We start from the raw sequence: 41,673 nt of genomic DNA on the forward strand, positions 1-41,673 counted from the left end.
GATACCGAAAAAGAAGGTTTGTTCCAAACGTTCGAAGGTGGTCTTGAAACACTTGTGCAGGCGCTGGAAAAAGAGTTAGAGAAGTGCACGATTTTAAAAGGCATCAAAGTTGAAAAAATAGAGCAGCAACGGCGTGAAATAGAGCTTACGTTAAACAATGAGACATCGATAACCGTGGATGGCGTAATATTCGCGTTGCCACATGCGAAATTAATGCCAATCTTTGAGCCTTTAGGATTGTTACATGGATTAAAAGATATGCCTTCTTCGTCTATCGCGACAGTGTCTATTGTTTTACCAGAAAGTGTCCGAGCGAAAAAAAGTGATTGTACCGGTTTTGTTGTAGCGCGAAATAGTGATTTTACGATCACTGCTTGTTCAGCAGCCCATTTGAAATGGCCGAGCCTAACACCGTCTGGAAAAGCTGTTTATCGGTCATTTATTGGCCGTGTCGGGGATGAGGCTGTTGTAGAACTATCAGATGGTGAAATTGTTAAAGCTGTTTTAGAAGATCTGCAAAAATTGTTGGATATTCAACTAATCCCTGAATTCACAGTGGTTTCCCGTTGGAAAGAAGCGATGCCACAATATTTGGTTGGTCATGATGAACGCGTAGCTTTAGCAAAGAAAGAGTTGCAATATGCTTTTCCACAAGTGCAGGTTGCAGGGGGATCTTTTGAAGGGTTCGGCTTGCCAGCTTGCGTTGACCAAGGAAAAGCAGCTGCCACTCAACTACTAAAACTGTTTTCTGCTGAAACATCTACTACGGAGGGAAATACAAAATGAAAAAAATATTTTGGCTAGGTATCCCCTTTCTTTTACTTGCTGCCTGCGGAACAGAAGAAGCTGATTCTCCTGGTGCCGGACCTCAAATTGAAGAAGTGAAAGTTGCATTTAATACCGATACACAAGCTGACCCGGCTAAAGAAGTTCTTTTGTCTGTTACTGTGACACAGGGCGATAAAGCTGTGGAAGATGCTGATGAAGTTGTCTATGAAGTGTGGCAGTCTGGAGATCGCAGCAATAGCGAAATGATTCCAGCTGAACATACGGAAGAGGGCATTTACGAAGCACAAACAAGCTTTGAAGAAGAGGGACTGTATTTTATGCAGGCACATACGACTGCGCGTTCGCTGCATGTCATGCCAAAACAAGAAATTACGGTAGGTAATCCAGATCCAGCATCTATTGTTTCGGATGATAGTGATGATACACAAGGCATGGATAAGATGGAAGATCATTCAGGCCATTGATATAAAATGACAAAGATACTGCCCAGGCGGTGTCTTTTTTGTTGTGTATGGTCAATAAGAGAGAGTTAAAGAAATCGATTTTAACGTTTTGGAAATTGCTTCGGAGTAGGTTCTCGCGATAAGTTGAGAAAATGCCAGTCTTGTCACTCGATCGACTCCTTTAACGCGATTTCGCTGCATAGTGATAGATAAGGTAGCTTAGGTTTTAGAATTGCTCGGCAGCGATTACGCCCGTAAAACTACCACATGTTGTAGTACAGCATTGAATTATCGGATCCTTTATATCGATTAATACAAAAAACGAAGCAACGCTAAAGAGCGTTGCTTCGTTTCTTCTAAGTATGCTTGTTGATCTTATAAATCGTTGCACGAGTCACATTTAGTACCATAACATTCATGCTGCTCTTCCATTTTTTCTCCACAAGACGCGCACTGTTTCGGGGGCAAGTTCTTGAAAAATTCGACTACGTTTTCAATCATAACTTCCAGCTCCTTTTTGTTATAGTACTGTTGGTGTTTAAGTTAGTGTATTATAACAGTTTGGGTTCGTCAACCCAAAATAGTGAATTTATTTAAATAATCCGTTAAACTAGAAAGAGCAACGTAGCCAAAAGGAGAGAGAATATGTATTTTGTAGATAATAAAGGCATTACAGACCCGCGAATTAACTTGGCAATCGAAGAATATCTATTAAAAACAATGGATGTTGAGAAAGATCCATTTCTTCTATTTTATATTAATGAACCATCTATCATTATTGGCAAGAATCAAAACACAGCTGAAGAGATTAATACGGATTATGTAGATTCTAATGGCATTCATGTCGTTCGCCGCTTATCAGGTGGTGGCGCAGTTTATCACGACTTAGGAAATTTGAATTACAGCTTTATTACAGTTGATGACGGCAACAGCTTCCGTAATTTCCGTAAATTTACTGAACCTGTTGTAAAAGCATTGCAAAGTCTTGGCGTTAACGCAGAGCTTTCTGGACGCAATGATTTAATGGCAGAAGGTCGGAAAGTATCGGGTAATGCACAATTTTCAACTAGAGGACGTATGTTCAGCCACGGTACATTGATGTTTGATACACAGATTGATGAAGTCGTATCTGCGCTGAAAGTTAGTAAAGAAAAAATCGAATCAAAAGGCATCAAGTCGATTCGGAGTCGCGTCGCGAACATTTCTGAGTTTTTGAAAGAGCCGATGACTGTGACAGAATTCCGTCATGCGATTTTACATTCAATTTTTGAAGGTGAAGAAAATGTACGTTATTATGAATTAACGGACGAAGATTGGAAGAATATTCATGAATTGTCGAAAGAGCGCTACGGCAATTGGGATTGGAATTACGGCAAGTCACCTAAGTTCAACATTAAGCACTCTCATCGTTTTCCAGTTGGTGGTATTGATGTCCGATTGCAAGTAGACAAGGGCATAGTTCAAGATATCAATATTTACGGAGACTTTTTCGGTGTTGGTGATGTATCGGAAATCGAACAGGCGATTGCTGGATCTAAATACGAGCGTGCCTCATTAGATGAAGCGATTTCAGGGATCGACATCCCCAAACTTCTGGGCGGCATCACCACAGATGAATTTTTAAAATTAATTTATTAAGAATTGCTGAGAGCCTGCTTTTATGCAGGCTCTTTTGTTAAAATGGAAAGAAAAAGGAAAGGGGGAATCAATGTGGCTGTTCAACGGGTTTTCATAGTAGAAGATGATTTGAAAATTGCGGAGTTATTGGCAGAGACTTTAAGGAAGTACCATTACCAAGTAGAGACCGCAAAAGATTTTGATCAAATCATCGAAGAATTCGAAGCTTTTGATCCCCATTTGATTTTACTGGATATTAACCTGCCTTCTTACGATGGCTATTATTGGTGCCGTCAGCTCAGGCAGCAAAGCACGTGTCCAATCCTCTTCATCTCAGCTCGCTCAGGTGAAATGGATCAAGTTTTCGCTTTGGAAAATGGTGGGGATGATTTCATTACGAAACCTTTCCATTATGAAATCGTCCTTGCAAAAATAAGGAGCCATTTGCGTAGAGCTTATGGAGAATACGCACCAAAACAAGAAGAACGCTCTGTCAAAGTGGGGCGCATCATACTGTATATGGAACGAATGGAGCTGCATGTAAAGGCTGAAGTTATTCCGCTGCAAAAAAAAGAGTGCACAATTATGGAACTCTTGTTATCTAATTATCCGAAAGTAGTATCACGTGAGCAATTGCTTGAGGAATTATGGGACGATCAGGCATTTGTGGATGAGAACACGCTAAATGTGAACATGACGAGAGTTCGTAAAAAACTAGCTGATTACAATGTGAAGTCTACGATTGAAACGGTTAGAGGGGCGGGATACCGTCTATTGCTTCACGAGGAGGAAGCATGATGTGGCGATTATTTTTGAAAGAACACGCAGCATTCATCGTCTTTCAAATTGTGCTGGTAGCTTTTATTATGTTGCTGTACTGGCTAGATGGTTTTCGTAATGTGGATACAGCTATTTATTCATTCGTCATTAGCACAGTTTTGGTCATTTCGTTTCTTTTGACACGCTTTGTTAAACGTTACCAATATTATCAACGTATTTTGGCCACTCCACAGAATATGGAACATATGCTTCAGCGTGAAGGGAAGTCACCTGAGCAAGTACAAAATGAAATCTACCTGCAAAAATTATATCGACTGTACCAGCATGAAGTGCAATCTTTATATGCTTCTCAAAACCGCCATTTGCAGTTTATGAACCAGTGGGTACATCAAATGAAAACTCCTTTATCGGTTATGCACCTCTTACTTCAAGAAGAGCAGGAACTTGATAAGAAAAGTGTTCATGAAGAAATGGACCGTTTAAAAGCAGGGCTGGACACAGTTTTGATGAATGCACGTTTAGATACATTTGAGCAAGATATGCAAATTGAAAAAATTAATTTACGGTCTTTAGTCAGTGAAGTAGTTACAGAAAATAAACGATTATTTATTTCAAAACGTGTATACCCCGAAATATCAATAGCAGAAGAGCACGTTGTAGCAACGGATCAAAAATGGATGAAATTTATCATGGGTCAATTTTTAACAAATGCGGTTAAGTACACATTTGAACCGAATAAAAAAGTACTAATTGCTGCTGAATGTTCGAACGGCAATACGCTCTTGACAGTTCGCGACGAAGGAATCGGTATTTCTTCTTCTGATTTACCACGTATAACTAAAGCGTTCTTCACTGGAGAAAATGGACGGAAAACTGGAGAATCCACAGGAATGGGCTTGTACTTGGCAAAAGAAATTTGCGGGAAGCTGGGTCATGAATTGTCGATTTCTTCTGTTCAAGGAGAAGGGACAACTGTATCTGTACGATTCTTCAACCAAGATTTTGCAACACAGGAGGAAAATGATGACAGTAGTGAAAATCGACGAAGTGACCAAGGTCTACGAGGGGAAAGTGACGCACCGGGCAGTGAACCAGTTGAGCTTCACAGTGGAAAAAGGTGAATTTCTGGCAGTAATGGGACCTTCAGGGAGCGGTAAAACAACGCTGCTAAACTTGATTTCAACAATTGACTCGTTAACTTCTGGAGAGATTTTAATCGACGGAACCAATCCACATTTGTTGAATAAAAATGAATTGGCGTTATTTCGTAGAAGACAACTAGGTTTTGTTTTTCAAGACTTTAACCTACTGCAGATGCTGACGGTTGAAGAAAATTTAGTTTTGCCGTTAACGCTTGATTATGTTCCGATTGATGAAATGGCACGTCGCGTGTTGCGAATTGCGAAACGTCTCGGATTGACATCAATCCTTCATAAAAAACCAAACGAAATTTCAGGTGGAGAAGCGCAAAGAACAGCTATTGGACGTGCGCTTATCCATCAGCCAGCACTTATTTTGGCAGATGAACCGACGGGAAATTTAGATTCTAGATCTTCACGTGACGTACTTGAAATTTTATCGAATGTTGCTAAAGACAATAACACGACAATCATTATGGTAACGCATGATCCGATTGCAGCAAGTTATTGTGATCGTGTGCTGTTTATCAAAGATGGTGAGTTCTTCAATGAAATTTATGGAGATGAACGACGCCAGACATTTTACCAGCGAATTTTAAATGTTTTGTCGTTGTTGGGAGGATCCGTTAATGACCTTTCGGCAACTCGCTTACCATAACGTTGTCCGTAACCGAAGAAATTACGCAGCGTTCTTTTTAGCTAGCGTCTTTTCTGTCATGGTGTTTTTTGTCTGCTCGATGTTTATTTTTCATCCGATATTTGACAAGGATGGATTGCAACTGCTTGCTATACGAGGCATGATGATTGCAGAAATAGTGTTGTATATTTTTACGTTATTTTTCTTGTTTTATTCGATGAGCGCTTTTTTACAGGCACGTTCAAAGGAATTCGGCGTGTTGATGCATTTAGGAATGTCGAAAAAGCAACTGAATAAGTTAATTTTTTTTGAAATGCTCATTATTGGAACAATTTCAACTGTAACTGGAATCGTTTTCGGTTTTGCGTTTTCTAAATTCTTTTTTATGATCGGCCGAGAGATTATGGAATTAGATGCGTTGCCCCTCTATGTTTCATGGGAGCCCTTTTTGCTGACGATTGCGGCATTCGCTAGTCTGTTTGTCATTATATCCTTTGTCAGCGTCGGGTTTATTCGGACGAAGCGAATCGTCGATTTGTTGCAAGGCTTTTGGAAGGTCGAGGAAGAGTCGAAATCTTCTACTGTGCTAGCGATTATGGGTATTGTCTTTTTAGCTTCTGCCTATACATTTGCGGCAAATGTATCAGATCAAACAGTGTACCAAATGGTTTTTATCGTTCCGCCACTTGCGACTTTCGGTACGTATCTCTTTTTCACGCATACACTTCATTTTTCCCTGCAACTATACAAACGAAAAAAGATTGTATATTGGAAAAAAACGCGCTTAGTGTCGTTGGCCGAGGCTTCAGTTAAATTAAAAGACAGTGCTCAAATGTTTTTTATTGTCACTATCGTTTCGACGGTAGCTTTTTTGACAGTCGGAACTTTGGCGTCTTTTATGTCTTATACAGGAGATTTCCGTGAATCAAATCCATTAGGCCTTGTTTATATTTCATTTGACGACAATGAGTTGGAAGAAGAGCATATCGACAGACTAGCGAGCCAATTAAGAGATGAGCAATTATCCTACGATATGGTAGAATTGACGGTCAAACGTCAAACCTCAGCGGCTACTGGAAACGACGTCGATATTTTAGCGCTGTCCGAATTTAATCGCTTAGCAACAGCGCTTGATTTTGAACCAGCCCAATTGCAGCAAGGAGAAGGGCTATTTGTACCATTTTCATTAGATTCTTTAAAAGAGTTGCAAAGTGCTAGCGTCGATACCGTATTGCTCGAAAGTGATGTGCCTTTATCGCTTCGTTCAACGTATCCGCATGTTGTGTTTCCAATTCATACATTAAACATCAATACGATTGTTGTTAGTGACGCCGATTATCGAGCCATCGATCAACCGCTACTAGGCTACGAAGCTGGAAAATCAGATTTCTCTTACTATGCCTTTGATGTATTAAACTGGACAGAAACAATGAATATCGGCAATCGGTTAACGGCGACAGTTGATGAGGCAGTGGAAACTGCCAATTTTAGTGACGTTAATTTTTTCTTTGAAAATCCTGGCGCCGATTATCGGTGGTTTAAATCTTCTTTTGCCTTGTTGTTGTTTATCGGAGTTATGGTAGCAGCTGTCTTTTTGTTGGCAGCGGGGAGCTTTATCTACTTTAAATTGTATACAGGTCTTGAACGGGATCGTAAGCAATATAAATTGCTAACTCGTCTAGGAATGACTGACAAAGAGCTAGGGAAAATTGTGAACCGGCAACTTATTCCTCAATTCTTTTTGCCGTGGTTACTTGCTTTACTTCACAGTGCATTTGCGTTCATTTCGTTGCAAGTTGTATGGGATGAATTTGCTGAGTTGTCGATTCTTGGTGAAATGTCCATTGTGCTTGGCGGATTTACAGTGGCGCAAATTTTATACTTTTTCTTGATTCGTTGGCGCTATGTCGCTCACTTACAGGCACCGTAATTTTACGGTGCCTGTTGTATTGTCTGAAGATTTATTTTATAATAAAAATAGATTTAAATATGAATGAGTATTCATTCAACGCGAAAGAGGGATGAAGATGAATTTAATGACACGTGTTCATGAAATTTCACAACAGGATTCTGCAAAAGTCGCTTATAGCTTTATGGGGAAAGATACAAGCTATGGTGAATTTGATCAAACAGTTGCTGTTTTTGCTAATTCTTTACAAAGTTTAGGCGTAAAAAAAGGCGATCATGTTGCACTTCTTTTAAGCAATACGCCACATTTTTTAATTGCACTATACGCCACAATGCGCTTGGGAGCTACAAGTGTCCCCATCAATCCTATTTATAGCCCGGATGAAATCGCTTACATAGTCAATGATAGTGATGCAAAAGTAGTAGTAGCATTAGACGCCTTACTTCCGCTCATAGAAAAAGCACATCAAGCACTGCCTTTTGTAGAATCGTATATTATTTGTGAAACAGATCCATCGACACAAGAGAAAATAATGAAATTGCCTGAAGCTGTTCAAAAAAAGGTGTATTCATTTACAAATCTGTTGGCTCGTTCAACAGCAACTAATACTTTTGCAGAAGTTGCAGAAGATGATAATGCCGTCATTTTATACACATCGGGTACCACTGGAAAGCCAAAAGGCGCACTACTGACACATCAGAATTTATATTCAAACGCACGTGATGTTGGAGCATATTTGCAAATTGGTGGAAATGATCGGGTAGTAGCAACTTTGCCAGTTTTCCATGTATTTGCATTAACAGTAGTAGTTAACGCACCATTATTACAAGGTGCGACAATTGTTTTGATTCCACGCTTTCATCCAAAAGAAGTGTTTGATGCGATTAAAACACACAAAGCAAGCGTTTTTGCTGGCGTACCAACTATGTTTAACTTTATGAACCAATTGCCAGACATTGACCCAGCGGATTTTGCGTCTGTTCGTCTTGCGGTGTCAGGAGGTTCCGCAATGCCGGTTGCTTTGTTGCATAGTTTCGAAGACAAATTCAATGTGCGTATTTCAGAAGGCTATGGCTTATCTGAAGCATCACCAGTTACGTGCTTTAACCCGATTGATCGTGAGCGTAAAGCGGGCTCAATTGGTACTTCCATTATCAATGTAGAAAACAAAGTGGTTAACGAATTAGGTGAAGAAGTAGCAACAAACGAAGTGGGTGAATTGATTGTTCGTGGACCGAACGTCATGAAAGGTTATTACAAAATGCCTGAAGAAACAGCTTCAGCAATTCGTGATGGCTGGCTTTATACGGGTGATTTAGCACGTGTTGATGAAGAAGGGTACTTCTATATTGTAGACCGCAAAAAAGATATGATTATCGTCGGCGGTTACAACGTTTATCCACGAGAAGTGGAAGAAGTGCTTTTTGCTCATCCTGCAATCTTAGAAGCCGCAGTTGTCGGTTTGCCGGATCCAGACTTCGGTGAAGAAGTTAATGCTTATGTAGTATTAAAGGATCCAGCGGTTTCTATAGAAGATCTTAAAGCTTATTGCACAGAGCATTTAGCAAAATACAAAGTACCAAGACAGTTTGAAGTTCTTAAAGAGTTGCCGAAGAATACAACTGGGAAAATTTTACGGCGATCGCTAAAAGACCAAGCGATGCAGAAATAAGGCAGTGCCAGATTAAGTATAAGAAAGAGGTTCCGAGATTGAATCGGAGCCTTTTTTATATGGCTATCACATACCTTATATTCTTTCTGCATCGTCGTTTGTGGTAGACTTTGATTGGTAAAACTGGTAGTTTTCATTGGCAAGCAATAAACGCGTAAAGGAGTATAAAAAGTGGTGAAAAAAGTAGTAGAAAGTAGCGATTTAACGAAATTGATTTCAGTGACAGATCCTCAAATTTCACCGGATGGAAAAAGAGTAGTTTTCGTCCGTACGCAAATAGACGAAAAGGAAAATACGTACACAACGCATCTGTATCATATCGACTTAAAAACGGGGCAACAAAGTCAGTGGACAAATGGCGCAGGAAGAGTTCTTTCCCCGCGGTGGTCAACTGATGGAACAGCTGTCGCTTTTTTATTCGATCGAGGAAAAGAAAAGCAATTGTTTGTATTATCAATCGCTGATGGAAAAATGAACAGGTTGACCCGTTTTGAGAATGGGGTAGATCGATTCGAATGGGCACCTTGCGGAACAAAAATTTGGATTAATGCCGCAGTGAAAAAAGAAGATACGCAGTCACAAAGCTACAGTCAAATTGGCTTAGTAGATCATAAATCGAAAAGTGTGGAATTTGTGACACAAGGAAATTTCAATCATCATTTAAAAGCCGTTTCGCATGACGGTGAAAAAATAGTCTTTGGCTTGGCCGGCAATCTACAAAAAAATCCTCATCAGCCTCTCTATTTGTACGATACTAAAACAGCGCAACAAACCATGCTGACAGAAGAGCAAGGATATTTTAATGGTGCCGCTTTTTCACATGACGATTCAAAAATCGCTTATGCCGGTAGCATGCGTTATTACGGAGATGCAACCCATACTGAACTTTATATCGCAGACTTACTAACAAATACTCGCTTTTGTTTGACGGAAGGGATGGATGCACCTATTGGTGATTACGCAATTAGTGATTACAAGAAGGCAGTTGCACCTGCCGTTGTCTGGACAAAAGACGATCATTTGTATTTCCAAGTATCGACGATGGGGGATGTGCGCTTGTACTTTGCGTCGCTTGATGGAATGATTTTCCCAGCTTCACCTGACATGGAACATGTGTATGATTACAATGTTTCACGAGACGGCGTCTATGCAGTTTTAGCCAGTAGCAATCCGATTCAACCGGGAGAGCTTCATCGTTTGACGATTACGACCGGTGAATATCAGGCGTTGACCTCGTTTAACCAAAAGTTTATGGAAGATACGGAGTTGGTCCAAGCACAAACTACCTTTACAACAGGTTCAATTGATGGGGTTCATGGCTGGCTAATAAAACCTGCTAGTTTTGAGGAAGGTCAGAACTATCCCTTAATCATTAAAGTTCATGACACCCCTCTTGAGATGTTTGCCAATACCTTTTCTCTGGAGTTGCAACTTTATGCAGCGAGCGGTTTCGGCATTTTCTACGTCAATCCAAGCGGCAGTCAAGGATATAGCCAGGAATTTGCGACTGCAAGCCGGGACTTTACTTATAAAGACCTTCTGAGCGCGATCACGGATACTATGGAATCGGCTGACTGGATTGATGTTAGTCGCATAGCTGTGCTGGGTGAAGAAGTCGCAGAGCAAGTAACTCTGAAGTTGGAAAGCATGAATATCGCAACAACATTCGTTCATTTTCCAGATTTATCACGTACTGACACTCCAAACCGCCGGATTGCTCGTTTAGAACAAATTGTGAATTGGCTAGCAGATAACGTGTGAAAATTAAAAACGGAGCAGCTATTTTTAGCCGCTCCGTTTTTTTATCTACCTTTAAATATGGGTTTTCTTTTTTCGCCAAAAGCAGTTAGCGCTTCAACTCGATCTTCTGTGGGGATAGTGATTTCATAGGCTTTGCGTTCGATGTGCAGGCCTGTTTGTAAATCCGTATTCATGCCATTCTTGATGGCGAATTTTGCCTGTTGAAGAGCAATTGGACCATTGGCAAGAATCGCATCAGCAAAAGCCGCTGTCACGTCGGCAAGCTCATCACGTGCTGCTACACGTGTTACTAATCCATATGCCAGTGCTTCAGTTGATTTTAGACGACGAGCAGTCAAAATCAGTTCTAGTGCTTTGGCTTCTCCAATTAAGCGAGGTAAACGTTGCGTCCCCCCAGCTCCTGGAATAATGCCGAGACTGGTTTCAGTCAGACCAAGCAATGTATCGTCTGCAGCAATGCGGAAATCGCAGGCAAGTGCCAATTCCATTCCGCCTCCAAAGGCAAAACCATTCATCATCGCGATGGTAGGCTGCGGCAAATTCTCAATTGTTGAGAACACTTCACCAATTTTAAAGATATTGCGTTTAACATGCTGTTCCGTTAAGTTTTTACGTTCTTTCAAATCTGCTCCCACACTAAAAGCCTTTTCTCCAGCGCCGGTAAATACCACTACACGGATATCTGGGTTGATGCGGATTGCTTCTACGACCTGTCCAAGTTCAAGAAGCATGTCATAGTTAAAGGCATTCATTGAATCGGGCCGATTTAAGGTAATAAAAGCTAAATTGTTTTGCTGTTCATAATGAATTGTGTCCATTTCCATCCCCCTTGTATCATGCCATCCATTAAAAACATATCACTTTTTGGACTATTTCGCCATCAGACTCTATAATGAAAAATATGGGAGGGACTGCATTTATGAATAAAATTACGTTTATCCGTATCTTCCGGATTGTTTGGCTAGCAGTTAAAATCTTTTTGCAAGTGACGTTTTTCCAAAAGCGAAATCGTGGAAAATGGACTCCGCTAGTTGAAAAAAGATGGAATGAAATGATCACCAAACAAGCAAAAGAATACAAAAATCTCGCCTTAAAACTAGGTGGGCTAATGATTAAGTTAGGTCAGTTCCTGTCGACACGAGCAGATATTATGCCGCCCTCATTTCTTGCGGAACTAGAAGGATTAACAGATCGTGTGCCATCTGTTTCAAGAAATAGCATCGTTTCGGTGTTAGAGCAAGAGTGGAATACCGTTCACACCGATTATTTAGATAACTTATCTGATTCGGCTGTCGCTTCAGCTTCTATTGGTGAAGTGTATAAAGCGGTATTGAAAAATGGTGTAGAGGTTGCTGTGAAAGTTCAGCGGCCGGGAACAGATCGTATTTTACGCGCAGACTTTAAGGCCATTCGCATAGTCATTTGGTTGGCTGAAAAATTTACGCCGTTCACAAAACAAATTGATTTTAACTTATTGTATATAGAAATGACTGAAACCATTGGCGCAGAGTTGAACTTCTTGGGAGAGCTTCAAAATGGTCGAGCTTTTGCCGATCGCTTTGACGCAATGGAAGGCGTTCGCATTCCGTTGTATTTCGATGAATACACGACACGTCGTGTATTAGTTATGGAATGGATTGAAGGAGCACGTATTACAGATTTAGCATTTATTGAAAAGAATGAGTTAGATCGTCATGAAATTTCAGAGCGCTTGTTTATTTTGTTTTTAGAACAAGTTTTATACGGTGGACAATTTCACGCAGACCCTCATGGAGGAAACATCTTATTAGAACCGGATGGTGGCATTGTCTTAATTGATTTTGGGATGATTGGCAATATAACACCAAAAGATTCTCAAGCAGTGTTACGTGCAGCAGAAGGAATTATTTTTAAAAATTATGATCAAGTATTAGATGCACTAGAAGATTTGCGTTTCTTATTGCCGCAGGCGGATCGCGCCATTTTAGGAGATGCCATTTCACGGCTAGTCGCAGCTTATGAATCGAACGAACTGTCACAGATGGATAGTTTTGTTGTTGAGCGGATTCTTACTGACATGCAAGAAATCGTTCGAACCCAACCGGTTCAATTGCCGGCAGAATTTGCTTTTTTTGGTCGTGCTGTTTCTATTTTTGTTGGCGTCTTGCACGTATTAGATCCAAAAGTAGATTTATTAGCACTTGCCCGTCCTCGAATATTGGAGTGGGCAGCTTCGCAGAAGGAAGGCAAAGGAATCTTCGGAAAAGAAGATATTCTACGCTGGGTATTGAATGCAACGGGGCCACTGCGAATCTTTCCGCAAAAAGTCATTAATTACCTGGAAGAGCCTGAACGTCTCCGCCGTTACATTGAAAATCGAGATGGCCGAGAGCGTGAGTACCGTCGTGATCTACAATCAAGAATGTTTGCTGGAATTTTCACCATCATTTCTTTCGTTGGAATTTCAGTGTCAGTCTGGTTTTGGAACGAACCGTACATGTGGGTCTCATCCGTATTTTTCGTAGGATCGCTGTGGGCTTACCGATCGATTAAATAAGAAAAGAAAAAACGCGCTCCAAGCGGCGTTCTTTGCCGCACAACAAGGTGATTTACATTCCGAAGAGTTAAGCCAGAGTCTAGATTCCACAAAAAAAGAGTTGCCGACCCAAGTCAGACATTTTGACTTGGGTCGGCAACTTTTTTTTGTATAAATAAGGACTGGTGGTAACATGAGTATTTCTGGAGCTAGTGGGTGGAGCAATAAAGCTTGTGTAGTAAAAAGCGAGGGAAGCAGAGCTCCTTACGCAATCATACTCGATAAATCAAGAAAGTTGTACATCATTATTGAAGAGACTCTTTTCCAGTAGAATTTTTACAGCCTCAAAACTAATCGAGTGGCTGCTGTTTGCGGGACAGAAATGTTCGTTTTGTTACGTAAGCCATCGGTTGGTTATGGACACGCTGCGCCTTCTTAAAATAGCGGCGGAGAGAACCGGCAAACGAATGCTGATTTCGCAAAGCGATAGGCGATACATCCAAACAAACGGTTTCACTATTGCTTAAATAAACAATGCTGCCTTTTCCGCTGCTGTCACTTTCTATCAAATCGATTGCATCGTAATTAAACCACACACATTCTTTGTTTTTTGGAGAGTGAGTCGGAAAGAAAATGAGCGGATTGCCATAATACTCGCCAATAATAACCGGGGGCTTATGCTTTACGCCAACTGCTTTTTGAGCGTAGAGTGTAGCACTTTCTAAAGAAGCGCGATAAAACCGACAAGATGTTGTAACTGTTTTGTAAACAGCTTCTTCAACGACAAGCTCGCTGCGATTTTCAATGACACGCGTCCACGTTCGATGACCATCTGGATAAGGTAAAAGAGCATAGGTGTTCGTACAAATAGTATATGATGACGGCCGATGATTCTTTTTACTCATGAAGAAAAACCCCCTAAATTTACTTTACATACCTTATTATAATAAAAAATGGAAATTCTGCAATATGCATTAGATTGAAAATAAAATTTTTTCTATTTAATCATAATTTTCAAATAAATATTGATTTATTCTATTCGTGTCATGTATACTAATGAAAAGCATTCGGGGTGAAGTAGAATGGAAAACTATTATTCTTATGCTGATTTCATGAAGGCAATGGCTCAAACAAAAAAAATTACGGAAGCGGAAAAGCTGCTGAATGATATTTACTTGGATTTGTTCTTAAAGCATGTTCACCGCTCCCAGCAAGAAGAACAGCTGATGACACTCATCGATGAAGCCTTGGACAATCATGATCAAAAAGCGTTCACCAGATATACTGCACAATTGCAAACTTTAAATTACGAAGAAACTGAATAAATAGCTGCCTAAGAATGGCCGTAAAAAGGGGATTTAGAGCTAATCTAATTCCTCTTTTTTCTGTGTCTAATAAAAAGTAAATTCGGTTATTTTTTGAGTATCTTCACATAAAAAACATACGTTCGCTTTTTGTTAGGGGTTTTTTAGGGCATATGTTAAAGTAGAAGTATTGAAAGAATGGGAGGACGCCTTGCTATGAAACAGGAATTTAATCTTCAAGCCCCTTACGAACCCGCTGGCGATCAGCCTCAGGCTATTGCTGAACTGACACAAGGCATCATTAGTGGCAAACGCTGCCAGACCTTATTAGGTGCCACTGGTACAGGGAAAACCTACACGATGTCAAACGTCATCCAGCAAGTTAAAAAACCAACATTAGTTATGGCCCACAATAAAACATTGGCAGGCCAGCTTTATAGCGAATTCAAGGAATTTTTCCCCGATAATGCAGTTGAGTATTTTGTTAGTTATTATGACTATTATCAGCCAGAAGCTTATGTGCCTCAATCAGATACATTTATCGAAAAGGATGCAAGTATAAATGATGAAATTGATAAATTACGCCATTCTGCCACGAGTTCGTTATTTGAACGGGATGATGTTATCGTTATTGCGTCCGTTTCATGCATCTATGGTCTTGGTTCGCCAAAAGAGTACAGAGAACTCGTGGTTTCCCTTCGAAAAGGAATGGAAATTGAACGCAATCAGCTATTGAGAAAGTTAGTTGACGTTCAATATGAGCGCAATGATATTAATTTTATTCGTGGAACATTCCGTGTTCGTGGAGACGTAGTGGAGATTTTCCCAGCATCCCGCGACGAAAGATGTTTACGCGTTGAATTTTTTGGCGATGAAATTGATCGAATTCGCGAAGTCGATGCGTTAACAGGTGAAATTATCGGTGAACGTGACCATGTAGCAATTTTTCCAGCATCTCACTTTGTTACACGCGAAGATAAGATGGTTAAAGCAATTGAAAATATTGAAATAGAATTAGAGGAACGTTTAAAAGAAATGCGTGCAGAAGACAAATTACTAGAAGCGCAAAGACTTGAGCAACGAACGCGCTACGATTTGGAAATGATGCGAGAGATGGGTTTTTGTTCGGGTATTGAAAACTACTCCCGTCATTTAACTCTGCGTCCTGCGGGGACTCAACCGTATACGTTAATTGATTATTTTCCAGAAGATTTTCTACTAGTAGTGGATGAAAGTCACGTAACCTTACCGCAAGTAAGAGGCATGTTCAATGGTGACCAAGCACGTAAAAAAGTACTAGTTGATCATGGTTTCCGCTTGCCTTCTGCTATGGATAATCGACCGTTAACTTTTGATGAATTTGAAAAGCATATTAGCCAAGCGGTCTTTGTATCCGCAACACCAGGTCCTTACGAATTGGAACATACCCCAGAAATGGTTGAACAAATCATTCGTCCGACAGGTCTATTAGATCCAACAATTGAGATTCGTCCAATTGAAGGCCAAATAGATGACTTGATGGATGAAATCCGCAAACGTGCGGAAGTCAATGAGCGTGTACTAGTAACGACGTTGACAAAGAAAATGTCGGAAGATTTAACAGCTTACCTAAAAGATGCCGGTATCAAAGTGAATTATTTGCACTCGGAGATTAAAACACTTGAACGTATTGAAATTATTCGAGAGTTGCGGATGGGCGTTTACGATGTATTGGTGGGCATTAACTTGCTACGTGAAGGATTGGATATTCCAGAAGTTTCACTAGTCACCATTTTAGATGCTGATAAAGAAGGGTTCTTGCGTTCTGAACGGGCATTGATTCAAACGATGGGCCGGGCAGCTAGAAATTCAAATGGTCGTGTCATTATGTATGCAGACAGAATAACAGATTCCATGCAAAGAGCGATGGATGAGACGACGCGACGTCGGACCATTCAAGCTGAATACAATGAAGAACATGGCGTAACGCCGATTACGATACAGAAGAAAATCCGTGACGTCATTCGTGCGACCAATGCAGCAGAAGAGTCAGAGGAATACATCTCTAAAGCAGTATCAGGCAAAAAACTCAAAAAAGAAGAGCGCGTAAAGCTGATCAGTTTGCTAGAGACAGAAATGAAAGAGGCGGCAAAAGCACTCGATTTCGAACGTGCCGCAGAACTGCGTGATACAGTTCTTGAATTGAAAGCGGAAGGATGATGCAAGTTGAGAAATCAGGAAATACGTATACAAGGCGCGCGTGCAAATAATCTAAAAAACATTGATGTGGTAATTCCACGTGACAAGCTTGTGGTTATGACTGGACTGTCAGGATCCGGTAAATCTTCGCTTGCATTTGATACGATTTATGCGGAAGGACAGCGGCGATATGTTGAATCGTTGTCTGCTTATGCACGCCAGTTTTTAGGACAAATGGATAAGCCTGACGTTGATTTAATTGAAGGATTGTCACCGGCTATTTCGATTGATCAAAAGACCACGAGTAAAAATCCGCGTTCTACAGTAGCGACAGTTACGGAAATCTATGATTACATGCGGCTCATGTATGCACGGATTGGTAAGCCGATTTGTCCAAATCATGGTATAGAAATTTCTTCTCAAACCATTGAACAAATGGTAGATCGCATCGTGGAATACCCGGAACGTACCAAAATGCAAATTTTAGCTCCAATTGTTTCTGGTCGAAAAGGAACTCACGTCAAGTTACTTGAGGACATTAAAAAGCAAGGGTATGTCCGGGTGCGCGTGGACGGGGAACTAATTGATCTCGATGACGACATTGCATTAGATAAAAATAAAAAGCATAACATTGAAGTTGTTATTGATCGCATCATCATTAAAGAGGGCATTGCGCCACGTCTAAGTGATTCTTTAGAATCAGCCCTTCGGCTAGCAGAAGGCCGTGTTTTAGTAGATGTGATGGAGCAAGAAGAATTGCTGTTTAGTGAGCATCATGCCTGCCCGATTTGTGGATTTTCTATTGGTGAGCTTGAACCGAGAATGTTTTCGTTTAACTCACCTTTTGGTGCATGTCCAGAATGCGACGGTTTAGGGATAAAGCTAGAAGTTGATCCTGAATTGGTCATTCCAGATTGGACTGCCACGTTGAACAAAGGAGCAATTGTTCCTTGGCAACCAACCAGTTCGCAATATTATCCGCAACTTCTAAAAGCGGTTTGTCAGCATTATAAAATTGATATGGACATTCCAGTAAGTGAATTGCCAGAAGAGCATATTAACATTATTTTACGCGGTTCTGGAAACGATAAAATTCGTTTCCGTTATGAAAATGACTATGGTCAAATTCGAGACAATCACATTAATTTTGAAGGTGTCCTTTCCAATGTGGACCGTCGTTATCGTGAGACATCTTCAGATTATATCCGTGACCAAATGGAAAAATACATGGGTCAGCAAAGTTGCACAGTTTGTGAAGGCTATCGTCTAAAGCCTGAATCGCTGTCAGTGAAAGTAAATGGTCTTCATATCGGAACCGTCGCTGAATTTTCGATTGTCGAAGCCAATCAGTTTTTCGATCAGCTCGTATTGTCAGAAAAAGATATGCAAATTGCCAAACTGATTTTACGGGAAATTCAAGAACGCATTGGTTTTTTGATCAATGTTGGACTGGATTACTTAACGTTAAGTCGTGCATCGGGAACTTTATCCGGAGGAGAGGCGCAGCGAATCCGCCTAGCAACTCAAATCGGATCAAGACTTACCGGTGTACTTTATATACTCGATGAACCGTCCATAGGTCTTCATCAACGAGATAATGATCGATTGATTGAGACTTTGAAAAGTATGCGAGATATTGGCAATACCTTAATTGTCGTAGAGCACGACGAAGATACGATGTTAGCTGCTGATTATTTGATTGATGTTGGACCGGGAGCAGGAGCGCATGGTGGAGAAATTATTGCTGCAGGAACACCTGAAAAAGTAATGAAAAATAAAAAATCATTAACGGGTCAATACTTAAGCGGCAAGAAATTTATTCCCGTGCCTGCTGAGCGAAGAGTACCAAGCGACCGGAAAATCTCAATCCGCGGTGCGAATCAAAACAACTTGAAAAAAGTAGATGTCGATATTCCACTCGGTTTATTTACAGCAGTGACCGGGGTTTCAGGATCAGGTAAAAGTACGCTCATTAACGAAATTCTGTACAAAACATTGGCTCATAGATTGAATCGTGCGAAAGCCAAACCAGGACATTTTGATCTAATTGAAGGAACTGAAGAATTGGAAAAAGTTATCGATATTGACCAGTCCCCAATTGGTCGGACGCCACGTTCAAACCCAGCAACCTACACAGGTGTTTTCGATGATATCCGTGATGTTTACGCCACAACGAACGAAGCAAAAGTTCGTGGCTACAAAAAAGGCCGGTTTAGTTTCAACGTCAAGGGCGGTCGCTGTGAAGCTTGCCGTGGAGATGGTATTATAAAAATAGAAATGCATTTCTTACCGGATGTCTATGTGCCGTGCGAAATTTGCCATGGTAAACGTTACAACCGGGAAACATTGGAAGTGAAGTATAAAAACAAAAGCATTGCGGATGTTCTTGCGATGACAGTGGAAGATGGCTACGCATTTTTTGAAAACATTCCAAAGATCAATCGCAAGCTAAAGACGATTGTCGATGTAGGGTTGGGATATATTAAGCTTGGCCAACCTGCGACTACCTTATCCGGCGGAGAAGCGCAGCGCGTTAAGTTAGCATCTGAGCTTCACAAACGTTCAAATGGTAAGTCCTTTTACATTCTGGACGAACCGACTACAGGTCTGCATGCAGATGATATTTCTCGGTTATTGGTCGTTCTGCAGCGGCTTGTAGAAAATGGCGATACAGTACTGACTATTGAACATAATTTAGATGTCATTAAGACGGCGGATTATATTATTGATTTAGGTCCCGAAGGTGGAGATAAAGGCGGCATGATCTTAGCTACAGGTACTCCCGAGGAAATCGCCGCTGTTGAAAATTCTTATACCGGAAAGTACTTGAAACCAGTACTGGAGCGCGACCGGGCACGTATGGATGCAGTCGTCAAAGGTGCAAGTCGCAAGAAAAAAACAGTTAAATGAAACTTTTTCTGCTAGTAAACGTATCAACATAGAAGAAGAAGAACCATCTGTTTGTAAGGGTAAGGATTTACTTATCGGCATTCAGACAAAGAGGAGGCCGCAATACATGCAAAGTGAAAAAGAACGCATTTTGGATATGGTTGAGAATGGTACGATTTCAGCACGTGAAGCAGTTGAGTTGCTGCGGGCAATTGATGGTAGTAGTTCATCGTCGAACGAGTCAAATTATGGCCGTAGCAACCAAAGAGACAAACCTAGCAAACGTGGATTTTTTAGACCAGAAGATATTGTTAAAAAAGTATCCAAAGATTTTTCAAAGAACGTTTCCAAAAACGTTTCCAAAAATGTGTCACGAGACTTTAATGATTTGGGTACACGAATGATGGACTTTATGCAGTCGTCTGTTGGCAAGTTAAAAACGATGGAATTTGACTCGCCATTCGGGGAAGCAGTTCAGTTTACTCATACATTTACAGAAAATATGACAGACTTGAACACCATCGTTGCGGATATCGCAAATGGTCAGCTGGAAATTTTCCCATCTCAAGACGGCTTGCTACGTGCAGAATGCAACGTTAAAGCATATCGTTCAGAGTCAGCAACACAAGCGAAAGAAGATTTTCTTGATAAGTTTGTTTTTATTGCCGACGATCAAAAGTTACGTGTCATCAGTGATTTGAAAACAACGCAAGTAAATGTGATCCTGTATGTTCCAGAAGCTTCCTATCAACATATTACAGCTCGCTTATTCAATGGTGGATTCACAATGAAACGCATGAATGCTGCATTGATAAAAGTGAAAACAGCAAATGGTAAAGTGGATTTGAAAAATGTAGAGTTTGATGATGCTGAACTAGAAACGGCTAATGGTGCTATTCATGTTCAGGAAGCAAAAGGGAAAGTAGTGGAAGCAGAGACGTTAAATGGCCGCATTTATATTGATGGCGATATTCAAACAATCGTTACTAAATCATTAAACGGCAATATTGTCGCTACAACAAGATGCAAAGAAGCTCGCAAACTTGAAACGAAAACGTTGGCAGGCAATGTAGAAATTTATATTCCAGCTCATTTGCCGTTAAAAGGTGAAGTTTCGTCAAACTTGGGCAAAATAGATGTCTTACTATCGGATATCGATTCTACGCACGAACAAGGACAATTCATGCAAAAATCGATACGTTTTTCAAAGCAAGGAACTGAACCAGCTGCAGCTCCGTTATTAGTCTATGGAGAAACCAAAACAGGTTCTGTCTTGCTACGCTATTTAACAATCGACTAAATAATAGATAAAACAAAAAGCCGACACAGATTTCCTGTGCCGGCTTTTTAACGATTTTAGGTGACGAAACTACATTATTATTTTAGAGGTGGATACAAACTTTGAAGAAAGCTGATAGATTGTTGGATCAATTGCTGAAGGACATCAAGGTCGATGTCTTCGGTTTTATTAATATAAATACAGGCTTTTCCACTTGTATGCTTGCCGAATTTCTCGAGTAGAGGACCGCGATTTTCATCACCAGTTGCAACATACAAACTAATCTTCGCTTTGCGTGGAGAAAAACCGACAAGTGGCGCATCGCCTTCGTGTCCGGTTTTATAAACATAATGGTAAGAGCCAAAGCCAATAATACTGGGTCCCCACATTTTTGCGGAGTGACCGCTCGCTTTTTCAAATAGTTCCAGTAACTTATAAGCATCTTGACGTTTTTTTTTGTGATCGACAGATTCGATAAATTCAATAACGTCGGCATCGGTTTCTTTTGTTTTTTGTTCGTACATAGCCCATTCCTCCTTCATGCAGATAGGTTTCACAAACAATGCATAGCTTTTTCTGCTTCGTCCCAAGAAACTTTATAACCTTTGCCTTTTGCGCAAAAAATAGAAGTGGATGTATAAAGAGGATCAGTGTTTTTATCATAGCCAATCCGGTTGATTACTTGTTCTTCATTATGGCAGAAGTCATAACCATCAAATAGTAAACTGAGTGCGCCTTTGCCGTGGGTAAGTGCAGCAAATTCTGTGCTGTATTTCATAAATGTCGCTACGGGTACACGACCTTCGATGATCGTTTTGCTACCAATGGTTTCAGGAGCATTAAAACTACCATGTGCTTGCTGAACATCCGATAATACTTTTCCCATTTGCTCTAAACTTACTTTGATTTTAAAACGGTACATGGGTTCAAGTAGACGGTTTTGTGCTTGTTCAAGTCCTTGCCGAAGCGCTCGAAAAGTTGCTTCCCGGAAATCACCCCCAGAGGTGTGCTCGTTGTGACCACGTCCAGTTACAAGCGTTGCTTTAACATCGGTCAAAGGAGAACCAGTTAGTAAGCCATGATGGTCGCGCTCGTTAAGGTGATGCAAGATGAGGTTCTGATTTCCGACAGATAAAGCGTGAGCATGGCAGACGTTGTCTACCTGTAAGCCGCTGCCACGCTCACCCGGCTCTAGCTTCAAATGAACTTCAGCATAATGGCGAAGAGGTTCGAAATGGCCATAGCCCATAACGGGTAAGTTAATCGTTTCTTTATAGAGAATTTCAGGTTCCCCAAACTGGACGTGGTGGCCAAACCGTTCTAGAACTACTTGTTCGAGAACTTCTAATTGAATAATGCCCATTACTTGAATTTGGATATGCTGGAAATACTCGTTCCAAAAAACCGACAAAGAAGGGTCTTCAGCACCGAGAATTTGGAAACTTAATAGTACTTCTTTTGCAGGGAGAGACGCATCAAAAAGGACAATTGATTTTAATGTTGGCACTACTTCAGATTGGTTGTCAGTAGCATAATTCCCAATGACATCACCGACCAGAGCCTCTGTCAATCCCGCTATCGCAAAAAGTTCGCCTGCCCTTGCTTGTTCAACCAGTTTAAATTTGTTGCCATTATAATTGCGGATTTGCGTCACTTTTTCTTCAAGCTGATTAGGACCATAAACGAGTTTATCACGAACCTGTAAAGTCCCGCTAAACGCTTTTAAAAAACAGATTCGATTGCCATTGTCATCGTGCCGAATTTTATAAATCCGTGCACCAAATGCTTGATCTTCTGAATAAGCACTAGTCGTTAATTGATCAAGTTGGAGCAGGAAATCTAAGATGCCGATATCTTGTAAAGCAGAGCCACTAGCACAAGGGAAAATCTGGTTAGTTGCAATCAACCGCTGAAAAGCCTCTATCCAGGTTTTTTTATCAAAACCAGTCTCGACATACTGCATCAGCAATTCTTCGTCTCGTTCAGCAATAAATTCAATGAGACTTTCGCTCAACTCACCATTATGAAAGTTATTTGTTAGGTTACAGACATCTTCGGAAAAATTCAAGCGAATGTCTGCTAAAACTTGAACGGCATCTGCTCCTTCGCGATCTGTTTTATTAACGAAGAAAAAGACCGGAATCTTATGTTTTTGAAGAAGCTGCCAAACAGTTTCAGTATGCCCTTCAATGCCATCAACTGCACTAATGATAATAACGGCGTAATCCATTACTTGAATTGACCGCTCCATTTCTGGGGAAAAATCAACGTGACCCGGTGTGTCAATAAGAAAATAAGTAGAATCATTTAGTGTAAAGGTTGCCTGATCAGCAAAAATTGTTATGCCTCGGGTTTTTTCAATGGTGTGGCTATCGAGAAAAGCATTTTGGTGGTCGACTCGCCCGCGCTGCCGAATACTTTTCGTATGATATAACAGTTGTTCTGAAAAAGTAGTCTTACCGGCATCGACATGCGCAAGAATTCCAATCGTTTTGTTCATGTTGTCACCTCTTTATCTCTAGTTTAACAGAATTTATATGCAATTATAAAAAAGGGAGTGTCCCATAAGTCTTTAAAATAAAACAGACAGAGAAAAAGTATCTTTTTCTCTGTCTGTTTTTTTGAATCGCGCCCCACGATTCCGAACTCGGTTTACTTTTTCAAGGTTCCAGAGGTGAATTCTTGGGAATGATTAATTTCCTTTATAAAAGAACACACTTTCTATTGTGATTTTGCGTTATCGATGCCACTTTAAGAGCTACTTTGGCCTGTACTTTCAGGTTACAGAAATGCACTTTTAAAAGTTTTAAAGGGGTTGATGGGAATGGAAACAATGTGTGGTTAAGATGGTTCAACCGGCTGAGACTGTGCCCGCGAAAAGCGACCTGTTCTGTTGCAAGAAAAAGAGGCTGCACTCAAAAGTCTTAGTTCATGACCTTTTGAGACAGCCCCGTTTTCATATAAGTGTAAAGTTACCCCTTTACCGACTTGCTTCAAAACAAGCGATACCGAAACAGATTCCTTGTGCGCAGCGTTTTCGGTAAGCAGCTGACTTAAGTAATTCGACTTCTTCCTTGTGTGTCATAAAGCCGCATTCTACCAGAATAGCTGGCATATGGGTATCCCGAAGTACGGCGAAATCTGCTTGTTTAATCCCGCGATCTTTTCGTCCAGTTACTTGTATTAGTGACTGCTGGACTGCAGATGCTAGCGTGTGTGTAGCAGGCTGAGGGTGGTTATAGGTAAACGTTTCTAGGCCATTTGTAGAGTTAAATGTATGCCCCACTGCGTTGGCGTGAATCGAGACGAATACATCTGCCTTCATACGATTTGCTAGGTTCGTGCGTTCGTGTAATGGAACATCAAAGTCATTTTGATGGCTGAAAAAGACAATATGTCCATCCAGTACCAATCGCTTTTTAACTTCTTCTGCTACGGCCACGTTAAAATGGAATTCTCTCAATTTGCCATCGGGTGAGCGCTTTCCAGGTGTATCTGGGCCGTGTCCGGCATCAATCATAATCTTCATTGGGATAGACCTCCTTTTGCAATCTATATAGGAAGGAAACATGACGAAGGGGACAAAAATCTTCAAATATATAGTTTCCATGTTAAAATAAAAGCAAACCGCATATAAAAATAATTGTTTTGATGAAAATTCAAAATAATGTGTGGATAGGAAGTGAGGAATACCAAATGGGACAAGTAACGACAAAACAAGTGATGAAGACGTTCGACTTGGAATTAATTAGTGGAGAAGAAGGCATTGGCCGTCATATCCCCATTAGCGATATTTCAAGACCAGGGTTGGAAATGGCCGGTTATTTCACCCATTATCCAGCAAATCGTGTGCAATTGCTCGGCAAAACCGAGCTTTCTTTTTTTTCTATGCTATCACCTAAAGAACGATTAGATCGTATGATGAAGCTATGCACAGACGACACGCCAGCAATTATTGTTTCGCATGGTGTACCAGTTCCAGAAGAATTGATCGCTGCTTCAAGCAATCGGCATGTGCCAGTCATGACGACTCCAATGTCAACGACTCGGTTTTCGAGTTTGCTGACGAACTTTTTAGAAAGTCAGTTAGCTCCTACGACGGCAATCCATGGCGTTCTTGTAGATATATACGGTGTTGGAGTGTTACTGACGGGAAAAAGTGGTGTTGGTAAAAGCGAGACAGCTTTAGAACTTGTCAAAAAAGGTCACCGCTTAGTTGCCGATGACTGTGTAGAAATTCATCAAGAAGGTGAAAATACATTAGTAGGATCTGCACCTAAACTAATTGAGCATTTGCTCGAAATTCGTGGAGTCGGTATTATCGATATCATGACCTTATTTGGTGCGAGCGCTGTTCGCACATTTAAACGGATTTCTTTGGTCATTGATTTAGAAATCTGGGATCAAGACAAAACCTACGATCGATTAGGACTAGAAGAAGAAAAAATGAAGATTATTGATACACAATTGACGAAACTAACAATTCCTGTTCGTCCAGGTCGTAACTTATCGGTTATTATCGAAGTTGCCGCGATGAACTATCGTTTGAAACGAATGGGCGTTAACGCCGCCGAAGAGTTTTCGAAGCGTCTGGATGACGTGATTGCACAAGATACAAACTAAGCGAATGGGAAGGTGCACGACATGTTTGCAATATTAGCTTCAATAGATCCGACCGCTTTTTCACTCGGTCCGATTTCGGTTCAATGGTACGGTGTTATTATCGCTGTTGGTATTATCATCGCCTTTTTGGTAGGCCAGCGTGAAATGGTTAAGCGAGGACTGCATACTGAATTTTTAACTGATTTACTAATTTGGGCGGTACCGCTGGCGATTGTTGGCGCACGTATTTATTACGTAGCGTTCGAGTGGGAACATTACAAAGACAATCCTAGTCAAATTATCGCTATTTGGAACGGTGGAATTGCGATACATGGTGCCTTGATTGCATCTGTTATTGTCGCTTATCTGTTTACCAAAAAGCGTAATACGTCATTTCTGAAAGTGGCGGATATATTAGCACCAAGTATCTTAATCGGACAAGCCATTGGTCGTTGGGGTAATTTTATCAACCAAGAAGCACATGGCGGAGAAGTGTCACGGACTTTCCTTGAAAATCTGTTTATCCCTGATTGGATCATCAATCACATGTACATAGACGGGGCTTATTACCATCCAACTTTCTTGTATGAATCTATGTGGAGTTTAGTGGGAATTATTCTTTTGTTGCTACTACGAAAAGTAAATCTAGTACGTGGTGAAATGTTTTTCTTCTATATGATTTGGTATTCTGTTGGCCGCTTCTATATCGAAGGAATGCGCACAGATAGCCTGTATGTAATCGGTGAACTTCGTGCTGCACAACTAGTGTCAGTATTGGCTATTGTCATCGCTGTTGTATTCATCGTATACCGTCGTGTCACAATTAAAAACCCACCTCATTATAAGGATAACTAATTAGGAAAAGAGCGATCAGATGTCGACACTGAAAAATGGTTTGAAGGCAGGGTTGAAAACGACTTGGTCATTAGGGAAAATCATTTTCCCTATCACTTTGCTCGTCACCATGCTTCAATACACACCGGTTTTGCCTTTTGTTATCGATTTAGTATCACCCGTTATGGGCTTGTTCGGATTAAGCGGCGATGCGGCAATTCCACTGGTTCTCGGTAATGCGCTTAATCTTTATGCTGGAATTGCCGGCATCCTATCATTAGATTTAACGGTTAAAGAAGTTTTTATCTTGGCCGTCATGCTATCCTTTTCACATAATATTTTTATTGAAACTGGCGTAGCGCTAAAAGTTGGTGTCAAGCTGTGGATCGTTTTAGTTGTCCGCTTTGGTCTAGCTGCGTTATCTGCTATTATCATTAATGTCTTTTGGAAAGGTGGCAGCGAGATGGCGCAATACGGTTTTGCGCCTGAAGCATCAGCTGTTCCTGAGAGTTGGATTGGGGTTATGCTAATCGGACTTGAAAAAGCTTCGTTTGGTGTTCTTCAGCTGGCGATGATTGTTATTCCATTAATGATTATGATTCAAATTTTAAAAGATAAACGATACCTTCAAAAAATATCCAATCTGCTCGGACCTTTAACTCGTTTATTGGGTGTTCAGAAAAACGCTTCGTTAACACTTGCTTCAGGACTGGTTTTCGGACTCGCTATGGGAGCGGGTGTGATGATTCAAGCTGTACGAGAAGATGGCGTTAGTAAAAAGGATGCGACACTGGTATTTATCTTTCTCGTTGCTTGTCATGCGGTAGTGGAAGACACATTAATTTTTATTCCATTAGGTATTCCAATCTGGCCGCTATTGTTAATCCGAATCGTTACGGCATTAGTACTAACGGTCTTTGTTTCTTATATGTGGCGTAGAGCGGAAGAAAAACAAAAGGAAGTGATTTCAACATGACTGCAAAAAAAATAAATACGCTATTATTCGATTTTGACGGAACTTTGCTCGATACCAATGAATTAATCATTCAAACTTTCTTAGCCGTCCTTGGTGAACATTATCCTGGTCGCTTTGATCGTCAAGATGCACTGGATTTTATCGGCCCATCGTTAACACAAACATTTGCAGCGATTGACCCGGACCGCGTGGAAGAGCTGACTGTTCAATACCGCGCGCTCAATCGTACGTTGCACGATGAACTAGTCGAAGAATATGATGGCGTCGCAGAAACCTTACGTTTACTGAAAGCGCAAGGAATGAAAATGGCAATTGTCTCGACAAAAAGAAGTGACACAATACGTCATGGCTTGAAGCTAATGGGCGTTAACGATGTGTTTGATGTGTTGGTTGGTCTGGATCATGTCACAAACCCGAAACCAAATCCAGAGCCCTTGCATTTGGCATTAGAGCAATTAGGTGCGTCTCACGATGAAGCCTTAATGATTGGTGACAATTCCCACGATATCGAAGGTGGTAAAAATGCGGGAGTTCGAACTGCGGGCGTGGCGTGGTCTGCAAAAGGAGAAGAATTCTTAGCCAGTTTTAATCCGGACTTTATGTTGCAGCATATTAGTGATTTACTGGAATTAACTAAAGAGGCTGTAAAATGAGAGACACACAACGGCATTTTGTGGAAGGGCCGAATTCACTTTGGCATATTTACAAAACAGTGCCATTCTGGAAAGTTGCCAAGAATTTTCTAGTGATTCAAACGGCTAGATATACGCCGTTTTTGCCTATGAAAAATTGGCTGTATAAAACGTTTCTCCATATGAAAATTGGAAAACACTCATCTTTTGCGTTGATGGTCATGCCGGATGTTATGTTTCCGGAGAAAATAACGGTTGGAGAAAACACCGTAATCGGTTACAATACAACGATTCTTGCACATGAATATTTAATAGATGAATATCGACTTGGCGACGTAGTTATCGGAAACCGCGTCATGATTGGAGCAAACACTACGATTTTGCCCGGCATCACGATTGGAAACGGCGCAATTGTTTCCGCTGCCACGCTCGTCCATAAAGATGTGCCAGCTGGAGCTTTTGTCGGCGGAAATCCGATGAATATTATTTATACAGCTGAACAAATGGCAGAGCGCCAAGCAAAATCCTGAAAGCAACGATTGCTTTCAGGATTTTTTTCGAGTATATCTCTTGACGGTAGATGGAACAATGCGCTAAAATAAATATTACTTCATCACATTAGCGAACTAAAGTGAAATAACCAATATTAGGGAGTTTTATAAATGACTATACAAATGTTCGAGAAACCACTAGGCATGAGAGATGATTTCCCATTTATCGCAAAAAAGAAAGCGGAACTCCGTACAAATGGAACGTCTATTATTCAACAGGCAGGCTATGATTTGCTGCAAACACCTACTTTAGAATATTACGAAACCATCGGTAAAATTTCAGCAATTGCTGATAATGCGTTGTTTAAATTACTAGACAGCCAAGGTGAAACCTTGGTATTACGTCCAGATATGACTTCACCCATTGCACGCGTCGCTGCATCTAAGCTACTAAAAGAAAAGATGCCGGTACGACTTGGCTATTATTCAAATGTTTTCCGCGCTCAAAAACGTGAAGGTGGACGTCCGGCTGAGTTTGAACAGATGGGTGTTGAGTTGATCGGCGATGACTCTTTATATGCAGATGCAGAAGTTATTATTTTGGCATGGACCATTTTAAAAAATCTAGATATTGAGTCTAGCCGCTTTGTTATTGGACATACTCAATTATTGCAGTTGATTTTAGAGGATTTCGGTTTGGATCAGCAGCAAATTGAACAAGTTCGCAGTGCTTTCGTTTCCAAAAACAGTGTAGGCTTTGAAAGCTTGGTTCACCAGTTACCTATAGAAGCTTCTAGTCGAGAATCATTTATTGGTTTGATGTCCACTTCTACTGTAGAAGAATGGCAGCAATGGATTGATCCTCATAACGCCAAACAAAGTTCTTTATTCGAAGGTATGAAAAAGCTGAAAACCATATTGGATCGCAGCGGCTTAGCAGACGCGGTAACGTATGATTTGTCGTTTAACAGCCATATGACCTATTACACTGGCTTAGTATTTGAAGTGTATGCAACGGGCAGTGGGTTTCCACTTGGCAACGGGGGACGTTATGACGGATTAATGAAGCAATTTGGATTAGAGGTTGGTGCAACCGGCTTTGGTTTACGTGTAGATCGTTTACTAGAACTAATTTCAGCTGTTTCCGAACAACAAGACCATACATTAATCTTATTTGATGAACAACACGAAGAGCGTGCCTATGATGAAGCACAAAATCTTCGTCAGCAAGGAACACGAGTCACATTGCAATTTGCACCAGCGGTTATGGCTCTTGACGAATTTAGTAAACATTTCAGCAAGGTTCTAAGATTGGAAGGTGTGAAGTAATGGATGCATTAACGATTGCCATGCCCAAAGGAAGAATATTTGAAGAAGCTTATGAATTATTAGTAAAAGCAGGCTATGATTTGCCAAAAGAACTCGATGATTCACGAAAATTGATTGTCGAAGCACCCAATGAAAATATTCGTTTTATTCTTGCTAAACCAATGGATGTTCCAGCTTATGTCGAACATGGAGTTGTAGACATTGGCATTGCTGGAAAAGATGTGATGCTTGAGCATGACCGAGATGTTTATGAATTATTAGACCTTGGTATCAGCCGCTGTTATATCGCAACTGCAGGTATGCCGGACACGCCGATGAACAAAGTATCTCCGCGTGTTGCGACTAAGTACCCGAAAGTAGCGTCGCAATATTATCGTGGCAAAGGCGAGCAAGTCGAAATCATCGAATTAAACGGTTCGATTGAATTGGCGCCAATGATTGGTTTAGCGGATCGTATTGTGGATATTGTCTCTACTGGTAAAACATTAAAAGAAAATGGCTTAGTTGAATACGAAAAAATTGTCGACATCACGTCACGTTTGATTGCAAATCCTGTAAGTTATCGCTTAAAGCAAAAACGCATCACAGAGCTAGTAGAAAGACTGAGAAAGCAGGCCATTTTATGAAAGTGACTCGTTTGTCTTCAGGAATTTCCATCAGAAGAACGATTGTAGAAGGCACAGAACAGCAAGTTACAGCGGTAAAAGCGATTATTCAAGAAGTGAAAGATCACGGGGACAGAGCGATGTTTCGCTTTACAGAAAAATGGGATGGTGCTAAATTAACCTCTTTACGTGTGACAGAAGAAGAAATTTCGCAAGCAGTCGACCGTTTTGACCCGCAATTGTTAACGGACTTAACTGAAGCTGCGGCGAATATTCGGAAGTACCATGAAAGTCAGCAACAACAAGGCTACCGTTTAGATAACGAAGATGGTTCGTATGTTGCACAGCGTGTTACAGCTATCGAGTCAGCTGGACTTTACGTACCAGGTGGCACAGCTGCATATCCTTCATCTGTGTTGATGAACGTCATTCCGGCACAAGTAGCAGGCGTATCACGCATTGTCTTAATTTCACCACCGAGTAAAGATGGCACATTGTCTGACGGAGTACTCGCATCGGCTCATATCCTTGGCATTACAGAAGTTTATAAATCAGGTGGTGCACAAGCAATTGCAGCTTTAGCATACGGCACAGAATCTATCGCACCCGTTGATAAAATTACCGGTCCGGGCAATATTTTTGTTGCGCTTGCTAAACGAGAAGTGAATGGTGACGTGGCGATTGATATGATTGCTGGACCAAGTGAAATCGCGATAATTGCGGATGATTCCGCATATGCTGATGAAGTGGCAGCCGATTTATTGTCACAAGCAGAACATGATCCGATGGCGAGCGCTGTGTTATTAACGACTAGCGAACAATTGGCTGATGCGGTTTCTAAAGAAGTAAAGCGTCAATTAGCAAACTTGCCTCGTCAAGCCATTGCGAGTCCAGCGATGATAAATCACAGCATGATTTATCTAGGGCAAACGGTAGAAGAGCTGATTACAGCCGCCAATCAACTAGCGCCTGAACATTTGGAAATTATGACAGAAGATGCAGAAGCAGTCGCGGAGAAGATTCGCCACGCCGGTGCCATTTTTATCGGAAGGTTTTCGTCTGAACCAATTGGCGATTATTTTGCAGGAACGAATCACGTTTTGCCAACAAACAGCACGGCACGTTTTTCGAGTGCTTTATCTGTTTATGATTTTATTAAAAGAACCAGCATTATCCATTATAGCGAACAGGCTTGGCAAAACAATAAAGAAAAAATTGCTCGTCTAGCACGTCTTGAAGGATTAGTAGGCCATGCGCGTGCAGTCGAATCGCGGTCGTGGGAAAAGGGGAACCGATTATGAGAAAAGCTGAAATCAAACGCAATACCAATGAAACCAAAGTAGCCATCAAATTTTCCTTAGATGGTGAAGGGAAATCGGTAATTGATACAGGTGTTCCATTTATGGATCATATGCTGGATTTGTTCATTAAACATGGCTTATTTGATGGTGATATTACGGCAGATGGGGATACGCACATTGATGACCACCACACTACTGAAGATATTGGCATTGTTTTAGGTCAAGCTGTTAAAGAAGCACTTGGCGATAAAAAAGGCATACGTCGTTACGGCAACGCATTTGTACCAATGGATGATGCGTTGGCTCAAGTAATTATTGATTGTTCAAATCGTCCACATCTGGAATTCCGTAGTCAGCCGCTGACTGAAAAAGTAGGAACGTTTGATACGGAACTGATCCAGGAATTCCTTTGGAAATTTGCGCTAGAATCAAGGATGAACGTCCACGTTATCGTTCATTATGGAAAAAATACGCACCATATTATCGAAGCAATTTTTAAAGCGCTAGCACGTGCGCTTGATGAAGCGACGATGATTGATCCACGAGTTAAAGGTGTACCATCAACAAAGGGGTTGCTCACATGATCATTGGCATTATTGATTACGGCATGGGCAATTTGTTTAGTGTCGAGCAGGCGTTAAAAAAGCTGGAATGTACAGTGATTGTATCCGATGACCCTGCGGTGCTGCTCGAAGCAGAAGGGATTTTGCTGCCAGGAGTCGGTGCTTTTCCAGATGCTATGGAGTTATTAAACGACAAAGGACTTTCAGGCTTTATCCAATCATTGCCAGAAAAAAATATTCCGCTTCTTGGGATTTGTCTCGGTATGCAGTTGTTATATGAAGATAGTTCGGAAGTAAAACCGACGAAAGGTTTGGGGTTACTGACAGGACAAATTCGTCGTTTTGAAAAAGGCACATACCGAATTCCTCATATGGGCTGGAACCGTTTGGAATTTTCGCATATGCCGTATTGGTTAGAGGATGTATTAAGTGATACGCACGTGTACTTTGTACATTCTTTTTTAGCGATAAATACAAAGCAACAAGAAGTTTTAGCCACAGCAAGCTACGGAGGCCTCAACGTTCCGGGAGTAGTCGGGACAGGTTTGATAATGGGTATGCAATTCCATCCAGAAAAATCAGGTGATTTTGGCCATTATTTATTAGAACAATGGATTTCAAATGTTAGGAGGAACCTACATGTCTAAGTTTCAAATCTATCCTGCGATTGATTTAAGGGATGGCAAATGTGTACGCCTATTTCAAGGAGATTATACTCAGGAAACCATCTACGGAGATTCACCAGTCGAAATGGCTCGAAAATTCGTAGAAGCTGGTGCAGAGTGGATACATATGGTCGACTTAGACGGTGCCAAAGACGGCATCCGCATTAACGATCAAGTGGTCATTGAAGCCGCAAAGCTCGGTGCTAAAGTACAAGTCGGCGGAGGCATTCGAACTCGTGAAGATATCCAGCATTATTTATCAAATGGTGTAGCACGTGTCATTATCGGCAGCCTAGCAATCCGTAATCCGGAACTTGCTGTATCGTTTATTGAAGAATTTGGAGCCGACCAAATTGTGATCGGTATTGATGCGAAAAATGGCATGGCTGCAACAGAAGGCTGGATCGAGACATCTGGACAAGCAGCGACAGAAGTAGCGGATTATTTCGCGCAAAAAGGTGCAAAACATTTTATCTATACAGATATTGCAACAGACGGCACGCTCGCAGGACCAAATATTACCGCCAATAAATCGTTGGTGGGTGCTGAATCAGCACAAGTCATTGTTTCAGGTGGCATTGGTTCGCTAGAAGATGTACGAAATGTTAAAGAAGCATCTGCGCAAAGTAACATCGCAGGTGTTATTATAGGGAAAGCACTTTATGAAAAACGTTTTACACTGGAGGAGGTTTTGTCATGTTGACAAAACGCATTATTCCCTGTCTTGATGTAAAAGAAGGACGTGTCGTCAAAGGCGTTAGTTTCGTTTCGTTGCGTGATGCGGGAGATCCTGTTGAATTGGCTCGTTTTTATGATGAGCAAGGAGCAGATGAATTGGTGTTTTTGGACATTTCGGCTTCTCACGAAGGCAAGGAAACGATGGTCGAAGTGGTGAAAATTGTTGCAACAGAACTGTCGATTCCGTTTACAGTAGGTGGTGGTATTCGCAGTCTTGATGACATGAAACGTTTGTTGCGCGCCGGAGCTGATAAAGTCTCTTTAAACACAGCTGCCCTTGACCGTCCTGAGTTGATCAAAGAAGGCGCAGACTTTTTTGGTTCTCAATGTATTGTCGTAGCAATTGATGCTAAGAAAAATGGCGACATCTGGGACGTTTACACACATGGTGGTCGCAACAAAACTGATTGGGACGCAGTTGAATGGGCAAAAAGAAGTGTTGAGCTTGGAGCTGGTGAACTGTTGTTGACGAGCATGGACAAAGACGGCTCGAAAGACGGTTTTGATTTGGAATTAACACAAGCTGTACGCGAAGCGGTAGAAGTACCGGTCATTGCCAGTGGTGGAGCAGGAAACAAAGAACATTTTAGCGAAGTCTTTAAAATGGTGGATGCTGATGCTGCTTTAGCGGCCTCTATTTTCCATTACAAAGAAACCAGTGTAGATGAGGTCAAGCAATATTTACGGAAAGAGGGAGTGAACGTCCGATGACAACCATACAATATGATCCAAGCGGGCTGATTCCCGTGATAATCCAGAATGCCGAAACAAAAGAAGTGTTAACTTTGGCTTATGCCAACGAAGAAGCCGTCCAAAAAACAATGGCTACAAATGAAACGTGGCTTTACTCAAGAAGCCGTAGTGAATTGTGGAACAAAGGTGCGACGAGTGGTAACACTCAAAAAGTGACGGCTGTGCGATTAGATTGCGACGGCGATTCGCTAATTTATGAAGTAATTCCAAATGGCCCCGCTTGTCATACGGGTAAAGATAGCTGCTTTTTTGAAACCATTCATGGTGAGCGCAATGAATCTCCAGGCGATATGTTCGCACAATTGACCGCGTTAATCGAAGCGCGTGAAAAAGAAATGCCTGAAGGGGCGTATACGACTTATCTGTTTGAAGAAGGCATAGATAAAATTTGTAAAAAAGTAGGCGAAGAAGCAGCTGAAGTGATTATCGCAGCCAAAAATCGTGACGCTGAAGAGCTATCAATGGAAACAGCCGATTTGTTGTATCATGTGTTGGTGCTTTTACAAGAACAAAAGGTAAACTTTAACAAAGTGACCAATGTATTAAAACAACGTCATGAAACAAAAGCGACAAGTAAATAATAGGGAAATATGCTATAATTACAGCATATTTGAGTATGGAGACGATGGAAATCGTCTCTTTTACTTTTTCGGAGGCATATTTTGGAGAATAAAAAAATAAATACTAAAAACGTATTGTCGTTTATTCCGACAGGAGAATTCTATTACAGAAAAGCGTTGAAAGAGCTTCAGCGTGAAAATTACTCAAAAGCACATAAGTATTTGCGTCGTGCTTCAGAGTTGAGTCCGAAAGATCCGCTCATTTTGACGCAATACGGAATTGTGCTAATGGAAATACAAGAGTTTGAGCAGGCAATGGATGTGCTGCATACAGCACATGAACTAGACTCAAAAGAACCCGACATTCTGTATTTTCTTGCTGAAGTCCATGCACATATGGGCTTGTTTTGGGATGCTCGAAAATTTGCTAAAAAGTACTTGGTTTATGAAACACAAGGGAAATATGCATCTGAAGCAATGGGAATTATTGATTTTGCCGAGCAAGAAGATTGGCAAAATTTTGATGAGGACGGGGACTTGCAGGACAGCGAACACCATTATCGACAGGAAAAAGCACGTCGAATGATGGAGCAAGGTGATTTTACTGGTGCTATTGAATTGCTTGAAAAGTTAATTGAAGAAAAGCCGGATTTTTGGGGAGCTTGCAATAACTTAGCTTTGGCTTACTTTTATATCGGAGAAGCAGAAATGGCGAAAGCGCTGCTTTACGATGTACTGCGGAGAAATACTGGCAATTTGCACGCTTTGTGTAATTTAGCAGTCTTTCATTACTATGAAAAAAACGCAGAATTGGATGATGTACTCGATTTGCTAAAAAAAATACAACCTTATGTATTTGAGCATCGCTATAAATTAGGTGCGACTTTTGCATTGGTTGGTAAATACAAAGAAGCTTATCGCTGGCTCAAAAGTTTGCACAAAAAAGGCTTTGAAGGGGATGCAGCGTTTTACTTTTGGTTATCGCATGCTGCTTATCATTCAGGCCATGAAGACGCGTCAAGGCAAGCCTGGGATCAATTGAAAAAAATGGACCCGGATAAAGACGGTTATGCGCCATGGAACGAGCATTCAGAAATGCCGCACGTCGATGCGCTTGAGCATGATCGAGATTATTTGGTTGGAAAACTGGATCACCAAAAGAAAAGTGAACGGTTATTCGGCTTGTTTTTGTTAGGCAAATCAGCACATAAGCAAGAAATTATTTCACACCCAAATTGGTTGGCATCTGATCAGCCTTCTGTTTTGGAAACTTTTGTTTTGGGTTATGCACTTGGTCATCCTTTCAAAGAAAGCGTTCCGGCTGAAAAGGCTTTTATGCGTGCGATGGAAGCAGCAGAACTTCTTTATGGCTCATATGGAATGGTGAAAAAACAGCAAGAAGAACTCTTTCAACTGTGGTTTTTACTGCTAGAAAAAGGCTTTAGCGGAAACTATGCATTTAAAAATCCCGCGGCTCTTGCTGCAGCTGCAGAATATATGATTCACTCTTCTAAAAATGAAAAAACCACAAAAAAAGAACTGGCGGATCAATTTGGTATATCGGTTGCTACGTTGACAAAATACAGTAAAGAACTAACTGTTTTCTTACCACACATCGAATCATAGGCATAAAAGTTGAAGCTTTCGCATGAATCTTATACGATTTAACTACTGAGAAATAGGAGGCCTATTAATATGACTGAAGCAACTACAATTTTTGATGTAATTATTATCGGAGCAGGACCAGCAGGCATGACAGCCGCTGTTTATACATCTCGCGCGAACTTAACAACATTGATGCTAGAACGCGGTATTCCAGGTGGTCAAATGGCCAATACGGAAGAAATTGAAAACTATCCAGGATTTTCACACATTTTAGGACCAGACATTTCAACAAAAATGTTTGAACACGCAAAAAAATTCGGTGCAGAATATGCATACGGTGACGTAACCGAAATTATTGATGGCGAAGAATACAAAACCATTAAAGCCGGATCTAAAGAGTACAAAGCACGTGCAATTATTGTGACGACCGGTGCTGAGTATAAGAAAATGGGGATTCCAGGTGAAAATGAACTAGGAGGCCGTGGTGTCAGTTATTGTGCAGTATGTGATGGAGCTTTCTTTAAACAAAAAGAACTTGTCGTAGTTGGCGGTGGTGATTCAGCGGTTGAAGAAGGTGTTTACTTGACTCGTTTCGCGAGTAAAGTAACAATCGTCCACAGACGTGACGAATTACGTGCACAAAAAATTCTTCAAGATCGTGCTTTTGCAAATGAAAAAATTGACTTTATCTGGAGCAATACAGTTAAAGAAATTCACGATGATGGCAATGGCAAAGTAGGTGCAGTTACGCTGGTGTCTACTGAAGATGGTTCTGAAAAAGAATTTAAAGCAGATGGTGTCTTTATCTATATCGGCATGCTTCCTTTAACAAAACCATTTGCTGAGTTGGGCATTTTGAATAAGGACGGATATATTGTAACGAACGACAAAATGGAAACGACTGTTCCAGGGATTTATGCAGCAGGCGATGTTCGTGAAAAAACATTACGTCAAGTAGTTACTGCGACAGGCGATGGCAGTATTGCCGCACAAGCCGCTCAACACTATATTGAAGAGTTAGTAGAGAAAATTAGCATGAAAGCACAAGCTTAATTAGTTTTTAACTGTTTTGTAACGTGGTTGTCATGAATAAGGTTTATAGTAAGAAGAGTAAATTGACCCCCTTTTTATAAAAGATTTTGTTGGGCTGTCTTTCGAGTAACTCGAAAGACAGCCTCTTTTTTTATTCTTTTGCATGACACGCCAGGATAGATGTATAATGGAGAGAGTTTACAATAGAGACGGAGTGTCGAATGTGCAGCGAATCGCGAATTTATTAGTCATTGAAAATGGACAAGTATTGTTATTGAAAAAACCACGACGTGATTGGTATGTAGCGCCCGGTGGTAAAATGGAAGCCGGAGAATCGATTATCGAAGCTGCAGTCCGTGAGTTCAAAGAAGAAACGAATGCTACCCCAATAGGTACACATTTAAAAGGGGTCTATACCATGATGATTCAAGAACATGAAAAAACGGTGGATGAGTGGATGTTGTTTACGTTCGCTGCAAACCGCGTAATTGGAGAGTTATTTGAAGAAACGACCGAGGGGCTGTTAGAGTGGCATCCAGTAGAAGCGTTGGCATCTTTGCCAATGGCTGAAGGGGACCGGACCAATCTGCAATTTGCAGCTAACCAGCAAGGAGTTCAGTACGGAACATTCTACTATACGCCAGAATTTCAGCTGATCAAAGAAACCATCCAATCATCAATTGAAGAGGTGAATCATCCTAATGGAAAAGCATAAAGAAGAAACAGAGTTAATCATTATTACAGGCATGTCAGGTGCAGGTAAAACGGTCGCAATCCAAAGCTTTGAAGATTTAGGTTTTTTTACAATCGATAATTTGCCTCCTACGTTATTGCCAACGTTTATCAATTTGATGAGAGATTCGGGGAAATCGATGAAGCGCGTAGCTGCAGTTATGGATTTGCGCGGAGGCGATTTTTTTGATAGTTTAGTAGACGCAATTGACCACCTATCACAAGATCCGAACGTCTCCATCACGATTCTATTTTTGGATGCAGAAAACGAAACCTTAGTGAGCCGCTATAAGGAAACGAGAAGATCTCACCCACTGTCACCCGGTGGATTGGTTTTGGGTGGCATTAAAAAAGAGCGTGATATGCTAAGTGACCTTCAAGGGAGAGCACAGCATATATACAATACTTCTAACATGAAGCCTCGCCAACTAAAAGAACGAATCATTGCCGATTTTTCATCAAAGACCAGTAATGTCTTTACCGTAAACGTCTTGTCTTTCGGATTTAAACACGGCATGCCGATTGATGCTGATTTGGTGTTTGATGTACGCTTTTTACCAAACCCTTATTATATTGAAGAGTTGAACCCGCTAACAGGGCTTGATGAGCGAGTGTCGAGCTATGTACTAAAATGGCAAGAAACGCAAACGCTGCTAGAAAAATTAACTGATTTACTGCAGTTTATGATTCCACAGTACAAAAATGAAGGGAAGGCACAACTTGTTATCGCCTTCGGTTGTACAGGAGGCCAACACCGCTCGGTTACGTTAGCTGAGTACTATGGCAAGCTTCTGGCACAGAATAATAAAGTGATTATCACGCATAGAGACATTAAAATTAGAAAGGATTGAGTGCATGGAACATAATCAGCACCGGAAACGTATCGTTATTTTAGGCGGCGGCACGGGACTGTCTACATTGTTGCGTGGGTTAAAATTGTATCCACTGGATTTGACGGCTATTGTAACAGTGGCAGACGATGGTGGAAGTTCGGGACGCTTAAGAAATGACCTGGATATTCCACCCCCGGGAGATATTCGAAATGTTATGGCAGCTTTATCAGATACAGAACCTTTAGTTGCTGAAATGTTCCAATATCGATTTAAGCACTCCTTAGATCTTGACGGTCATTCTTTGGGTAATCTAATGCTTGCGGCACTGACGGATATTACAGGCGACTTTTCCCATGCAGTCCGCGAAATGAGTCGTGTATTAAGTGTCAATGGCACGGTTTTACCTGCCGCCAACCAAATTGTTACGCTTAGCGCAGAGCTAGAAGATGGGACGATTATAAAAGGGGAATCCAAAATTCCTGCCTATTTACAGCCAATTAAAAGTGTGTTTATTGAACCACATGATGTTAAAGCCTTGCCTGCAACAATTGCAGCAATTAAAAATGCAGACGTAATTGTTGTGGGTCCAGGTTCTTTATATACCAGTATTTTGCCGAACTTGTTAGTGAAAGATATTAAAAAAGCAGTTATAGCTGCTAAGGCAAAGAAAATATATATCTGTAATTTAATGACACAGGCAGGTGAGACTTATCAATATACAGCCTCCGACCATGTTCAAGCACTTTACAATCATGTCGGAGAAAAATTTCTAGATGCTATTCTAATTGATAAAGTCCAAATGCCGTCTAATATTGCAGAACGTTACGAAAAAGAGAAAGCATGGCCTGTTGAGTATGACGAAGAGCGCCTGAAAAAAATGGGTCTCGAAGTCTACAGAAAAGACATTGCTAATATTTCTGGAGAAACTGTACGTCACGAGCCGACGAAAGTTGCAGAATGGTTGTTCGAATATGCTGATGGCCGTGCTAATGAAGATTCGAAGCAGTTGTATTTTTGACGCTTTGAAAGGAGGAACGAATTTTGTCTTTTGCATCCGAAACAAAAAAAGAAATGACACAAATAGAGATAGATGATTGCTGCGGCAAAGCAGAGCTTTCCGCAATGATCCGGATGAATGGCACTCTATCGTTTTCCAATCGGCAATTGAGCCTGGATATTCAAACTGAGAATGCGGCGATTGCCCGCCGTATTTACACGTTATTAAAACGTTTTTACAAAGCTTATCCCGTCGAATTGCTGGTTAGAAAAAAGATGCGCTTAAAAAAGAATAATATTTACATTTGTAGAATCCGAGAAGGCGCTAAGCATATTCTCGAAGATCTCGAAATTTTGACTGAGGGATTTCAATTCCAGCACCAGATTGTCAAGTCGCTGATTGAAAAGAACTGTTGCAAACGTTCGTATATCCGAGGTGCTTTTTTAGCCGGAGGATCTGTCAATAATCCTGAAACGTCATCTTACCATCTCGAAATTTACTCGCTCTACAAAGACCATGCAGACTCGTTAGTTGAATTAATGAACGAATTTCGTTTGAATAGCAAAACGATTGAACGTAAAAAAGGATTTGTGACTTACCTGAAAGAAGCAGAAAAAATTTCTGATTTTCTAAGCATTACAGGCGCACATTCTGCTTTATTGAAATTTGAGGATGTTCGAATTATTCGAGATATGCGTAATAGCGTTAATCGGTTAGTAAATTGTGAAACCGCTAACTTAAACAAAACCATCGATGCGGCATTGCGGCAAGTAGAAAATATTCGATTTATCGACCAAACAATTGGCATTGACCAATTGCCTGAAAGACTACGTGAAATCGCCAGACTCCGGGTAGAGTGTCAAGATGTGACGTTAAAAGAGCTAGGGGAAATGGTATCGGGCGGAACCGTCAGCAAGTCGGGGGTAAACCATCGTCTGCGAAAAATTGATGAGATTGCAGCATCCCTGAGAAATGGAGAAATGATCGGCCGCTAGCTAGGCTGTTCGTTTATATAGAAGAGAGTTAAGTTTTGGAGGAGGATCCGTATGGTTGAAAAACAAGTAAAAGTACGATTGAAATCAGGTCTTCAAGCAAGACAAGCAGCGTTATTCGTTCAAGAAGCAAATCGATACAGCGCAGATGTTTATTTGGAAAAAGACAATAAGAAAGTAAACGCTAAAAGTATTATGGGAATTATGAGCTTGGCAATTAGTAAAGGAACAGAAGTTACCATTTCTGCAGAAGGCTTGGATGAAGAAAAAGCGGTTCAGTCTTTATCGGAGATTATTGAAAAAGAAGCGTAAAAAAGCAGCAATCTATTATTTCAAGTAACTTCCACAAACGAAAAGCACAAAAAACTCACAGTCAAAGATGACTGTGAGTTTTCAGGCTGTCGAGAAACCCTCTCGACAGTCTTTTTTTGTTTATTTCGATACTTTTTTGATGTAAACTGAAAGAAAAAGAAGGAGCGAAGTCCCATGATTGGTCCCGTCAAAAATCACCGTCATGAACA

Annotated in this window: 40 protein-coding genes (1 of these 40 only partly in view); 34 read left to right on the top strand and 6 right to left on the bottom strand. The window is 40.9% G+C overall.

Annotated elements, in window-relative coordinates:
* Window positions 1–786, top strand: the 3' portion of a protein-coding gene (gene hemY / locus QMF37_RS12120) for a protoporphyrinogen oxidase (protein WP_078080230.1). 654 nt of this gene lie to the left of the window's left edge; the window shows 786 of its 1,440 coding nt (coding positions 655–1,440); the start codon falls outside the window, past its left edge; its stop codon occupies window positions 784–786.
* Entirely contained in the window at window positions 783–1,253 is a 471-nt protein-coding gene (locus tag QMF37_RS12125) for a FixH family protein (RefSeq protein WP_078080231.1), read from the top strand. The genes hemY and QMF37_RS12125 overlap by 4 nt, the downstream gene beginning before the upstream one ends.
* A 354-nt stretch (window positions 1,254–1,607) precedes the next feature.
* Here the strand turns inward: QMF37_RS12125 and yhfH are convergent, their stop codons facing one another.
* On the bottom strand, window positions 1,608–1,733 hold the full coding sequence (yhfH, locus tag QMF37_RS12130; RefSeq protein WP_071153669.1) for a protein YhfH: 126 nt from the start codon (window positions 1,731–1,733) through the stop codon (window positions 1,608–1,610).
* A 144-nt stretch (window positions 1,734–1,877) separates the two neighbouring features.
* On the opposite strand from yhfH, the gene lplA reads away from it, so the two are divergent.
* From lplA to QMF37_RS12165, 7 genes are all read left to right on the top strand, one after another.
* Entirely contained in the window at window positions 1,878–2,870 is a 993-nt protein-coding gene (gene lplA, locus QMF37_RS12135; RefSeq protein ID WP_071153670.1) for a lipoate--protein ligase, read from the top strand.
* Between the two features lie 42 nt (window positions 2,871–2,912).
* A complete protein-coding gene (locus tag QMF37_RS12140) occupies window positions 2,913–3,647 on the top strand; it encodes a response regulator transcription factor (protein ID WP_425439672.1) in 735 nt (244 codons plus the stop codon).
* Window positions 3,647–4,750 carry a sensor histidine kinase gene (locus QMF37_RS12145; RefSeq protein WP_071153672.1) on the top strand — a complete coding sequence of 368 codons (1,104 nt, stop codon included), beginning with the start codon at window positions 3,647–3,649 and terminating at the stop codon, window positions 4,748–4,750. Before QMF37_RS12140 ends, QMF37_RS12145 begins: the two co-directional genes overlap by 1 nt.
* The gene (locus QMF37_RS12150) at window positions 4,653–5,426 is read left to right on the top strand and encodes an ABC transporter ATP-binding protein (protein WP_071153673.1); all 774 of its coding nucleotides are present in this window, start codon (window positions 4,653–4,655) and stop codon (window positions 5,424–5,426) included. Before QMF37_RS12145 ends, QMF37_RS12150 begins: the two co-directional genes overlap by 98 nt.
* A complete protein-coding gene (locus QMF37_RS12155) occupies window positions 5,398–7,335 on the top strand; it encodes an ABC transporter permease (protein ID WP_071153674.1) in 1,938 nt (645 codons plus the stop codon). The genes QMF37_RS12150 and QMF37_RS12155 overlap by 29 nt, the downstream gene beginning before the upstream one ends.
* A gap of 97 nt (window positions 7,336–7,432) precedes the next feature.
* Window positions 7,433–8,986, top strand: coding sequence for a fatty acid--CoA ligase family protein (locus QMF37_RS12160; RefSeq protein WP_071153675.1), 1,554 nt, complete (start codon window positions 7,433–7,435; stop codon window positions 8,984–8,986).
* A gap of 171 nt (window positions 8,987–9,157) precedes the next feature.
* The gene (locus QMF37_RS12165) at window positions 9,158–10,747 is read left to right on the top strand and encodes a S9 family peptidase (RefSeq protein WP_071153676.1); all 1,590 of its coding nucleotides are present in this window, start codon (window positions 9,158–9,160) and stop codon (window positions 10,745–10,747) included.
* A gap of 41 nt (window positions 10,748–10,788) precedes the next feature.
* On the opposite strand, the gene QMF37_RS12170 is transcribed toward QMF37_RS12165, so the two are convergent.
* Window positions 10,789–11,565 carry an enoyl-CoA hydratase-related protein gene (locus QMF37_RS12170; protein WP_071153677.1) on the bottom strand — a complete coding sequence of 259 codons (777 nt, stop codon included), beginning with the start codon at window positions 11,563–11,565 and terminating at the stop codon, window positions 10,789–10,791.
* Window positions 11,566–11,666: 101 nt separating this feature from the next.
* On the opposite strand from QMF37_RS12170, the gene QMF37_RS12175 reads away from it, so the two are divergent.
* Complete coding sequence (locus tag QMF37_RS12175) at window positions 11,667–13,283, top strand: ABC1 kinase family protein (protein ID WP_058385929.1); 1,617 nt, start codon at window positions 11,667–11,669, stop codon at window positions 13,281–13,283.
* 329 nt (window positions 13,284–13,612) lie between these two features.
* On the opposite strand, the gene QMF37_RS12180 is transcribed toward QMF37_RS12175, so the two are convergent.
* Window positions 13,613–14,167: a competence protein ComK gene (locus QMF37_RS12180; RefSeq protein ID WP_058385928.1), complete on the bottom strand. Its 555-nt coding sequence runs from the start codon at window positions 14,165–14,167 to the stop codon at window positions 13,613–13,615.
* A 177-nt stretch (window positions 14,168–14,344) separates the two neighbouring features.
* On the opposite strand from QMF37_RS12180, the gene QMF37_RS12185 reads away from it, so the two are divergent.
* The 4 genes from QMF37_RS12185 (at window position 14,345) to QMF37_RS12200 (ending at window position 20,933) form a co-directional block, all read left to right on the top strand.
* Window positions 14,345–14,587, top strand: coding sequence for an IDEAL domain-containing protein (locus QMF37_RS12185; protein ID WP_058385927.1), 243 nt, complete (start codon window positions 14,345–14,347; stop codon window positions 14,585–14,587).
* Between the two features lie 195 nt (window positions 14,588–14,782).
* Entirely contained in the window at window positions 14,783–16,765 is a 1,983-nt protein-coding gene (gene uvrB, locus QMF37_RS12190; protein ID WP_283478394.1) for an excinuclease ABC subunit UvrB, read from the top strand.
* A 6-nt stretch (window positions 16,766–16,771) separates the two neighbouring features.
* Window positions 16,772–19,654, top strand: a complete 2,883-nt coding sequence (gene uvrA, locus QMF37_RS12195; RefSeq protein WP_058385925.1) for an excinuclease ABC subunit UvrA — start codon at window positions 16,772–16,774, stop codon at window positions 19,652–19,654.
* Window positions 19,655–19,760: 106 nt separating this feature from the next.
* Window positions 19,761–20,933: a DUF4097 family beta strand repeat-containing protein gene (locus QMF37_RS12200; protein ID WP_058385924.1), complete on the top strand. Its 1,173-nt coding sequence runs from the start codon at window positions 19,761–19,763 to the stop codon at window positions 20,931–20,933.
* A gap of 77 nt (window positions 20,934–21,010) precedes the next feature.
* On the opposite strand, the gene QMF37_RS12205 is transcribed toward QMF37_RS12200, so the two are convergent.
* The 3 genes from QMF37_RS12205 to QMF37_RS12215 form a co-directional block, all read right to left on the bottom strand.
* Window positions 21,011–21,436: a DUF1801 domain-containing protein gene (locus tag QMF37_RS12205; protein ID WP_283478395.1), complete on the bottom strand. Its 426-nt coding sequence runs from the start codon at window positions 21,434–21,436 to the stop codon at window positions 21,011–21,013.
* Between the two features lie 29 nt (window positions 21,437–21,465).
* A complete protein-coding gene (locus QMF37_RS12210) occupies window positions 21,466–23,412 on the bottom strand; it encodes an elongation factor G (RefSeq protein ID WP_283478396.1) in 1,947 nt (648 codons plus the stop codon).
* 480 nt (window positions 23,413–23,892) lie between these two features.
* On the bottom strand, window positions 23,893–24,441 hold the full coding sequence (locus QMF37_RS12215; protein WP_283478397.1) for an N-acetylmuramoyl-L-alanine amidase family protein: 549 nt from the start codon (window positions 24,439–24,441) through the stop codon (window positions 23,893–23,895).
* 167 nt (window positions 24,442–24,608) lie between these two features.
* On the opposite strand from QMF37_RS12215, the gene hprK reads away from it, so the two are divergent.
* The 20 genes from hprK to QMF37_RS12315 all read left to right on the top strand — a co-directional run bounded on the left by hprK (window position 24,609) and on the right by QMF37_RS12315 (window position 41,464).
* Entirely contained in the window at window positions 24,609–25,535 is a 927-nt protein-coding gene (hprK, locus tag QMF37_RS12220) for an HPr(Ser) kinase/phosphatase (RefSeq protein ID WP_058385920.1), read from the top strand.
* A gap of 21 nt (window positions 25,536–25,556) precedes the next feature.
* Window positions 25,557–26,369 carry a prolipoprotein diacylglyceryl transferase gene (lgt, locus tag QMF37_RS12225; protein WP_058385919.1) on the top strand — a complete coding sequence of 271 codons (813 nt, stop codon included), beginning with the start codon at window positions 25,557–25,559 and terminating at the stop codon, window positions 26,367–26,369.
* Between the two features lie 19 nt (window positions 26,370–26,388).
* Entirely contained in the window at window positions 26,389–27,324 is a 936-nt protein-coding gene (locus tag QMF37_RS12230) for a nucleoside recognition domain-containing protein (protein ID WP_071153680.1), read from the top strand.
* Window positions 27,321–27,977 (top strand): pyrophosphatase PpaX, encoded by a 657-nt coding sequence (gene ppaX, locus QMF37_RS12235; RefSeq protein ID WP_058385917.1) that lies wholly within the window; start codon window positions 27,321–27,323, stop codon window positions 27,975–27,977. Before QMF37_RS12230 ends, ppaX begins: the two co-directional genes overlap by 4 nt.
* Complete coding sequence (locus QMF37_RS12240) at window positions 27,974–28,486, top strand: acyltransferase (protein WP_058385916.1); 513 nt, start codon at window positions 27,974–27,976, stop codon at window positions 28,484–28,486. The genes ppaX and QMF37_RS12240 overlap by 4 nt, the downstream gene beginning before the upstream one ends.
* 132 nt (window positions 28,487–28,618) lie before the next feature.
* On the top strand, window positions 28,619–29,776 hold the full coding sequence (gene hisZ / locus QMF37_RS12245; protein ID WP_071153681.1) for an ATP phosphoribosyltransferase regulatory subunit: 1,158 nt from the start codon (window positions 28,619–28,621) through the stop codon (window positions 29,774–29,776).
* Window positions 29,776–30,402 (top strand): ATP phosphoribosyltransferase, encoded by a 627-nt coding sequence (gene hisG / locus QMF37_RS12250; protein ID WP_058385914.1) that lies wholly within the window; start codon window positions 29,776–29,778, stop codon window positions 30,400–30,402. Before hisZ ends, hisG begins: the two co-directional genes overlap by 1 nt.
* Window positions 30,399–31,682 carry a histidinol dehydrogenase gene (gene hisD / locus QMF37_RS12255; RefSeq protein ID WP_283478398.1) on the top strand — a complete coding sequence of 428 codons (1,284 nt, stop codon included), beginning with the start codon at window positions 30,399–30,401 and terminating at the stop codon, window positions 31,680–31,682. Before hisG ends, hisD begins: the two co-directional genes overlap by 4 nt.
* Window positions 31,676–32,266, top strand: coding sequence for an imidazoleglycerol-phosphate dehydratase HisB (gene hisB, locus QMF37_RS12260; RefSeq protein WP_071153694.1), 591 nt, complete (start codon window positions 31,676–31,678; stop codon window positions 32,264–32,266). The genes hisD and hisB overlap by 7 nt, the downstream gene beginning before the upstream one ends.
* Complete coding sequence (gene hisH, locus QMF37_RS12265; RefSeq protein WP_283478399.1) at window positions 32,263–32,892, top strand: imidazole glycerol phosphate synthase subunit HisH; 630 nt, start codon at window positions 32,263–32,265, stop codon at window positions 32,890–32,892. The genes hisB and hisH overlap by 4 nt, the downstream gene beginning before the upstream one ends.
* The gene (hisA, locus tag QMF37_RS12270) at window positions 32,885–33,613 is read left to right on the top strand and encodes a 1-(5-phosphoribosyl)-5-[(5-phosphoribosylamino)methylideneamino]imidazole-4-carboxamide isomerase (protein ID WP_058385911.1); all 729 of its coding nucleotides are present in this window, start codon (window positions 32,885–32,887) and stop codon (window positions 33,611–33,613) included. The genes hisH and hisA overlap by 8 nt, the downstream gene beginning before the upstream one ends.
* The gene (hisF, locus tag QMF37_RS12275) at window positions 33,607–34,359 is read left to right on the top strand and encodes an imidazole glycerol phosphate synthase subunit HisF (protein WP_283478400.1); all 753 of its coding nucleotides are present in this window, start codon (window positions 33,607–33,609) and stop codon (window positions 34,357–34,359) included. The genes hisA and hisF overlap by 7 nt, the downstream gene beginning before the upstream one ends.
* Window positions 34,356–34,982 carry a bifunctional phosphoribosyl-AMP cyclohydrolase/phosphoribosyl-ATP diphosphatase HisIE gene (gene hisIE / locus QMF37_RS12280; protein ID WP_071153683.1) on the top strand — a complete coding sequence of 209 codons (627 nt, stop codon included), beginning with the start codon at window positions 34,356–34,358 and terminating at the stop codon, window positions 34,980–34,982. Before hisF ends, hisIE begins: the two co-directional genes overlap by 4 nt.
* Before the next feature lie 81 nt (window positions 34,983–35,063).
* Window positions 35,064–36,587, top strand: coding sequence for a tetratricopeptide repeat protein (locus QMF37_RS12285; RefSeq protein WP_283478401.1), 1,524 nt, complete (start codon window positions 35,064–35,066; stop codon window positions 36,585–36,587).
* Between the two features lie 69 nt (window positions 36,588–36,656).
* Window positions 36,657–37,619 (top strand): thioredoxin-disulfide reductase, encoded by a 963-nt coding sequence (gene trxB, locus QMF37_RS12290; protein ID WP_078080235.1) that lies wholly within the window; start codon window positions 36,657–36,659, stop codon window positions 37,617–37,619.
* Between the two features lie 202 nt (window positions 37,620–37,821).
* Window positions 37,822–38,313 carry an NUDIX domain-containing protein gene (locus QMF37_RS12295; RefSeq protein WP_071153684.1) on the top strand — a complete coding sequence of 164 codons (492 nt, stop codon included), beginning with the start codon at window positions 37,822–37,824 and terminating at the stop codon, window positions 38,311–38,313.
* Complete coding sequence (rapZ, locus tag QMF37_RS12300; RefSeq protein ID WP_071153685.1) at window positions 38,300–39,181, top strand: RNase adapter RapZ; 882 nt, start codon at window positions 38,300–38,302, stop codon at window positions 39,179–39,181. The genes QMF37_RS12295 and rapZ overlap by 14 nt, the downstream gene beginning before the upstream one ends.
* Before the next feature lie 4 nt (window positions 39,182–39,185).
* A complete protein-coding gene (locus QMF37_RS12305; RefSeq protein WP_283478402.1) occupies window positions 39,186–40,181 on the top strand; it encodes a gluconeogenesis factor YvcK family protein in 996 nt (331 codons plus the stop codon).
* A 23-nt stretch (window positions 40,182–40,204) separates the two neighbouring features.
* Complete coding sequence (gene whiA, locus QMF37_RS12310; RefSeq protein WP_283478403.1) at window positions 40,205–41,155, top strand: DNA-binding protein WhiA; 951 nt, start codon at window positions 40,205–40,207, stop codon at window positions 41,153–41,155.
* Window positions 41,156–41,206: 51 nt separating this feature from the next.
* Window positions 41,207–41,464, top strand: coding sequence for an HPr family phosphocarrier protein (locus QMF37_RS12315; RefSeq protein ID WP_058385902.1), 258 nt, complete (start codon window positions 41,207–41,209; stop codon window positions 41,462–41,464).
* Window positions 41,465–41,673 lie beyond the last annotated feature (209 nt).

Origin of the sequence: Planococcus sp. S3-L1 (genome assembly GCF_030063085.1) — a bacterium.
In the GTDB taxonomy this organism is placed as follows: Bacteria; Bacillota; Bacilli; order Bacillales_A; family Planococcaceae; genus Planococcus; species Planococcus kocurii.

Excerpts from the sequence above, each read along its gene's own strand:
- yhfH (WP_071153669.1), bottom strand. The coding sequence starts at position 1,733 with ATGATTGAAAACGTAGTCGAATTTTTCAAGAACTTGCCCCCGAAACAG.
- hisIE (WP_071153683.1), top strand. The coding sequence starts at position 34,356 with ATGACAACCATACAATATGATCCAAGCGGGCTGATTCCCGTGATAATC.
- QMF37_RS12160 (WP_071153675.1), top strand. The coding sequence starts at position 7,433 with ATGAATTTAATGACACGTGTTCATGAAATTTCACAACAGGATTCTGCA.
- QMF37_RS12205 (WP_283478395.1), bottom strand. The coding sequence starts at position 21,436 with ATGTACGAACAAAAAACAAAAGAAACCGATGCCGACGTTATTGAATTT.
- QMF37_RS12215 (WP_283478397.1), bottom strand. The coding sequence starts at position 24,441 with ATGAAGATTATGATTGATGCCGGACACGGCCCAGATACACCTGGAAAG.
- hisZ (WP_071153681.1), top strand. The coding sequence starts at position 28,619 with ATGACTATACAAATGTTCGAGAAACCACTAGGCATGAGAGATGATTTC.
- QMF37_RS12210 (WP_283478396.1), bottom strand. The coding sequence starts at position 23,412 with ATGAACAAAACGATTGGAATTCTTGCGCATGTCGATGCCGGTAAGACT.
- lplA (WP_071153670.1), top strand. The coding sequence starts at position 1,878 with ATGTATTTTGTAGATAATAAAGGCATTACAGACCCGCGAATTAACTTG.
- uvrB (WP_283478394.1), top strand. The coding sequence starts at position 14,783 with ATGAAACAGGAATTTAATCTTCAAGCCCCTTACGAACCCGCTGGCGAT.
- QMF37_RS12305 (WP_283478402.1), top strand. The coding sequence starts at position 39,186 with ATGGAACATAATCAGCACCGGAAACGTATCGTTATTTTAGGCGGCGGC.
- QMF37_RS12170 (WP_071153677.1), bottom strand. The coding sequence starts at position 11,565 with ATGGACACAATTCATTATGAACAGCAAAACAATTTAGCTTTTATTACC.
- lgt (WP_058385919.1), top strand. The coding sequence starts at position 25,557 with ATGTTTGCAATATTAGCTTCAATAGATCCGACCGCTTTTTCACTCGGT.
- QMF37_RS12240 (WP_058385916.1), top strand. The coding sequence starts at position 27,974 with ATGAGAGACACACAACGGCATTTTGTGGAAGGGCCGAATTCACTTTGG.
- rapZ (WP_071153685.1), top strand. The coding sequence starts at position 38,300 with ATGGAAAAGCATAAAGAAGAAACAGAGTTAATCATTATTACAGGCATG.
- QMF37_RS12145 (WP_071153672.1), top strand. The coding sequence starts at position 3,647 with ATGTGGCGATTATTTTTGAAAGAACACGCAGCATTCATCGTCTTTCAA.
- trxB (WP_078080235.1), top strand. The coding sequence starts at position 36,657 with ATGACTGAAGCAACTACAATTTTTGATGTAATTATTATCGGAGCAGGA.
- QMF37_RS12180 (WP_058385928.1), bottom strand. The coding sequence starts at position 14,167 with ATGAGTAAAAAGAATCATCGGCCGTCATCATATACTATTTGTACGAAC.
- ppaX (WP_058385917.1), top strand. The coding sequence starts at position 27,321 with ATGACTGCAAAAAAAATAAATACGCTATTATTCGATTTTGACGGAACT.
- QMF37_RS12230 (WP_071153680.1), top strand. The coding sequence starts at position 26,389 with ATGTCGACACTGAAAAATGGTTTGAAGGCAGGGTTGAAAACGACTTGG.
- QMF37_RS12315 (WP_058385902.1), top strand. The coding sequence starts at position 41,207 with ATGGTTGAAAAACAAGTAAAAGTACGATTGAAATCAGGTCTTCAAGCA.
- hisH (WP_283478399.1), top strand. The coding sequence starts at position 32,263 with ATGATCATTGGCATTATTGATTACGGCATGGGCAATTTGTTTAGTGTC.
- QMF37_RS12125 (WP_078080231.1), top strand. The coding sequence starts at position 783 with ATGAAAAAAATATTTTGGCTAGGTATCCCCTTTCTTTTACTTGCTGCC.
- QMF37_RS12150 (WP_071153673.1), top strand. The coding sequence starts at position 4,653 with ATGACAGTAGTGAAAATCGACGAAGTGACCAAGGTCTACGAGGGGAAA.
- hisF (WP_283478400.1), top strand. The coding sequence starts at position 33,607 with ATGTTGACAAAACGCATTATTCCCTGTCTTGATGTAAAAGAAGGACGT.
- QMF37_RS12185 (WP_058385927.1), top strand. The coding sequence starts at position 14,345 with ATGGAAAACTATTATTCTTATGCTGATTTCATGAAGGCAATGGCTCAA.
- QMF37_RS12200 (WP_058385924.1), top strand. The coding sequence starts at position 19,761 with ATGCAAAGTGAAAAAGAACGCATTTTGGATATGGTTGAGAATGGTACG.
- QMF37_RS12140 (WP_425439672.1), top strand. The coding sequence starts at position 2,913 with ATGGAAAGAAAAAGGAAAGGGGGAATCAATGTGGCTGTTCAACGGGTT.
- hisG (WP_058385914.1), top strand. The coding sequence starts at position 29,776 with ATGGATGCATTAACGATTGCCATGCCCAAAGGAAGAATATTTGAAGAA.
- hprK (WP_058385920.1), top strand. The coding sequence starts at position 24,609 with ATGGGACAAGTAACGACAAAACAAGTGATGAAGACGTTCGACTTGGAA.
- QMF37_RS12175 (WP_058385929.1), top strand. The coding sequence starts at position 11,667 with ATGAATAAAATTACGTTTATCCGTATCTTCCGGATTGTTTGGCTAGCA.
- hisD (WP_283478398.1), top strand. The coding sequence starts at position 30,399 with ATGAAAGTGACTCGTTTGTCTTCAGGAATTTCCATCAGAAGAACGATT.
- QMF37_RS12155 (WP_071153674.1), top strand. The coding sequence starts at position 5,398 with ATGACCTTTCGGCAACTCGCTTACCATAACGTTGTCCGTAACCGAAGA.
- hisA (WP_058385911.1), top strand. The coding sequence starts at position 32,885 with ATGTCTAAGTTTCAAATCTATCCTGCGATTGATTTAAGGGATGGCAAA.